Source organism: Acetobacter sp. AC2005, assembly GCF_037901235.1.
Classification (GTDB): Bacteria; Pseudomonadota; Alphaproteobacteria; order Acetobacterales; family Acetobacteraceae; genus Acetobacter; species Acetobacter oryzoeni.
Genome location: NZ_CP149625.1, coordinates 1311198 through 1368868 on the forward strand (window position 1 = coordinate 1311198; position 57671 = coordinate 1368868).

Annotated in this window: 49 protein-coding genes, 2 tRNA genes and 3 pseudogenes (2 of these 54 cut by a window edge); 35 read left to right on the plus strand and 19 right to left on the minus strand. The window is 52.1% G+C overall.

Features of this window, described 5'->3' with window-relative positions; all coding sequences use genetic code 11:
• From tolB to glmM, 9 genes and pseudogenes are all read left to right on the plus strand, one after another.
• Nucleotides 1-892 (plus strand): annotated as a pseudogene (gene tolB, locus QQM41_RS06420) (Tol-Pal system beta propeller repeat protein TolB) (it extends 469 nt beyond the left edge of the window).
• Nucleotides 893-1242: 350 nt separating this feature from the next.
• The gene (gene pal / locus QQM41_RS06425; protein ID WP_339078027.1) at nt 1243-1695 is read left to right on the plus strand and encodes a peptidoglycan-associated lipoprotein Pal; all 453 of its coding nucleotides are present in this window, start codon (nt 1243-1245) and stop codon (nt 1693-1695) included.
• Nucleotides 1696-1836: 141 nt separating this feature from the next.
• Entirely contained in the window at nt 1837-2574 is a 738-nt protein-coding gene (locus QQM41_RS06430) for a hypothetical protein (RefSeq protein WP_339078028.1), read from the plus strand.
• 24 nt (nt 2575-2598) lie between these two features.
• On the plus strand, nt 2599-3282 hold the full coding sequence (locus tag QQM41_RS06435) for a tRNA lysidine(34) synthetase (protein ID WP_339078029.1): 684 nt from the start codon (nt 2599-2601) through the stop codon (nt 3280-3282).
• A 124-nt stretch (nt 3283-3406) separates the two neighbouring features.
• Nucleotides 3407-3829, plus strand: a complete 423-nt coding sequence (locus tag QQM41_RS06440; RefSeq protein ID WP_339078030.1) for a hypothetical protein — start codon at nt 3407-3409, stop codon at nt 3827-3829.
• Between the two features lie 273 nt (nt 3830-4102).
• Nucleotides 4103-4492, plus strand: a complete 390-nt coding sequence (locus QQM41_RS15705; RefSeq protein WP_408874578.1) for a hypothetical protein — start codon at nt 4103-4105, stop codon at nt 4490-4492.
• A gap of 47 nt (nt 4493-4539) precedes the next feature.
• Nucleotides 4540-5685: pseudogene (ftsH, locus tag QQM41_RS15710) on the plus strand (ATP-dependent zinc metalloprotease FtsH); the annotation flags it as partial.
• Nucleotides 5686-5919: 234 nt separating this feature from the next.
• Nucleotides 5920-7006: pseudogene (gene folP, locus QQM41_RS06450) on the plus strand (dihydropteroate synthase).
• A gap of 132 nt (nt 7007-7138) precedes the next feature.
• Nucleotides 7139-8497, plus strand: coding sequence for a phosphoglucosamine mutase (gene glmM, locus QQM41_RS06455; protein ID WP_339078031.1), 1359 nt, complete (start codon nt 7139-7141; stop codon nt 8495-8497).
• 57 nt (nt 8498-8554) lie between these two features.
• On the opposite strand, the gene QQM41_RS06460 is transcribed toward glmM, so the two are convergent.
• Nucleotides 8555-9337: a response regulator transcription factor gene (locus QQM41_RS06460; protein WP_339078032.1), complete on the minus strand. Its 783-nt coding sequence runs from the start codon at nt 9335-9337 to the stop codon at nt 8555-8557.
• A 389-nt stretch (nt 9338-9726) separates the two neighbouring features.
• Here QQM41_RS06460 and tsaE point away from each other — a divergent pair, with 389 nt between their 5' ends.
• From tsaE to QQM41_RS06490, 6 genes are all read left to right on the plus strand, one after another.
• Nucleotides 9727-10185 (plus strand): tRNA (adenosine(37)-N6)-threonylcarbamoyltransferase complex ATPase subunit type 1 TsaE, encoded by a 459-nt coding sequence (gene tsaE / locus QQM41_RS06465; protein WP_339078033.1) that lies wholly within the window; start codon nt 9727-9729, stop codon nt 10183-10185.
• Nucleotides 10182-13265, plus strand: a complete 3084-nt coding sequence (gene addB, locus QQM41_RS06470) for a double-strand break repair protein AddB (RefSeq protein WP_339078034.1) — start codon at nt 10182-10184, stop codon at nt 13263-13265. Before tsaE ends, addB begins: the two co-directional genes overlap by 4 nt.
• On the plus strand, nt 13262-16834 hold the full coding sequence (gene addA / locus QQM41_RS06475) for a double-strand break repair helicase AddA (protein WP_339078035.1): 3573 nt from the start codon (nt 13262-13264) through the stop codon (nt 16832-16834). The genes addB and addA overlap by 4 nt, the downstream gene beginning before the upstream one ends.
• 127 nt (nt 16835-16961) lie before the next feature.
• The gene (trxA, locus tag QQM41_RS06480) at nt 16962-17288 is read left to right on the plus strand and encodes a thioredoxin TrxA (RefSeq protein ID WP_003623364.1); all 327 of its coding nucleotides are present in this window, start codon (nt 16962-16964) and stop codon (nt 17286-17288) included.
• A 184-nt stretch (nt 17289-17472) separates the two neighbouring features.
• Nucleotides 17473-18378 carry an acetyl-CoA carboxylase, carboxyltransferase subunit beta gene (gene accD, locus QQM41_RS06485; RefSeq protein ID WP_003623367.1) on the plus strand — a complete coding sequence of 302 codons (906 nt, stop codon included), beginning with the start codon at nt 17473-17475 and terminating at the stop codon, nt 18376-18378.
• Between the two features lie 7 nt (nt 18379-18385).
• Nucleotides 18386-19723, plus strand: coding sequence for a folylpolyglutamate synthase/dihydrofolate synthase family protein (locus QQM41_RS06490; RefSeq protein WP_339078036.1), 1338 nt, complete (start codon nt 18386-18388; stop codon nt 19721-19723).
• 46 nt (nt 19724-19769) lie between these two features.
• On the opposite strand, the gene QQM41_RS06495 is transcribed toward QQM41_RS06490, so the two are convergent.
• A tRNA-Thr gene (locus QQM41_RS06495) sits at nt 19770-19844 on the minus strand.
• A gap of 72 nt (nt 19845-19916) precedes the next feature.
• On the opposite strand from QQM41_RS06495, the gene cysS reads away from it, so the two are divergent.
• Nucleotides 19917-21350 carry a cysteine--tRNA ligase gene (cysS, locus tag QQM41_RS06500; RefSeq protein ID WP_339078077.1) on the plus strand — a complete coding sequence of 478 codons (1434 nt, stop codon included), beginning with the start codon at nt 19917-19919 and terminating at the stop codon, nt 21348-21350.
• On the plus strand, nt 21347-22117 hold the full coding sequence (locus QQM41_RS06505; protein ID WP_128106141.1) for an RNA methyltransferase: 771 nt from the start codon (nt 21347-21349) through the stop codon (nt 22115-22117). Before cysS ends, QQM41_RS06505 begins: the two co-directional genes overlap by 4 nt.
• A gap of 68 nt (nt 22118-22185) precedes the next feature.
• On the opposite strand, the gene QQM41_RS06510 is transcribed toward QQM41_RS06505, so the two are convergent.
• Nucleotides 22186-22851, minus strand: a complete 666-nt coding sequence (locus QQM41_RS06510) for an alpha/beta hydrolase (protein WP_003623374.1) — start codon at nt 22849-22851, stop codon at nt 22186-22188.
• A 447-nt stretch (nt 22852-23298) separates the two neighbouring features.
• Here QQM41_RS06510 and QQM41_RS06515 point away from each other — a divergent pair, with 447 nt between their 5' ends.
• The 6 genes from QQM41_RS06515 to QQM41_RS06540 all read left to right on the plus strand — a co-directional run bounded on the left by QQM41_RS06515 (nt 23299) and on the right by QQM41_RS06540 (nt 29022).
• Entirely contained in the window at nt 23299-24483 is a 1185-nt protein-coding gene (locus QQM41_RS06515; RefSeq protein WP_339078037.1) for an aminotransferase class V-fold PLP-dependent enzyme, read from the plus strand.
• Nucleotides 24484-24491: 8 nt separating this feature from the next.
• Nucleotides 24492-25655 (plus strand): cysteine desulfurase family protein, encoded by a 1164-nt coding sequence (locus QQM41_RS06520; protein WP_339078038.1) that lies wholly within the window; start codon nt 24492-24494, stop codon nt 25653-25655.
• Nucleotides 25656-25732: 77 nt separating this feature from the next.
• Entirely contained in the window at nt 25733-26047 is a 315-nt protein-coding gene (locus QQM41_RS06525; protein WP_050818828.1) for a ferredoxin family 2Fe-2S iron-sulfur cluster binding protein, read from the plus strand.
• Nucleotides 26048-26074: 27 nt separating this feature from the next.
• The gene (gene mnmA, locus QQM41_RS06530; RefSeq protein ID WP_003623382.1) at nt 26075-27157 is read left to right on the plus strand and encodes a tRNA 2-thiouridine(34) synthase MnmA; all 1083 of its coding nucleotides are present in this window, start codon (nt 26075-26077) and stop codon (nt 27155-27157) included.
• Between the two features lie 24 nt (nt 27158-27181).
• Nucleotides 27182-27853 (plus strand): glutathione S-transferase, encoded by a 672-nt coding sequence (locus QQM41_RS06535; protein WP_339078078.1) that lies wholly within the window; start codon nt 27182-27184, stop codon nt 27851-27853.
• Between the two features lie 56 nt (nt 27854-27909).
• The gene (locus QQM41_RS06540; protein WP_339078039.1) at nt 27910-29022 is read left to right on the plus strand and encodes a glycosyltransferase family 4 protein; all 1113 of its coding nucleotides are present in this window, start codon (nt 27910-27912) and stop codon (nt 29020-29022) included.
• Here QQM41_RS06540 and QQM41_RS06545 read toward each other — a convergent pair.
• The 7 genes from QQM41_RS06545 to rfbB form a co-directional block, all read right to left on the minus strand.
• On the minus strand, nt 29019-29639 hold the full coding sequence (locus QQM41_RS06545; protein ID WP_408874583.1) for an RluA family pseudouridine synthase: 621 nt from the start codon (nt 29637-29639) through the stop codon (nt 29019-29021). The two genes, QQM41_RS06540 and QQM41_RS06545, sit on opposite strands and share 4 nt — an antisense overlap.
• A 53-nt stretch (nt 29640-29692) precedes the next feature.
• Nucleotides 29693-32344 (minus strand): DNA translocase FtsK, encoded by a 2652-nt coding sequence (locus QQM41_RS06550; RefSeq protein ID WP_339078040.1) that lies wholly within the window; start codon nt 32342-32344, stop codon nt 29693-29695.
• A 236-nt stretch (nt 32345-32580) separates the two neighbouring features.
• Nucleotides 32581-33555 carry a glycosyltransferase gene (locus QQM41_RS06555; RefSeq protein WP_408874579.1) on the minus strand — a complete coding sequence of 325 codons (975 nt, stop codon included), beginning with the start codon at nt 33553-33555 and terminating at the stop codon, nt 32581-32583.
• 82 nt (nt 33556-33637) lie between these two features.
• Nucleotides 33638-34546 (minus strand): dTDP-4-dehydrorhamnose reductase, encoded by a 909-nt coding sequence (gene rfbD / locus QQM41_RS06560; protein ID WP_339078042.1) that lies wholly within the window; start codon nt 34544-34546, stop codon nt 33638-33640.
• A gap of 2 nt (nt 34547-34548) precedes the next feature.
• Complete coding sequence (rfbC, locus tag QQM41_RS06565) at nt 34549-35121, minus strand: dTDP-4-dehydrorhamnose 3,5-epimerase (RefSeq protein WP_339078043.1); 573 nt, start codon at nt 35119-35121, stop codon at nt 34549-34551.
• A 47-nt stretch (nt 35122-35168) separates the two neighbouring features.
• Entirely contained in the window at nt 35169-36080 is a 912-nt protein-coding gene (gene rfbA, locus QQM41_RS06570; RefSeq protein WP_050818807.1) for a glucose-1-phosphate thymidylyltransferase RfbA, read from the minus strand.
• The gene (gene rfbB, locus QQM41_RS06575; RefSeq protein WP_128106130.1) at nt 36077-37135 is read right to left on the minus strand and encodes a dTDP-glucose 4,6-dehydratase; all 1059 of its coding nucleotides are present in this window, start codon (nt 37133-37135) and stop codon (nt 36077-36079) included. Before rfbB ends, rfbA begins: the two co-directional genes overlap by 4 nt.
• A gap of 201 nt (nt 37136-37336) precedes the next feature.
• On the opposite strand from rfbB, the gene QQM41_RS06580 reads away from it, so the two are divergent.
• The 6 genes from QQM41_RS06580 to QQM41_RS06605 all read left to right on the plus strand — a co-directional run bounded on the left by QQM41_RS06580 (nt 37337) and on the right by QQM41_RS06605 (nt 44821).
• Entirely contained in the window at nt 37337-39484 is a 2148-nt protein-coding gene (locus QQM41_RS06580) for a GMP reductase (protein ID WP_339078044.1), read from the plus strand.
• A gap of 54 nt (nt 39485-39538) precedes the next feature.
• Entirely contained in the window at nt 39539-40234 is a 696-nt protein-coding gene (locus QQM41_RS06585) for a histidine phosphatase family protein (RefSeq protein ID WP_050818801.1), read from the plus strand.
• A 125-nt stretch (nt 40235-40359) separates the two neighbouring features.
• A complete protein-coding gene (gene tldD / locus QQM41_RS06590) occupies nt 40360-41817 on the plus strand; it encodes a metalloprotease TldD (protein WP_050818800.1) in 1458 nt (485 codons plus the stop codon).
• A gap of 119 nt (nt 41818-41936) precedes the next feature.
• A complete protein-coding gene (tyrS, locus tag QQM41_RS06595) occupies nt 41937-43205 on the plus strand; it encodes a tyrosine--tRNA ligase (RefSeq protein WP_050818798.1) in 1269 nt (422 codons plus the stop codon).
• A gap of 21 nt (nt 43206-43226) precedes the next feature.
• Nucleotides 43227-43604, plus strand: a complete 378-nt coding sequence (locus QQM41_RS06600) for a hypothetical protein (RefSeq protein ID WP_339078045.1) — start codon at nt 43227-43229, stop codon at nt 43602-43604.
• Nucleotides 43605-43729: 125 nt separating this feature from the next.
• Entirely contained in the window at nt 43730-44821 is a 1092-nt protein-coding gene (locus QQM41_RS06605) for a glycosyltransferase family 4 protein (RefSeq protein ID WP_339078046.1), read from the plus strand.
• Between the two features lie 111 nt (nt 44822-44932).
• On the opposite strand, the gene QQM41_RS06610 is transcribed toward QQM41_RS06605, so the two are convergent.
• The 8 genes from QQM41_RS06610 to QQM41_RS06645 all read right to left on the minus strand — a co-directional run bounded on the left by QQM41_RS06610 (nt 44933) and on the right by QQM41_RS06645 (nt 50045).
• Nucleotides 44933-45007 (minus strand) — tRNA-Thr (locus QQM41_RS06610).
• Nucleotides 45008-45078: 71 nt separating this feature from the next.
• Nucleotides 45079-45492, minus strand: a complete 414-nt coding sequence (dksA, locus tag QQM41_RS06615; RefSeq protein ID WP_003626519.1) for an RNA polymerase-binding protein DksA — start codon at nt 45490-45492, stop codon at nt 45079-45081.
• Nucleotides 45493-45707: 215 nt separating this feature from the next.
• Nucleotides 45708-46982, minus strand: a complete 1275-nt coding sequence (locus tag QQM41_RS06620; RefSeq protein WP_339078047.1) for an O-antigen ligase family protein — start codon at nt 46980-46982, stop codon at nt 45708-45710.
• 61 nt (nt 46983-47043) lie between these two features.
• The gene (gene ssb / locus QQM41_RS06625; protein ID WP_339078048.1) at nt 47044-47601 is read right to left on the minus strand and encodes a single-stranded DNA-binding protein; all 558 of its coding nucleotides are present in this window, start codon (nt 47599-47601) and stop codon (nt 47044-47046) included.
• Nucleotides 47602-47678: 77 nt separating this feature from the next.
• Nucleotides 47679-48263 (minus strand): 16S rRNA (guanine(966)-N(2))-methyltransferase RsmD, encoded by a 585-nt coding sequence (gene rsmD, locus QQM41_RS06630; protein ID WP_339078049.1) that lies wholly within the window; start codon nt 48261-48263, stop codon nt 47679-47681.
• Nucleotides 48263-49039, minus strand: coding sequence for a pseudouridine synthase (locus QQM41_RS06635; RefSeq protein WP_003626510.1), 777 nt, complete (start codon nt 49037-49039; stop codon nt 48263-48265). The genes rsmD and QQM41_RS06635 overlap by 1 nt, the downstream gene beginning before the upstream one ends.
• Entirely contained in the window at nt 49036-49767 is a 732-nt protein-coding gene (locus QQM41_RS06640; protein ID WP_339078050.1) for a gamma-glutamyl-gamma-aminobutyrate hydrolase family protein, read from the minus strand. Before QQM41_RS06640 ends, QQM41_RS06635 begins: the two co-directional genes overlap by 4 nt.
• Nucleotides 49768-49892: 125 nt before the next feature.
• Nucleotides 49893-50045 (minus strand): hypothetical protein, encoded by a 153-nt coding sequence (locus QQM41_RS06645; RefSeq protein WP_003626506.1) that lies wholly within the window; start codon nt 50043-50045, stop codon nt 49893-49895.
• Nucleotides 50046-50265: 220 nt separating this feature from the next.
• Here QQM41_RS06645 and QQM41_RS06650 point away from each other — a divergent pair, with 220 nt between their 5' ends.
• Entirely contained in the window at nt 50266-50721 is a 456-nt protein-coding gene (locus QQM41_RS06650; RefSeq protein WP_339078051.1) for a nucleoside deaminase, read from the plus strand.
• 175 nt (nt 50722-50896) lie between these two features.
• The gene (locus QQM41_RS06655; protein WP_339078052.1) at nt 50897-52465 is read left to right on the plus strand and encodes a Do family serine endopeptidase; all 1569 of its coding nucleotides are present in this window, start codon (nt 50897-50899) and stop codon (nt 52463-52465) included.
• Nucleotides 52466-52533: 68 nt separating this feature from the next.
• Here QQM41_RS06655 and QQM41_RS06660 read toward each other — a convergent pair whose 3' ends face one another.
• On the minus strand, nt 52534-53346 hold the full coding sequence (locus tag QQM41_RS06660) for a helix-turn-helix domain-containing protein (protein ID WP_339078053.1): 813 nt from the start codon (nt 53344-53346) through the stop codon (nt 52534-52536).
• A 278-nt stretch (nt 53347-53624) separates the two neighbouring features.
• Here QQM41_RS06660 and QQM41_RS06665 point away from each other — a divergent pair, with 278 nt between their 5' ends.
• The 4 genes from QQM41_RS06665 to QQM41_RS06680 all read left to right on the plus strand — a co-directional run.
• Nucleotides 53625-54455 (plus strand): OmpW family outer membrane protein, encoded by an 831-nt coding sequence (locus QQM41_RS06665; protein WP_339076646.1) that lies wholly within the window; start codon nt 53625-53627, stop codon nt 54453-54455.
• An 8-nt stretch (nt 54456-54463) separates the two neighbouring features.
• Nucleotides 54464-55849, plus strand: a complete 1386-nt coding sequence (hemN, locus tag QQM41_RS06670; protein WP_339076647.1) for an oxygen-independent coproporphyrinogen III oxidase — start codon at nt 54464-54466, stop codon at nt 55847-55849.
• Nucleotides 55850-55985: 136 nt separating this feature from the next.
• The gene (locus QQM41_RS06675; RefSeq protein ID WP_339076648.1) at nt 55986-56663 is read left to right on the plus strand and encodes a 2OG-Fe(II) oxygenase; all 678 of its coding nucleotides are present in this window, start codon (nt 55986-55988) and stop codon (nt 56661-56663) included.
• Nucleotides 56664-56775: 112 nt separating this feature from the next.
• Nucleotides 56776-57671, plus strand: partial view of an electron transfer flavoprotein-ubiquinone oxidoreductase gene (locus tag QQM41_RS06680; protein WP_339076649.1) — the 5' portion only. Its footprint extends 742 nt past the window's final position; 896 of the gene's 1638 nt are visible here — the first part of the coding sequence; it begins with the start codon at nt 56776-56778; the stop codon falls past the right edge of the window.

Consider the following 57671-nt stretch of genomic DNA (forward strand, 5'->3'; position numbering starts at 1 on the left):
GGCGTATTGCCCATATTGTGGGCGATGTGATTTACGAGCGGATGCTGGGTGAAAAGGGGTATTTTGATACCCGTATTGCCTTTATCTCTCGTTCTGGCCCGCGTGGCCATCAGCGCACACGTCTGGCTGTGATGGATCAGGACGGTGCAAATGCCCGTATGCTGACAACAGGTAAGTGGCTGACCCTGACACCGCGCTTTAGCCCGGTGAAGGATCAGATTGCCTTCATGTCTTACGCCAACAATCGCCCGCGGGTTTATCTGTTTGATCTGACTAGCGGCCGCCAGCAGATTCTGGGTGAGTTTGAAGGGATTTCCTTCGCACCACGCTTCTCACCAGATGGCCGTTCTGTTGTGCTGTCAGTTACTCGCAATGGTGGGTCGGATCTGTATATTGTGGATCTGGCATCTGGTTCTCGCCGTCAGATCACGTCTTCTGGTGCCATTGATACCAGCCCGTGCTTTAGCCCGGATGGCTCACAGATTGTCTTCAACTCGGATCGTGGTGGCAGCCCGCAGATTTACATCATGCCGGCTTCTGGCGGTGGTGCGCGCCGTATTTCTTACGGTCAGGTACGTATGGGTCTCCAGTGTGGTCTCCTCGTGGGGATCTGATTGCTTTTACCCGTATTGCTGGCGGTATGTTCTCGCTTGGCGTTATGGCGCCGGACGGCACGGGTGAGCGAATCATGACGCAGGGCTTTACGGTAGAAAGCCCAAGTTTCTGCCCCAATGGCCGCGTATTGGCATATTGCCGCCAGAGCCGTGCCGGGGCCGGTGGTGCAGGCTTTAACTCTACTATCGGAATGGTGGATATTACGGGCTTTAATGACCGCGTGCTGCCAACGCCAGAAGCAGCGTCAGACCCAGCATGGTCTCCTCTAAACGGCTAAAATCGGCTGTTCGGAAAGAAAACCCCGCATCACAAAAATGTGATGCGGGGTTTTTTGTCCATAATTTGGCCGCAATAAAGGCGGATACAGGCAATAAGCAGAACTGTGTCTTTTTCGTCTCACTCAGTGTATGGCAGGTATGAGATACAGAGATGCAACTTGACCCGCAGAATAAGCTATGGCTTAGGGCAAGTTGGTCTCCAAAATTCGTCGGCTCTTCGAAGGGTTCGGAGAGGAGCAGAAGAAGACGCGGGGATACAAGGTTAGAACTCTTTTCTCCGAATAGTTTCGCAAGGAACTAATTCTCAGGATCCGACACATGAGACTAAAAGTAGTTTGCCGCGCTTGGTATGGTTGCCCTGCTGTCAGCCTGCGCCCACGATAACGCAAACACTGGTGCCTCCAATGGTGCTGCTTCCACGCAGCCCACTATCAGCGGCCCCGTTCCCGGCAGTGAAGCTGATCTGGTTGCAAACGTGGGTGACCGCGTTTTTTATGACCTGAACAAAAGCGGCCTGCGCGATGATGCCAAGGAAACCCTGCAGAAGCAGGCTGACTGGCTGGCAAAATACCCGCAGGTTAACGTTGAAGTTGCAGGTAACTGCGATGACCGCGGCACCGAAGAATACAACATTGCTCTGGGTCAGCGTCGTGCCAATGCCGCACGTGATTACCTGGTTGCTAAGGGCGTAGCTTCTTCCCGCATTTCCACCATCTCCTACGGTAAGGATCGTCCGACCGCTCTGGGTGATGATGAAGATGCATGGGCTCAGAACCGTAACGCCATTACCTCTGTTAAATAAGATTTCAGATTTTTCTGAAAGTTGACAGAGCAGAAACAGGCCGGGTGTTAAAGCCCGGCCTGTTTTGTATTGTAAGCACTTGTCTTTCAGTAAAAGTGGTATGATGTTGCTGCCTATATGTTGTGGAAGGGTTAGAACCTGATGAAAGTCTGCTTCAAAGCATCGCGGCATGTCCGCACAGGGCTTGTGGCGTTGGCAATGGCAACCGCAATAAGCAGTGTGTGCGTGCCAGTTGCATGGGCGCGGGATAATGCAAATTCAGGCACAAATGATCTGATTGCCCAGTTGCTGGACCGTGTGAGCACATTGGAGCAGCAGCAGCGTGATATGCGCGGTGAGATTGATCAACTCACCAATGAACTGCAGCAAAAAACGGCAGCTCTTTCCAAGCAGATAGCAGATAACCAGTTTGCGGCGCAGGCAAATGCTGGTGCGGCAGGTGCTTCTACAGCTGCGGCCTCAACAGACACAACGCCCAAAGAAGACGCAAAACCCACAACACCAGATGGGTTACTTGCCAGTGGCAAGGTGGCTTTGCAGAAGAAAGATTATGCAGAGGCACAGTCTGATGCCGAATCAGCACTTAAAAACGCCAAAGGCGCTTTTAAGGTAGATGCACAGTTTTTGCTGGCGCAGTCCTTGGCAGGGCAAAAGCAGTATCGTCAGTCAGCCGTTGCTTATTACGATGCCTACCGTCAGGCTCCTAAAAGCGGACGTGCGCCAGATGCACTTTTGGGTGTTTCTGCTTCCCTGCTGGCATTGGGGGACAAAAAGGCATCGTGTGAAGCACTTTCCAAGCTGAAAGCAGAATTCCCCACGCCTTCCGCCCGTGTTGCGCACGCTGCAGAAGTGTATGCCAAACGGGGCAGCTGCGAATAACGATTGGTGTTGGTATCGGGAAGAGTGTCTGCTCCTGTATTTTTTGGGCGTGATGTTTTTTCCGATCAGCCCGTTTTTCCGGCCTGTTTTGCACAATGCATGGCGCAGTTAGGGCCGTTTTTCCCAGATCAATCTGACTATCCTCCTGTTGCTATGGCTGTTTCTGGTGGAGGAGACAGCCTGTGCCTTGCGTGGCTGGCATCTTTCTGGCGGAAAAATCTGTTGGCTTTGGTCGTGGATCATGGGCTGCGCCCGGAATCTGGGCAGGAAGCCCATCAAACAGTTGCACGCTTGCTTATTTCGGCACGTATTCTTTACTTTTTCCAGACCGCCAGCTCCGATAGCCAGCATGCCCGATATTGCCAGATAGCATGGAGCACAGATCTTTTGCTGGCCATCAGGCAGATGATTTGGCGGACGGTCTGGATGCGCCAGAATGCCGGAAGTGGGCCGGAAGGGCTGGCAGGCATGGGCTGGATAACCGTGCGGCCAGATATACGGCTTATTCGCCCATTACTTGGATTTTCTAGGCAAGCACTACGGAACACGCTGCGTGAAGCCCGTATTGAATGGGTGGATGACCCTTCCAATCAGGATCAGCGTGCGGAGCGGGTGCGTTACGCTATATGCTGCAAAAAAACGATCACGCGCGCATTTCTGGCAACTTGGCATGCAACTGGGTCAGGTGAGAATGCAAAAGGAACATGAGCGCGCAGCTTTGCCCAACACTTGTAATGTATCCTGAGGGATGGGCAAATCTTGGGGCTGAATTGCCTGAGGTTGATGTGCTTTCAGCTCTTGTGCGCAGTATTGGCGGAGCTGATATCCACTCATGGCGCGCGCGCTTGAGAAGATGGGCGCAGAAGTCACATTGGCTGGAGTCCGGCTGCTTTGGCATGAACAGCAATGGGTGCTTTTGCGGGAGGAAGCCGCAATGGCGCCTGCTGTGCAGGCAGAAAATGGCACGGTATGGGATAACCGGTTTGTGTTGCGTCTGCCTGCATCAGTTCAAAAAGAAGGATTGATGGTTGCCGGGGCAGGGTATGGGTTGGAGCGCAAAATCCGCAATGGGCTACAGGCCCGTTTTTGTGCTGTGCTGCCTGCACTGTGGCGTAAAGGTAAGCGGGTATCTGTGCCGCATCTGAATTGGGTAGCGGATGATGAACCAGATTTATATGCCGCAGCATTCATTTTCCGGCCAGCAGTTTCGGTAACCAGCAGCAGTGTGTATGGTGTAGTTGCACAAGATTCTTAAAATATGTGCGCCTCGCAGACTAGGAATACGCAGGCGGCCTCCCATTTAATAAAGGGAGAGGTTGCTTTTTTCTGCGGCAGCCGGTCAGATAAAGATTATTCCGGCATTCTCGCACTAGGTATGGATATACGGGCAAGATGAACAATTTAGGCCGCAATCTGGCGCTGTGGGTCAGCATTATCCTGCTGCTGCTGTTGCTTGTGAACATGTTCCAGCCGGGGAGCACGCAGCACGCGGCACACACAGCTGGCATATTCGGACTTCATTGCTGATGTGGATACAGGGCATGTTCGGTCTGTTGTGATGCAAAATCACAATATTTCCGGCACGCTGACTGATGGCACGGCATTTGAAACCTATGCCCCGCTTGATCCTTCCCTTGTTACCCGCATGGTGGGTAAAGGGGTGGAAGTTGTGGCCAAGCCATTGGAGCAGGAAGGCAGCCCGCTGCTGCGTTACTTCCTGAATTCCTTGCCCATTATTCTGCTGGTGGCCGCATGGCTGTTTATGATGCGGCAGATGCAGGGCGCTGGTGGTCGGGCCATGGGCTTTGGTAAATCCCGCGCCAAGATGCTGACTGAAAAGCACGGTCGCGTCACATTTGATGATGTGGCTGGGATTGATGAAGCCAAAGGTGAACTGCAAGAAATCGTGGATTTCTGAAGGACCCGCAGAAGTTCACGCGTTTGGGCGGTAAAATCCCCAAAGGTGTGTTGCTTGTTGGTCCTCCGGGCACCGGTAAAACTTTGCTGGCTCGCGCCATTGCGGGTGAAGCCAATGTGCCGTTCTTCACCATCTCTGGTTCCGACTTTGTTGAAATGTTCGTAGGTGTTGGTGCATCCCGTGTGCGCGACATGTTCGAACAGGGCAAAAAAGCCGCACCATGCATTATCTTCATTGACGAAATTGACGCTGTTGGTCGCCACCGTGGCGCTGGCATGGGCGGCGGCAATGACGAGCGCGAGCAGACATTGAACCAGATGCTGGTTGAGATGGACGGCTTTGAAAGCAATGAAGGCGTGATCCTGATTGCTGCCACCAACCGCCCAGATGTGCTGGATCCGGCTTTGCTGCGTCCCGGCCGTTTTGATCGCCAGGTTGTGGTGCCAAATCCTGATGTGTCTGGTCGTGAAAAAATTCTGCGCGTGCATATGCGTAAGGTGCCGCTGGCATCTGATGTAGACCCACGCATTATTGCCCGCGGCACGCCGGGTTTCTCCGGGGCTGATCTTGCTAATCTGGTCAACGAAGCTGCGCTGTCTGCCGCACGTCTGGGGCGCCGCACTGTTTCTATGCGTGAGTTTGAAGACGCAAAAGACAAGGTGCTGATGGGTGTTGAGCGTCGCTCTCTTATTATGAGCGATGATGAAAAGCGGCGCACAGCTTATCATGAAGCAGGGCACGCCATTACAGCTGTTCTGGTTCCCGAAAGTGAACCTATTCATAAGGCAACCATCGTTCCGCGTGGCCGTGCATTGGGCATGGTGATGCGCCTGCCAGAAGATGATCGCCTGTCCATGAGCAAGAAAAACGCATTTGCGCATCTTGTGGTGGCTATGGGTGGCCGTGTTGCGGAAGAGGTTATCTACGGTAAGGACAACGTCTGCAATGGCGCAATGGGTGACATTAAAATGGCAACCCGTGTGGGCCCGCAGCATGGTGACCGAATGGGGCATGAGCGACTGGGCATGATTGCCTATGCAGATGATGATCAGAACGGTGGTTTTTTTGCCGGGGCTTCTCGCAATTTCTCGGAAGAAACCGCCCGTGAGATTGATGAAGAAGTACGCCGGCTTGTAGATGAAGCCTATGTGCAGGCTCGGAACTATCTGCATGATCACATTGATGAACTGCGCCGTCTGGCAGAAGCTCTGTTGGAATATGAAACTCTGAGTGGTGAAGAAATCCGCCAGATCATGCGTGGTCAGCCGATCGAACGTAAGGAAGAAGAAGAAAGTGGCCCGGTTAACCGGTTTCTTCTGTGCCTCAGGTTGGCGGGCCGGATGTTCAGGGTTCGGATAAACCGGAAAATGAAAACGGCGGACCAGCCCAGTGCCCCAGCCAAGCTAACTTTTAGATCAAGATGTAGAGTGAAAAGAGGCGGCAGAAATGCCGCCTCTTTTCGTTTGAGAAGGGCTGATGAAATGACGTGTGCGCGGCTGATTGAACCCTTGGGCCTTGTGTATGGCAACATAGCGCAAGAAGCGATTAAACAGGGTGACGCTTTACCTTTATGTGGCGGTCCGGTGGCATTTACGTTTGTGCGTTTGATAGAAGGTTATCAAACCGTGGGTTTAATGCCTGTGCAGAAACTGCCGCAGGACTGGGCTCCAGAGCTTGAGCGGATAACGCGTTCTGTACCGCCAGTGGGTTTGCCTACAGATGCCCAGATCATGGGTATCCTGAATATCACGCCCGATAGTTTTAGTGATGGCGGCGAACTGGCGAGTATTGATCAGGCTGTTTTAAAGGCACACGAAATGGTGCGCAGACGCAACCGTTCTGGATATAGGCGGGGAAAGCACGCGCCCCGGTTCAGCTACAGTAACGCCGGAAGAAGAATGGAAGCGCATTGGTCCGGTTCTTGCTGCCCTAAAGGCAGAACTGCCCAATGTGGCTATTTCTGTAGATACGCGAAATAGCTATGTCATGCAGCAAGCTTTGGCGGCTGGAGCACATATTATCAATGACGTGACAGCTCTGGCGCATGACGAGGCAGCTTTGCCGCTTCTGGCCGCACAAGATTGTGGCGTTGTGTTAATGCATATGCGCGGGACACCACAAACTATGGCGCAGCATGCTGTGTATGAAGATGTGAGTATAGACGTGGTGCGTGAACTTGCCCAACGGATTGAGATTGCCGTAAAAGGAGGCATTGCACGACATCGGATTATGATAGATCCGGGATTTGGTTTTGCAAAAAACTTCGAGCAGAATAAGGAGCTGTTGCGGCATATTCTGCTGTTGGCCAACTTGGGATGCCGGGTTGTATTTGGTGTTTCCCGCAAACGGATGATTGGGAATCTTACGGGGGAAACCACACCGCATTTGCGTGATGCTGGAACGCAGGCAGCTTCTTTCCCTGCTATGGCTTTGGGGGGAGTAATTTTGCGGGTTCATGATGTTAAAGGCATGATGCAGGCTGTAAACGTATGGCGGGCAATCTTTCAGAATTAAAAAAGTAAGTTTCCGGCTGAACAAGGTTTCTTCCAGCCTGAAACCGTTTTAGAAAATAGAAGAAAACCGCAAGAAGGCAGTTCCGTTCTTTGTGCAGGATGGGCTTTTTCTGTCTGAAGCGGACAGAATGGAATGAGCAGAATGAAGCGTTTTTTCGGAACAGACGGTATTCGTGGCACCGCTAATGTTGCACCGATGACAGTGGAAGTGGCCCAAAAATTGGGGCAGGCCGCCGGGTTGCATTTCAAGCGGGGAGATCATCGGCATAGCGTTCTGTTAGGAAAGGATACGCGGCTTTCTGGGTATATGATCGAAAGCGCCATGGTTGCGGGCTTTCTTTCAGCAGGTATGGATGTCACGCTGGTAGGTCCGTTGCCAACGCCTGCAATTGCCATGCTGACGCGTTCTCTCAGAGCAGATCTGGGCGTCATGATTTCCGCTTCTCACAATCCTTTTGGGGATAATGGCATCAAGCTGTTTGGCCCAGACGGCTTTAAACTTTCTGATCAGGATGAAACGGAAATTGAAGCCCTGATGGAAAAAGACCTTACCGCATATCTGGCAACGCCAGAACATATTGGCCGTGCATCTCGGCTAAATGATGCTGCTGGTCGGTATATAGAAAGTGCCAAAGCATCATTCCCGCGCAAATTGCGGCTGGATGGCATGAAGATTGTGATTGATTGTGCCAATGGTTCTGCCTATCGGGTTGCGCCAACCGCATTGTGGGAGTTGGGGGCAGAAGTCATCCGCATAGGGTGTGAACCTAATGGCGTAAACATTAATGAAAAATGCGGATCAACTCACCCTGAAGCTCTCTGTGCCGCAGTTGTAAAACATCAGGCCGATTTGGGTATTGCTCTGGATGGTGACGCTGACCGCGTTCTGATTGCAGATGAAACCGGGCGTCTGATTGATGGTGATCAGATTCTTGCTCTTATCGCCCAGTCTTGGGCGCGAGAAGGTCGCATGGTTGGCAATGCCGTTGTCGCAACCGTTATGTCCAATATGGGGCTGGAACGGTTTCTGGAAAATCAGGGGCTGAGTCTGGAACGCACGGCAGTGGGTGATCGCTACGTTGTCGAGCGCATGTTGGAACGGCAGGCCAATATTGGTGGTGAACAATCTGGGCACATGGTGCTGACAGATTTTGCAACGACAGGTGATGGGCTGATTGCTGCTTTGCAGATACTGGCCGTACTTGTTCAGGATGGTCGTCCAGCGAGTGAAGTTTGCCGGCTATTTCAGCCATTTCCCCAAAAGTTAAAAAACGTTCGATACAAGGGGGCCTGTCCACTTGATATGGACGAAGTAAAAACCCGTCAGGCTGATGTAGAGCGTAAGCTTGCTGGCCGAGGGCGTTTGGTGTTGCGTAAAAGTGGTACGGAACCTTTGGTGCGCGTTATGGCAGAAGCGGAAGATGCGCAGCTGGTTGATGAGGTTGTTGACCAGATGTGTGATGTGCTTGAGCAGGCGCGTGTTCCTGCCTAAAATACAATCTAGAGAAAGGGGTTTTTAAATTCTTTTCTCTAGATTTGATTTCATAATTTAGGCACTGCTTCCAGCAACATGCTGATGGGATTCATGTAGGCTAGATATTGATTGTGATTGTTTGTGGGGTTTGCTCATAACAGGCAAGGATGCGCAGGCTTTGGAAATTTGAGGATCATTCAGAATATAGCCTCTTCCCCATACAGTGGAAATCAGATTTCCTACCCCTGCTGCCTGAAGTTTTTTGCGAAGTTTACAGATAAAAACATCTATAATTTTTATATCTGGTTCATCTCGCCCTCCATAAAGATGGTTAAGGAAGGTTTCCTTGGTTTGGGCAATGCCTTTGCGCAAGACAAGCAGTTCAAGAATGGCGAATTCTTTTCCGGTAAGATGAATGGGCTGATTGTTAACCGTTACAGTATGGCTGTTAAGGTTAACTGTAAGATCGCCAATTTGTGCAATAGGATGAGCATAGCCATGAGCACGCCGTAAAATGGCTTGTATGCGGGCTATAAGTTCAGTCGAATCAAAAGGGTCTATTAAATAATCGTCAGCGCCTGCAGCAAAAGCTTTGGTTTTCACTTCAGAAGTGTTGACTGGTGAGATGATAATAACAGGTGTTGTGAGTTTTAAAGATCGTAATGTGGTAAGGATGTCATAACCATAAATATCGGGGTGTTGTAGATGAAGAATGGCAAGGCCATAATCATAATTTCTGAGTAGCTCTACAACTTCCTGATCACACTGAACCATGTCCACTGAAAAAGAGGTTTTTGTTAATGCCGAAAATATTGCCTGACTAGAGGTAAAATTATTTTCTAAAAGTAAAATACGCATGGTGGAACCTCATTATGGTTCAGAGAATCAGAAATGCAGCCTGTGGTTGCATTTTGTTGTTATTACTAAACCTATACGTGTTTCAAAAAGAAACAAACATTATTTCGTTGAGAGCTTCTTTTTTGCGCAAACCAATTATGCAGTAAGTGCATACCTATAGATATATAATAATTAAGTGAAGATTAAGAAATTGATAAAAAACGTTAGGTTTTATTGTTAATTTTTTGGAAAAATTCTTCATTAACAATGAAATCTAGAGAAAGTTTGTTTGGTTTGTGATGAATACACTTCTTTGTGAACTCGGAATAGATACAACACAAACCTCTTCTTTTGTGATTGAGGGCAAAGCGCTGGGTTGAAGGATGGAGAAAGCTAAAATGGCCAGAGAGATGATTCTGCGAGACGAAGACGCAACAATAAGGTTGGCCATAAAACTGGCAGAATATGCGCAAGTAGGAGATGCCATTTTGCTTTCTGGTCCGCTTGGGGCTGGAAAGAGCCTTTTTGCGCGAGCTTTTTTGCGTGCGTTTTGTCGTGCCCCTCATTTGGAGGTCCCGAGTCCAACTTACACTTTAGTGCAATCGTACGAAGCTCCTTCCTGCGTTGTATCGCATTTTGATTTATGGCGCCTAGGTGGTCCTGACGAACTGGAAGAACTCGGATGGGATGAAGCACGAGAAGGCGTGGTGCTTGTTGAATGGCCGCAAAAATTGGAAGATCTATTGCCCGAAGATGCTTTGAAGCTTGAAATACGTGTTCTTGCTGATGGACAGCGCCAAGCCAGATTGGCCGGATGGGAAGATCGATTGAAAGAGGCAGATCTTGCTGGCGTTGGAACAGACGTATGAAACTCGCAACAATTCCCGCCCATCTTCCTTTTCTTGATCAACTGGCTTTCCGTTGGATCAAAGCTGCAAACCATGACGTAGAAGCAATAGGTGAGGGCATTATTGTATTGCCCGGCAGGCGTGCCGCGCGCGCGTTAACAGAAGCCTTTTTACGCTATATGGATGGTCAGAGTGTATTGTTGCCGCGGATAGTACCGATTGGTGCGTTGGATGAAGCAGAATTAGGGTTGTCTGCTGGTATGGGTGGCGAACTGGCTTTGGATTTGCCCCCTGCAGTTGCTGGTATGACCAGGTTGGCTGTACTGGCTCGGTTGGTTTTGCAGGCAGATAAAGCATTTGGCACACGGCCAACGTTGGATCAGGCATGGCCTCTGGCAAAAGCTTTAGCAGAGCTGATGGATGAAGCGGAGTGGTCGGGCGTCAATTTGGCGGCACGCTTGCCCGAAGCTGTGCAAGAGAATTTTGCGGAACATTGGCAAATCATTTTAAGATTTCTAGAAATTGTAACACAAGCATGGCCAGAATGGCTGAAGGAAAACGGGGTTATGAACCCTGTGGCCAGACAAGTTGCATTGCTTGAGGCACAGGCAGATTTATGGCGCAAACTCGCGCAACAAGGTGATAGTACACCTATATGGGCGGCTGGGTTTACGCATGTTATGCAGCCTACAGTAAAAGTGTTGCAAGCTGTTCTTGAATGTCCTGCGGGTAAGGTTGTATTGCCTGGTTTGGATATGATGATGGCAGAAGAAACCTTTGTTTCATTGCCAGACAGTCATCCTCAGGCAGGTTTGAGTTCTTTACTGAAAAATTTGGAAATCACACGAAATAAAGTGGAAGTTTGGGAAGGTGTAGGAAGTGGATCTGAACGATCATCTATTCTTGCCCGCGTTCTTCTTCCGGCCGAAGCATTGGGTGATTGGTCATGCCCTGGTGATGCTAAGTTAGAAAATGTTTACAGATTAGATGCTGCTGATCAGCAGGAAGAAGCTGTTGCAATCAGTATGATCATGCGTGAGGCTATTGAAAAACCGGCGCATCGGGTGGCTCTTGTAACGCCAGACCGTGTGTTGGCAGCGCGTGTGGCAACAGAACTGGCACGTTGGGGTGTGCTGGCAGATGATAGTGCGGGTTCATCTTTGGTTGATACACCTGCGGCTGTTCTATTACGCCTTGTTGCGCAAATGGTGGATAGTAAGTTCTCACCAGTTTCTCTTTTAAGCGTTTTAAAACATCCTTTAGTTGCATGTGGTTTTTCATCTGGTGTCTGTCGTGCAACAGCCCGGCTTTTAGAGCGGTCTGTTTTGCGCGGTCCAGCACCGCCACCTGGTTTTGCAGCTTTATGCCAAGTGGTGGAGAATGCTTTAAACAACCCTAATGAAAGAGCAAAAGCTAAACTAGAAAGAGGCATTACGGCGGATCGGCCATTTGGTCCGGTTGCATTGTCTGTTTTTATGGAGCGTTTGGCATTTTGTTTGGAACCAGTTCTTGGGTGGGAGCATGATGCTGTAGAAGCACGCGCTCACGCGGATTTAGAGCAGCATTGCGCGCCAGTGCCAGATTTGCTGGCAGCATTAATTGCAACAGTAGAGCGTTTGGTTGCTACTGATGAAGAAAGTGCATCAGAGCGTTTGTGGCGTGGTGAAGAAGGCAATATGCTTGCCAGCCAGTTGACAGAATTAATGCTGGCAGCAGAGGTTTTGCCGCCGCAGCCTCCTGTTGTTTTAGATGGTTTGTTAACGGCGGTTCTGGCTCCAGAACGCGTTGCCATGCGCCGGAGTGGAGATCCTAAATCTTTACATCCTCGTGTTTTGATCTGGGGCTTGTTCGAGGCGCGCTTGCAAACGGCAGAAACCGTTATTTTGGGCGGTCTTTCTGAGGGTGTCTGGCCGCCCGTAGTAGATGCTGGCCCGTGGATGAGCCGACCCATGCGGAAAAAAATGGGGCTTCCATCGCCAGAACAGGCTGTAGGTCAGGCAGCGCATGATTTTTTTGCAAGTGCAGCAGCAGCTGGCACGGTTGTTCTTTCCAGCGCACGAAGGCGGGAAGGAGCGCCTGTTGTACCTGCTAGATGGCTTACGCGGCTGAATGCTTTTTTGGCGGGACGAAATGGCCATATTCCCAATCATCCTGCTTTGTTTTGGTTGAATAAGCTGGATCAGCCATTAGGCCCGGCAACGCCTGTAGCACCACCGCAACCTGTACCGCCAGTTTCGTTGCGGCCACGTCGTTTGAGCGTGACAGAAATAGAAACGTGGGTAAGAGATCCATACGCCATTTACGCAAAACATATTTTGCGACTTGAAGTTTTGCCGGAGTTGGAAGAGGCCGCAGATGCATCTGATTACGGTATGATTGTGCATAAGGCGTTGGAGCGTTGGGTCAAGACATATGGCGTGACATGGCCAGAAAATGCGGAAAAGAAATTATGTGATTTGTTCCATATAAGTTTGCAAGAACACGTTTTGCGTCCGGCATTGCGTGCATGGTGGGCACCCAGATTAACGCGTATTGCTCAATGGGTGGTGCAGGCAGAAGAGAAGCGGCGTAGCGAGTATGGAACGCCGCGCGCCATTCTTACAGAAATTCGCGGGCAAGTGAGTATTATGGATGCACCTGCCGGCAGGTTTGACATTGTTGGTCGCGCAGATCGCATAGAATTAAATACTGAAGGGGATGTTATTGTGCAGGATTACAAAACTGGCACATTACCATCAACTAAAGATGTTTTGGCCGGTTGGAGCCCACAGCTTCCGCTTGAATCTGCCATGATTCTTCGTGGTGGTTTTAAGGAAGTTCCTGAACATTCAAGAAAAATATCAAATCTTATATACTGGCGCCTGACCGGTGGAGCAGTGCCAGGAGAAGAAGTGGTTGTGCAGGCACGTGATGCACTTAGTCTTACAGATCTGGCTGAACAGACTTGGGAAAATCTATTATTGCGAATAGCAGCATATGATCAGCCAGATCAGCCTTATCTTTCTCATCCTCATCCTGGCAGGGAACCACGTTTTGCAGATTATGCACGTCTGGCACGTGTGCCCGAGTGGAATGCCGCACGTAAGGAGGATGAAGAATGAGCATATCTGCACAGAAAGCTTTACAAAAAGCTATCGCTCAGGCCAATGCACAACAGGCTTTGGCATCAGATCCCTCAGCTTCTGTTTTTGTGTCAGCTTCTGCGGGAAGCGGTAAAACCAAATTGTTGATTGATCGTCTTTTGCGCTTGATGCTGCCGCGTTTGGCAGAAGATGGTTCCATTCAACCCGGAAGTTCACCAGCTCGTATTTTATGTCTTACTTTTACCAAAGCAGCAGCAGCGGAAATGTCTATTCGGTTGCAAACACGCCTTGGACGTTGGGTAACATTTTCGGATGAAGCGTTAGATAAAGAGCTGGCAGGTTTGTATGTGCCCTGTACAGATGAAACAAGGCGACGTGCGCGGGCGTTATTTGCAGAAGTTCTTGATCTTCCAGGAGGTATGCGTATTGGAACAATCCATGCGTTTTGCCAATCTTTGTTGCGACGTTTCCCTTTAGAAGCTTCCATGAACCCGCATTTTACAGTTATGGAAGAAACAGATGCATCCCTAGCCTTACAAACATGTGTGGAATCTATTTTAGGTCAGCAAAAAGAAGGGGTGATTTCCCCATTAGCAGGTCAGATATCTTTAGGTGATTTTATTTTTATTTCTGGGGTTTTAAGAAAGGATGAAAGATCACACTCTTTATTAAATCTCATTGTACAAGACCCTCATAAGGCTGAATCTGTGTTATGTCAGATTTTAGGTTTATCGTCTGATATATTGCACGGGAGTGCCTCTGAACTTCTTGAGAAATTATGTTCTGATTTTCCAGAAGAAGCTAATTTAAAAGAAGGATTTCAGATTCTTTCCAATGAAGGGTCTGAAGCGATAAAAAGAAATGCTTTCTCGCTTTTGGATTGGCTTTCCTGGCCTGCATCTGAGCGCGCAGCGCAATGGCTTGTGTGGCGAAATGGCTTTCTCACAAAAGATGGAAAGTTGCGTGCTGTTGGTTTGATTTCTAAAAAACTTTCTGAAAAATACCCTGATATTGCGCTCTATATTCAAAAAGAGGGTGAACGCATTAATAAGGTAGACGAGCAACTGCGGGCCAGAAACCTTGTTAAGATGGGGAGCGCATTGCTTAAAATGGCTGCTGCTGTTTCTAGTCTGTACACATTACAAAAAGCGAGGCATGGCCAAATTGAGTATGATGATCTTATTGAGCGTGCATTAGGGCTTTTGCGCGAGCCCGGTGCGGCTTGGGTCATGTATAAGCTGGATGGAGGCATAGATCATTTGTTGCTGGATGAAGTGCAGGACACTTCTCCCGAACAATGGCGTATTGCTGGAGATCTTACAGAAGAATTTTTTTCCGGTCTTGGAAGACGGGATGAAGATGAACCGCCGCGGACCATTTTTGCCGTGGGGGATTATAAGCAATCTATTTACGGATTTCAGGGAGCAGATCCAGATTCCTTTCGTGAATGGAGACAAAGATTCAAAAAACGTGTGCAAGATGCCCATTTGCTATGGCGTGAACCTGAATTAACGGTTTCGTTTAGATCAACAGAACCTGTTCTTAAACTTGTTGATGCTGTTTTTGCAGATCCAGAGGCAGCCAAAGGCGTTGTGGAAGAGCCGGGCCAAGTTATGGAACATATTACAGCCCGCCCTGGAAAGGGAGGGCGTGTAGAATTATGGCCATTGGTTGAGGCTGAAGAGAATGAAGATGCTATTAGCCCATGGGAGCCAGCTCAAGGTAATGCAACACGCCAGAGCCCACGCCAGAAGTTAGCCGATGCCCTGGCAAGATATATTGCTAGGCAGTTAAATCAAAAACCTGTGTTAGGACAAAAACCTTTAACAGCAGGTGATGTTCTGGTTCTTGTGCCGCGTCGCTCCCCATTCGTGGGTATGCTTGTGCGTGCTTTAAAAGGTCAAAATATTCCTGTGGTTACGCTTGTGCGTACGGGGTTGGCCGAGCATTTGGCTGTGCAGGATATGTTGTCTTTATGTGCGGCCCTTCTGTTACCACAAGATGATTTAACATTAGCTTGCGTACTCACATCTCCATTGGGGAATATCTCAGATAATAGCTTGATGGCTTTGGCGACGGGGCGTGAAAAAGGAGAGCCATTGTGGTCAGCACTGCGCGAACGTCATGCAGAACAATCAGATTGGAAACAGGCTTGGAATTTTCTTAATGGTTTGTTCCGACAGGTAGATTATTTAACACCATATGAGTTCCTTTCTGCTGCATTAGGGCCTGGTGGGGCACGCGCACGTTTTCTTGCGCGTTTAGGGGCCGAAGCAGCGGAGCCAATTGATGAACTTCTTTCTGCAGCAATAAGATATCAGGATCAACATCCTCCTTCTTTGCAGGGTTTTCTGCATTGGATGCGTCATTCAGAAGAAACCGTAAAGCGCGAAGCAGAATCTGGTGGAGATTCTGTAAGAATCATGACAGCGCATGGTTCTAAAGGATTGCAGGCACGTCTGGTGATTTTGCCAGATACAGTTGGTCTTCCTCGGTTTGAGGACAGATTGTTTTGGGCGCATGATAAAATACACAATATAGATGTGCCGTTGTATGTGCCACGTAATGCTTTATCCGTGGGTTTAACGCGTAATCTCAAAGAGGTTATGCGTGGCCGTGTGGTAGAGGAATATAATCGCCTGCTTTATGTAGCGCTTACGCGTGCGGCAGATCGGTTGGTTGTTTGTGGCTGGAAGCCAGGACGCAATGTGCCTGCAGAAAGTTGGTATGAAAGGTGCCGAATTGGTTTTGAAAAAGCCGGTGCAACAGAAGTAGATTTTCAGGAAGGTGAATGGTCTGGATCCATGCTTTTATTAGAAGAAGCGCCGCAGGAACAAACCGTTACCAAACAGTCTGCGTCGGATTCTATTGAGAGCCCTCAGGAAGTAACCACATTGCCGCAATGGATGGGATCAGCCCCGTTGTGGAAACCAATTTTGCCAGAAGCGGAAAGCCCGCTAGCGCGCCCGTTGGCACCAAGTAAACCAGATGATGCCATGTTGGGGCCGCTTCCCCCTGTTCGTTCACCGCTGGATATTGCTGCCGTAACGCCAGCCAAGGCGCGTGAAGCTGCTTTTCGACGTGGTAATCTGGTGCATTCTTTGCTGCAGTTTTTGCCTGCCTGTCCGGCAGAGCAGCAACCCGCCATGGCGCATCAATGGTTGGCACGACCAGCAAGTGGTTTGTCATCACATGAAGCTGCCGAACTTGCACAACAGGTTATTGCAGTTTTGCACCTGCCGGAACTGACAGAGCTGTTTGATCCGTCTGCACGGGCAGAGCAGCGTTTGGCCGGTGTGGCCGGCGGGCAGGTTATTGTGGGGCAGGTTGACCGTTTGCGTGTGCTGCCCAACAAAGTGCTGGTGTGTGATTTTAAAACCGGCCGCCATGCACCGCGTAGAGTGCAGGATACACCCGTTTTATACCTCCGGCAGATGGCGGCTTATCGTGCCCTTCTGCAAGGTATATGGCCCGATCGGCCAGTTGTCTGTGTTTTGGTCTGGACAGAAATGCCACGTGCAGATGTTCTGCCAGATGCGTTGCTGGATAAGTACGCCCCCGGCATTTTGCCTGAGGCTGTATCTTGACCGCAGCAAGCGCAACCTTAAGTGTTAGGAAGAGTTGGGTAGAAAGCCGTTTCAGCTTGTTACCCTGTATTGGTAAAGGCAGTTCACGGCATGCAGGCGCGTGCCGGAGAGTTTAAGGAACCAGAAAATGAGTGAACACACGCTTGCTGTCAGCGATTCCAGCTTTGATAAAGATGTTCTCAAGGCGTCTGGCCTTGTGCTGGTAGATTTCTGGGCAGAATGGTGCGGCCCTTGCAAGATGATTGGCCCAGCGCTGGAAGAAATTGGCAAGGAATTTGCCGGTAAGGTAACCGTTGCCAAAGTGAATATTGATGATAACCCAGAAACACCCAATGCGTATCAGGTGCGCAGCATTCCTACGCTTATGCTGGTGCGCGATGGTAAGGTTGTAGATAAAAAAGTGGGTGCCCTGCCCAAAAGCCAGTTGAAGGCATGGGTTGAAGGCGCTCTGTAATCAGAGCTTCAATGTAGCCTGAAGTTTAAGGGTAAACTGCAAGCTTCAGGCTTGTTTTCCGCAGGGGCATTTGGCCTGTAGGTTCTCATAAAACTTGGCAGATAGGTTCAGCCAGCGTAATGCAACGCGTGCTGGGCCATATATTTGTCCCTGCAATTTGTATTGTGCAGTCACAGGGTTCAAAATGAGCTGGATCACCGAATATGTTCGTCCCAAAATTCGCGGCCTGCTGCGTCGGGATGTGCCGGATAATCTGTGGACGACCTGTGACTCATGCAGCCAGATGATTCTGACCAAAGAGCTGCACAAGGCATTGAATGTGTGCCCCCATTGTGGGCACCACATGCGTGCACCGGTTATGGACCGTCTGAAATGGACGTTTGATAACGGGGATTTCACCCGTATTGAGCTGCCTTCTGCTCCGGTTGATCCGCTAGGGTTCCGCGATCAGAAAAAATATACAGATCGTCTTAAGGATGCGCGCGCAAAAAGCCATCTAGACGAATCGCTGATTGTGGCCCACGGCACCATTGGCGGCCATCAGGCTGTTGTTGGCGTCATGGCGTTTGAATTCATGGCAGGCACCATGGGGGCTGCGTTTGGTGAGCGCTTTGTGGCCGCAGCACGTTTGGCCATTCTTCAAAAGGCTCCTCTGGTTATCTTCACCGCTTCTGGCGGCGCACGTATGCAGGAAGGCGTTATCAGCCTGATGCAGATGCCTCGTACCACTGTAGCGGTTGAAATGCTTAAAGAAGCCGGGCTGCCTTATATTGTGGTGCTTACCAACCCAACCACAGGTGGCGTTACGGCCTCCTTTGCCATGTTGGGTGATGTGCAGATGGCCGAGCCCAATGCGCTGATCGGTTTTGCAGGCCCGCGTGTTATTCAGGATACGGTGCGCGAAAAGCTGCCAGAAGGCTTCCAGCGGTCCGAATATCTGCTGGATCACGGTATGCTGGATATGGTGGTGCAGCGTAAGGATGTGCCCGCAACATTGGCCCGTGTGATCGGGCTGCTGATGCATGCACCTGCAGATGTAAAAGCACCGCCGCCGCGCCCGCAGGCACCGGCTCCCGCCGCCGCAGAGTAATCCTTTCATGACAAAAGCAGCAGCTTCCAGCCCCACAGCAGAATTCACGGGCCGGACAGGCGCGGTGTTGGAACGGCTGAATAACCTGTATCCGGCACTTATTGATCTTTCCTTGGGACGGTTGGAAGCACTGCTGGCAAAGTTGGGGCACCCGGAAGAAAAGCTACCCCCAGTTATCCATGTTGCTGGCACAAACGGGAAGGGCAGCACGTGTGCCACTCTGCGTGCTATTGGTGAGGCCGCAGGCTGGCGTGTGCATGTGATGACATCCCCACATCTGGTGGATGTGACGGAGCGGTTCCGTATCGCCGGTAAATTGGTGAGCGAATCGGAACTGGTTGCCACGCTGGAAGAAATTGAGCGGGTGAATGACGGCGCGCCCATTACCGTATTTGAAGTTCTGACAGCCGCTGGCTTTCTGCTTTTTTCCCGTCACCCGGCTGATTTGGTGATTATTGAAGTAGGGCTGGGCGGCCGGTGCGATGCCACCAATGTGCTGCGTAAACCTGCTGCGTGTATTGTCACCTCAGTCTCGCGTGATCACGAGGCGTTTCTGGGTGACACGCTGGAAGCTATTGCCGCAGAAAAAGCCGGTATTTTCAAGCCGGGCGTGCCTGCCATAACAGGCAATCAGCCAGAAGCGGTTATGAAGGTTTTGCAAGCGCAGGCAGATAAGGTGGGTGCACCGCTTTATCGGCGTGGGGCTGAATGGTCGATTTCTCCGCAGAATGGTGCGGAGTCGGGTGCGGCTGAATTGACGTTTACAGATAAGGCCGGAGAACTCACATTGCCGCAGCCCGCATTGGTGGGGCCGTGGCAGGTTGAAAATGTAGGCCTTGCTGTAGAAGCATTGCGTGTTTCCGGCCTGTATGTGCCAGAACAGGCATGGCAGGGCATTAGCCGCGTGAACTGGCCTGCACGTATGCAACAACTTCACGGCAAGTTAGCCTCTCATTTGCCTGAGGGGTGGGAACTCTGGCTGGATGGTGGCCATAACCCCGGTGCTGGCAATGCGCTGGCGCAGGAACTGGCGCATTGGAAAGATCAGCCCCTGCACGTGCTGGTGGGAATGAAGCAGACCAAGGATGCCACGGGTTTTTTAAACCCGGTGCTGCCGTTTGCGTCTAGCGTTTGGGCTATTTGTGAGCCTCAGCAGCATTTGGCATTGCCGGTAGAAGCGATTGTGGAGGCTTCTGGTGGAAAGGCTCAGGTAGGGCCAACGCTGGTTGATGCGCTTGATGCATTGGTAGCCCAAAATCCACAACCGCGTGCAAGAGTGCTGATTTGTGGCAGCTTGTATCTGGCTGGTGTTGCGCTCAAGCAGGATGGATGGGTGGTCGCGTAAAACCGCCTACCTGCTATTTACCGCCAAATTTTTCAGTGGGAAAAAGTGGTGCCCCCAGTAGGATTTGAACCCACGACCTACCGCTTACAAGGCGGTTGCTCTACCACTGAGCTATAAGGGCACTGATGCGTATTTCGCAGGGGCAGAATTAAGCTGAAACCACCCCCACTCGTCAAGACCTGTTTTTGTGTTGATGAAAGGTTTTTTGGGGGCGCAGGATATTGCATCCAAACCGCTGCTGGCGCATCTAGGCTGCATGCCGCACTCTCATCTTCCTCCTCACCCAGTTCTATCCCTGCACGATAGCCAAAGTCGTGCCACGGTGCCGTTTACGCCTATCGATCCGGCACATGTAAAAGTCTATTACTGTGGACCAACAGTGTACGACTTGGCCCATATTGGCAATTTACGGGCCATGCTCACGGCAGATGTGCTGGTGCGCCTGCTGCGGCATGTTTATCCGCGCGTGACATTTGTGCGGAACATCACAGATGTTGATGACAAGATTACCGCACGAGCCCGCGCGAATGGGGAGGATATTGGCTCTCTCACCCAGCGCACCACGGAAGAGTTTCATCAAGATCTGGCATCCATGAATGTGCTGCCACCGGATATCGAGCCTCGGGCCACGCATAATATTGGTGAAATGCAAGCCATGATTGCGCGGCTGATTGAAAACGGCCACGCGTATGAGGCCGAAGGCCACGTGCTGTTTTCGGTCGGTTCGTTCCCGTCCTATGGCGCGCTTTCTGGTCGCAACCCAGAAGAGCTGGAAGCTGGGGCTCGTGTAGAGGTGGCCCCCTACAAAAAAGCGCCGGGTGATTTTGTGCTGTGGAAACCATCGGACGCAGACCAGCCGGGGTGGGATAGCCCTTGGGGCCGTGGCCGACCAGGTTGGCATATTGAATGTTCTGCTATGTCTCATCGTTATTTGGGAGATAGCTTTGATATTCATGGTGGTGGATCAGACCTTCTGTTCCCGCATCATGAAAACGAACGTGCCCAGAGCTTGTGCTGCTTCCCTCATGGCAAGTTTGCCAATTACTGGGTGCATAATGCCATGCTGCTGGTTGAGGGTGAGAAAATGTCCAAGTCTTTGGGCAACTTCCTCACCATTCGGGATGTGCTGGCACAGGCACCGGCAGAAGCTCTGCGGCTTTTGCTGTTGGGGGCGCACTATCGCTCCACTCTGAATTATACGCAGGCCGGTTTGCTGGAAGCGCGTAAAACGCTGGATCGGTTCTACCGTGCTCTTGCTGCAGGGCCTGTGCCAGAAACAGATGTGCCGGAGGGCGTGATGCAAGCTCTGGCGGATGATCTGAATACACCTAAAGCCATTGCAGAACTGCACGCTCTTGCAGCGCAGGCTCTGGCCGGAGACAGGCAGGCCGCAGGTGCCCTTAAAGCGGGTGCAGGCATGCTGGGGCTTTTGCAGAGTGACCCCGAACAGTGGTTCAAAGGCGATGCCTCTGATGAAGATGCGGCAATTGAAGCCCTGATTAACGAACGTCTGGCAGCCCGCAAAGCGCGGGATTTTGCAAAGGCAGACGCACTGCGTGATCAGCTTCAGGCTCAGGGCATTGTGCTGGAAGATACTAAAGACGGCACAAGCTGGAGGCGGGCATGACCGGTCGGGATGGGGGCGCCCCTCTGGAGCCAATAGGCAATACGCCTGTTGTTATTCTGGTGCGCCCACAAATGGCGGAAAATATTGGCACTACAGCGCGCGCCATGGCTAATGGCGGCCTTTTTCATTTGCGGCTTGTCAGCCCGCGGGATGGATGGCCGCAAGAACGCGCATGGCGAGCTTCTTCCGGGGCAGACCGGATTCTGGAAGCCGCAACGGTGCATGAGAGTGTAGATGATGCTGTGGCAGACTTGCACCATGTATACGCAACATGCCCACGCCCGCGGCATATCATCAAGCCTGTGTTAACGGCCCGAGGTGGTGCGGCGGAATTGCGTGCGGCAACAGGCCGCGGGTTAAAAGTGGGCCTGATGTTTGGCCCCGAGCGCGCTGGCCTTGATAATGAGGATATGGCCCGAGCAGATGCGCTTATTCGCTATCCGCTCAACCCGGCTTTCATGTCGCTTAATCTGGCGCAGGCCGTCATGATCATGGCGTATGAATGGTGGATGGCAGAGGATCAGACTCCTCCGCGTGAACTCATGACGAATGAGACCCATGTGGCGACCAAAGGGGAGTTGGAGAACTTTCTGCAACATCTGGAGCGTGAGCTGGATGACTGCGGTTTTCTGCGGAATGAGCAGAAGCGCCCCGGTATGGTGCGTAACCTCCGCCACTTTTTTACACGTGGTGAAGTAACAGAGCAGGAACTGCGCACGCTACATGGCGTTGTACGAGAACTGGCACATCCACGCCGGAAAGACTGATAAGTTTTTAAGGGAAATATATCTGCTGCCAGCCCATAAGAAGCGGCTGGCAGCAGTAAAGCGGCTTTTTAGTCTGCCGCCAGAGGCATGTTGTGGTGCGCCATGGCCTTGGTTACGTGGTCTTCCACCGCGTTGGTAATCTTATCTACCTGTTTGGCAAAGATATGATCTGCTTCGGGGAAAACCCGGTAATCAACCGTCACACCTTTTTGGGTGTTCAGCTTATCCACCAGTTTATGAATGGCAGGCTCTGGGGCCATATCATCCTTGCCGCCGGCAATCATCAGGCCGCCGCAGGGGCAAGGTGCCAGAAAGCCGAAATCATAATGCGCGGCAGGTGGTGCAATGCTAATCCAGCCGGTAATTTCCGGGCGGCGCATCAGCAACTGCATGCCAACAAAAGCACCAAAAGAATAACCGGCAATCCACAGCCCGCTGGCATTGGGGTTAACCATCTGCATCCAGTCTAGCGCTGCGGCAGCATCTGAAATTTCGCCAATACCGCCATCAAACCGTCCCTGAGAACGGCCAACCCCGCGCGAATTGTAACGCATGACGGAAAAGCCCATCTTTTCGAACGTGCGATACAGCGCATAGGTAATGCGGTTGTTCATGGTGCCGCCGTGCAGCGGGTGAGGGTGCAGCACGAGGGCAAGCGGGGCGTTGGGCTCGTTTGAATGGTGATAGCGCCCTTCAAGACGACCATCAGGGCCGGCAAACATAACCTCTGGCATTCGGGTTCCGCTTGATCATGGAAAACGTCCGTGGGCATGACGTTTCCGGGTTCTGTAAACAGGTCTGATTAAAAACGATGCCACGCTTCTAATCAGGCCATGCGGGTCAGAGGCCGCGCAGTTAAATGTTCAACACACCTTTCTTTTCCGTTTGTGGGGAGAAAACGGAAAAGAAAGGTCTTTCAGGTATATGGTGTCTCTGATGTGTAGAGAAAATAGCAGAAGATGTTTTCTGCCGTTGACCTGAGAGAAGACACAGGCATAATCATGCACCGAGATTCCGTGGAGATCGTAATGCGTGGGGGAAGTCTTTTCTCCCAGCGTGATGGGGCATGCTGCACCTCGTGGTGTTGACCATGCGGCTTTCTATAGCGGCTGTGGTGCCAAGATTTCCACATAAATCGTTATAATGGCTGTTTTTAGCCCTTTTGGGTATGGCATGTCTGTGTGGCAGGCGATCTGATTCGGGGCATCATGACAAGCAGAACAGAAAGAAACAGCAGTGGTTCAGATGTGGTCTATCTGGACGCCAATGCAACAGAGCCCTTGCGCCCCCAAGCGCGGGACGCGTTGCTGGAAGCCGTTGATTTAACAGGAAATCCATCTTCCGTGCATCGCGCAGGCCGTAAAGCTCGCGCTTTATTGGAGCAAGCCCGTAATACGGTTGCGCGTTATCTGGATGTAGCGCCGCTAAACTGTATTTTTACATCAGGCGGTACAGAAGCTAACGTGCTGGCCATGAGGGGACTCGGCCAAGGACGCCGATTCCTGATCGGCCGCACAGAGCACGATGCTGTACGCAAAGGTGCGCCAGAAGATGCACCAGTGGCATGGTTGGATGTAGATACCAACGGTCAGGTGCAGTTGGATAAGCTGGAACAGGCGCTGGCGCAGGACAAAACACCCGCCTTTGTGTGTTTGATGCTGGCTAATAATGAAACAGGCGTGCTGCACCCGATTGATGATGTGGTTTTGCTGTGCCGGAAGTATGGCGCGCATTTGCATGTTGATGCCGTGCAGGCTGCCGGACGTTTGCCACTTTCTGTTGAAAACAGCGGAATCGATAGCCTTGCATGTTCAGGCCACAAAATGGGTGGGCCAAAAGGGGCAGGGGCTTTGTTACTGCGTGGTCCGGCACCTGCGCGTGTGTTGCCACTATTTGAGGGCGGAGGGCAGGAGCAGGGCCGCCGTGGCGGAACACCGCCGCTGCCTGCTATTGCAGGACTGGCGGCAGCCTTGGATGCTGCATTGGAACAGCCACGAGATCTGGCCCCATTGCGGAATAGTATTGAACAGGCAGCAGTGGCTGCAGGTGCAAAAGTGTTTGGGGCAGACGTGCCGCGGTTGAATAATACCACCTCTCTGGCATTGCCGGGCAAGCGCGCGCAGGCACAGCTCATGCGGCTGGATCTGGACGGTATTTGTGTTTCGGCCGGTTCTGCCTGCTCTTCCGGTAAAGTGGCGTTTTCACACGTGTTGGAAGCGATGGGCGCAGGAGATCTGGCCGGGCAAGCTTTACGTGTTTCCTTGCCGTGGAATGTGACAGAGCAGGATGTTGCCCGCTTTATCGAGTCTTACACTCGTATGGCACAAAGCTCGGCATCTATTGGGCTTGTGGATTCTGTGGTGTAATTTTGGGCATGGCTTCATCCATTTATTTTGATCATGCAGCCACCACACCGTGTGATCCCCGTGTACGTGCAGTATTACTGGATGTTCTGGACCATGAAAATGGTAACCCCCATAGCACAACGCATGAAGCAGGGATGCGCGCGGCAGACAGGGTGGCCCATGCACGTTATCAGGTTGCCAACCTGATAGCGGCAGATGCCAAGGAAATCATTTTTACATCGGGCGCTACAGAAGCCAATAATCTGGCCATTAAAGGGGCTGCGCGCCACTTGGCCGCACAGGGTAGCCCGCGTAAACGCATTATAACTGTAGCAACAGAGCACAAATGTGTTCTGGAAAGCGTGCGGGATCTGGCGCAGGAAGGGTTTGAACCTGTTGTGCTGCCAGTGGATACTAACGGCCTGCTTGATCCATCTGTGTTGCAAGAGGCGTTAAAAGTGCCCACAGCCCTTGTTTCCATTATGGCCGCGAATAATGAAACGGGCGTGCTGCAAGATATGTCTGTTCTGGGCCATTTGGTGAATGAGGCAGGCGCTCTAATGCATTCTGATCTGGCGCAGGCCGCAGGAAAAATCTCTGTAGATGTGCACGCTTGGGGCTTGGCTCTGGCTTCTGTTTCCAGCCACAAGCTGTATGGCCCCAAAGGTGCTGGGGCATTGTTTGTGCGGCGTCGGCCACGGGTGCGTTTGGCAGCGCTGTTTTCTGGCGGAGGGCAGGAACGTGGTGTGCGTTCTGGCACTGTCCCCGGTTTTCTGGTGGCTGCTTTTGGCGAAGCCTGCCAGATTGCAAAGCAGGAGCTGGATACCGGTTTTGAGCATTTATCCATGTTACAGCGCGTTTTTCTAAATAAGCTGGATGCCGTATTGCCGGGGTGTGAGGTTAACGCAGCATCGGCCCCACGTTTGCCGGGTATTTTTAATCTGCGTTTGCCCGCAGGGGTTCCTGCGCTGGATGTTGTGGCGGTTATGCCTGATCTTGCTGTTTCTTTGGGTTCGGCCTGTTCTTCGGCAGAACTGGCCCCATCTTATGTGCTGGAAGCAATGGGATTGAATAGAGAAGAAGCGGGAAGAAGCTTGCGTCTGTCTCCCGGACGTTTTACCTCAGCCGCCGAAGCAGAACGCGCGGCAGACAATTTGGCGCAGGCTGTCTTGCGGGTGCGCAGTGTAACGTAAGTTACCAGGTTGCAGCCCAACAGAACGCCATACCCCCACATGCCGCAATGAAACAGCCTTTGGCAGGATGGAAACCAATGCCCCAGATGACATTTGTTGAACAGGACGGAACAGAACACAAAGTGGATGCGCCGGTTGGCCTTTCTGTGCTGGAAATTGCCCATAAGCACGGCATTGACCTTGAAGGCGCATGTGAAGGTTCTTTGGCCTGTGCAACATGCCATGTGATTGTAGACCCAACTTGGGCACCCAAGCTGGCAGCCCCTACGGATGATGAAGAAGATATGCTGGATCTGGCTTTCGGGCTGGAAAAGACATCTCGCTTGGGTTGTCAGATTGTCATGACAGAAGCGCTGGATGGTTTGGTTGTACGCCTGCCCAGCAAGGCCTGAAGTCGTTTTTAAAAGGATATAGCGCTCATGCGTATACTTGTTGCCATGTCTGGTGGGGTGGATAGCTCTGTTGTAGCTGCCCGCCTTCTGGAGGAAGGGCATGAAGTTGTGGGTGCTACCTTGCAGCTTTACGATTCGCGCGGGGCTGCAAAAAAAGGTGCGTGCTGTGCGGGGCAGGATATTCGTGATGCCCGCGCAGTGGCGGATCTTCTGGGCTTTCCGCATTACGTTATTGATGCGGAACGCCGCTTTAAGGATAGCGTTATAGAGCGTTTTGCGGATGCTTATGCATCAGGTGAAACGCCAGTGCCCTGTGTGGCGTGTAATCAGGGCGTAAAGTTTACAGATTTGCTGGGCCTTGCGCGTGAAATTGGCGCAGATGCCATGGCAACAGGCCATTATGTCCGCCGCGTAGAAGGGCCAGATGGTGCAGAACTGCACCGCCCGTGTGATGAAGACCGGGATCAGAGCTGGTTTTTGTTTGCCACCACGCGGGATCAGCTTGAGTTTTTGCGTTTTCCACTGGGCGATATGCCAGACAAGGCAGCAGTTAGAAAAGAAGCCGAGCGCTTTGGTCTGGTGGTTGCAGGCAAGCCTGATAGTCAGGACCTGTGCTTTGTAAGCGATGGCTCCTACGTGGATCTGGTGGAAAAAATGCACCCCGAAATGGCAGGTCCCGGTGAAATTGTGGACCAGCAGGGGCAGATTGTAGGCCAGCACGAAGGCGTTATGCGTTTTACCGTGGGGCAAAGCAAAAGGCTGGGGAATGCCGCGCGCCTGAATGGCGAACGCCAGATGGTGGTTGGTGTAGAACCAGGCCGCAGGCGCGTGATTATTGGCCCGCGGGAAAAATCCTTTGTTACGGCGCTTTCTGTGCGGGATGTGAACTGGCTGGTAGATGCACCACCAGAAGGCTTAGTGTGCCGTGTGCAAATGCGCGCACGTGAGGAGCCTCGGGCTGCCCGCGTGGTGCCTACACCAGATGGCGCCATGGTGTATCTGGAAGAACCAGCCATGCCCGCACCCGGGCAGGCCTGTGTATTCTATCAGGGCACACGTATTCTGGGTGGTGGGTTTATCCGCCGTATGGAAGAAACTGTTCCAGCGTAAACTCTTAGGTAAAGGGCACGAATGATGGCTGATGGTCGGCTTGTTATTGGTACACAGCGGTATTCTTCGTGGTCTTTGCGGGGCTGGCTTATGGTCAAGCTGGCGCAACTGAATGTTGATATAGACGTTGTACCACTGGCAGGTGGTGGCAAAACCACAGTGCTGAAAACACTGTCCCCCAACGGGTGCGTGCCGTATCTGGAGCATGAAGGTGCGGTGGTGTGGGATTCGCTTTCAATTGCGGAATACTGCGCAGAATATCAACCTGCTCTTTGGCCATCCGAACGATGTGAACGTGCGATAGCGCGCTCCATATCAGCCGAAATGCATTCCGGCTTTCGTGGTGTGCGTTCTGCTCTGCCTATGAATCTGGGCCGAGATGCCCGCCCCTTGGCTGAGCCTCTGACGGAAGATGTGCTGAAGGATATCTCCCGGATTGATGCAATTTGGACAGATGCCAGAACCCGTTACGGGGCTGATGGTCCATATCTGTTTGGTGCATCTTTTGGGAATGCAGATGCCATGTTTGCCCCGATTGTCTGCCGCTTTCTGTCCTACGGTGTTACGGGACTATCTGATGTTGCCCGCGCGTATATGGATGTCGTGCGTCAGCACCCCCTAATGCAGGAATGGTATCAAGAGGCAGCGGATGAACCAGCAGAGTGGCAGCTGGATATCTATGAATCCATCCCCTGATACGGTGTGACGTTCTGCAGTATGCACCACAGAGCGTATGATGCCGGAGGGGTAAAATGGCGCACGCCTTACGGGTTCTAACAGTTTTACCTCCCCGAGAAAGATTTGCACCGCAACAAGCTGGGGCCATTGCGTTATTGGTGCACCGCACAGTGTTAGAAGGTGAAACTGTTATCGGGTCATCTCTGTCTGTTCCCAGTTTTCAGGGCGTTGCTTTTCAGCCTGTGCCTTCCGTTTTGTATCCATTGGGGCGGATAGGCCGATATATTGCTGGGGTGGCCAAAAAAATTCGGCAGCTTCAGCCGGAACTTGTTGAAGTTCATAATCGGCCGGATATTGCATTGGGGTTACGCAAGCGTTTCCCAAATCTTCCTGTTTCTGTGGTGCTGCATAATGATCCATGCGGCATGAAAAAGGCACGTACAGCAGCAGAACGAGAAATACTGGCCCGCAAGGTGGCGGTGGTTGCAGTCTCTGAATGGGTGCGAAAGCGCTTTAACAGTTCAGAAACAGCAGCAGATGTAGATGTGTTGCCCAATTGTCTGGACTTTTCAGTTCTGCCTAAGGCCCCTCCAACGCGCGAGAATCTGTTGCTGTTTGCCGGCCGTGTTGTAGCGGATAAAGGCGTGGATTCCTTTGTGGCTGCGTGTGCTAAGGTCTTGCCTTCTCATCCCGCATGGCGTGCTGAAATTATTGGTGCAGACAGATTTGGCCCGGATTCTCCGCAAATGCCTTTTTTAAAGCAGTTGCGTGTGCAAGCGCAGGCAGCCCATGTGGCAATGGCTGGATATCAGCCTCACCATAAAGTGCTGGAAGCCATGGGGCAGGCGGCCATTGTGGTGATACCCAGCCGTTGGCCAGAACCTTTTGGTATGGTGGCATTGGAGGCCATGGGTATGGGGGCTGCAGTGGTTGCTTCCCCTCATGGTGGTTTGCCAGAAGTGGTTGGAACTGCCGGGGTATATGCTAACCCGGATGATGTGCCTGCTTTGGCAGATATCTTGCGGGATCTCATGAATGATCCGCAAAAACGTAGCCAAATGTCTGTTGCAGGGTACCAGCAAGTCCGCAAATTTGATGCGGAAATCATCCGTAAAAAACGGCAGCTTTTACATGAGGAAATTGTAAAAGCATGGCCGCAAAAAGAAAATAAACGCCTCTTCTTCTAAAGTTTGGTTTCCTTGTCAGGTGCCCACCCACACGCTTGCAAAGCTGCTTTCATGCCAGATCTTGGGGGCGCAATTGCTGTAATGGGTGGAGAAAATGGCAGGATCAAACTTCTGGCCAGAAGGTGCAATCCATCTGGGTGCGTAGTGCCGTAAAGAGGATCACCCACAATAGGCCAGTTCATGGCGGCGCAATGTACACGGGCCTGATGTGTGCGCCCTGTTTCAAGGGTGAGTTCCAGCCAGCATAAATCCTTACTGCGGCCAAGAACCTTCCAGCGCGTAGCGGCCGCTGCGCCAGAAGGAGATGCCACCATGCGCCAGCCTTTTTTAGAGGACTGTTTTTCAAGTGGTAGGTCTATGCGGCCAGTCTCTGCCTGTGGGCCGGTTTGTACAACTGCCCAGTAGGTTTTTTGTGCTGTTTTAGTGGCAAAGGCTTGCTGCAAAGCCAAAAGAGGCTGTTTGCGTAAGGCGATGGCCAAGCAGCCTGATGTATCGGTATCCAGCCGATGAGCCAGCCAAGGCCCATCCTTGCGGCGAGAAAGTAGGGGAAACCAGTCTTCAACGCTTGGGCCACCGGCAGGGCCTGCATGTACAGGCAGGCCCGCTGGCTTGTTCAGGATAACCAGATGATGATCCTGATAAAGGATAGGGGGCAGGTGGGCGGAAATGTTTAGTCCTCCCTATTGGCGCCAACCAGTACCTTGCGGCGACCAACATGGTCTGCTCGGCTGATAATGCCTTCTTTTTCCATCTGCTCAATCAGCTTTGCTGCACGGTTATAGCCGATGGAAAGCTTGCGCTGAATGAAGGAGGTGGAAGCTTTGCCTTCAGTGGTCACAATAGAAACGGCTTCATCATACATTTCTGATTCGCCGTTATCACCGCCTCCAGAACGGCCAGAACCACTGTTGGAGGATGCTGTTTCATCCACAGGTTCTGCCAGCACGTCATCATCGTAAACAGGTTCTCCCTGTTCCTTCAGGAAGTTAACAACCTGTTCCACTTCGCTATCAGCCACAAACGGGCCGTGCACACGGGTGATGCGGCCGCCACCTTGCATGAACAGCATATCACCCTGGCCCAAAAGCTGTTCAGCACCCTGTTCGCCCAAAATGGTGCGGCTATCAAACTTGCTGATAACTTGGAAGGAGATACGGGTGGGGAAGTTGGCTTTAATGGTGCCGGTAATCACATCCACAGAAGGGCGCTGTGTGGCCATAATAACGTGAATACCAGCAGCACGGGCTTTTTGGGCCAGACGCTGCACGCAGGCATCAATTTCTTTCCCGGCCGTCATCATCAGGTCAGCCATTTCGTCAATAATCACGACGATATAGGGCATGGGGTCTAGCGTAACAGATTGTTCCTCAAAAACCGGATTACCGGTTTCGGGGTCAAACCCTGTTTGCACGCGGCGTACAACCACTTCACCATCGGCACGGGCCTCTGCTGCACGGGCATTATACCCAGCAATGTTACGCACCTGCATGTGCGCCATGGTGCGGTAACGGCGGTCCATTTCGCGCACTACCCATTTAAGGGCGTTTACGGCTTTTGGCGGTTCTGTCACCACCGGTGTGAGCAGATGCGGAATGCCATCATAGATGGAAAGTTCCAGCACCTTGGGGTCAATCATGATCAGGCGGCATTCATCGGGGGAAAGCCGATAAAGCAGCGAAAGAATCATGGCGTTAACACCAACGGATTTACCCGAACCCGTGGTGCCGGCTACCAGCAAGTGCGGCATACGCGCCAGATCACTAAATACCGGTTCACCAGAAATATCTTTACCCAGAGCCAAAGGAAGCTGGCCTGGCTCATCCCGCCATGTGGGCTGATTGAGGAGCTCGGAAAGATAAACTGTCTCACGCGTTTGGTTGGGCACTTCAATGCCCATCACGTTGCGGCCCGGCACAGTGGCAATACGCACACTCAGCACAGAAAGAGAACGTGCCACATCGTCTGAAAGACCAATAATGCGGGCAGAGCGAATGCCCGGTGCAGGCTCCAGTTCATAGAGCGTCACAACAGGGCCTGCGCTCATGCCCACAATTTTGCCCTGCACACCGTAATCGGCCAGTACCTGTTCCAAAAGGCGTGCCGTGGCATGTAGTGCTTCTGGGGAAGGGCCCGTGCGTGTATTGGCTGGAGCGGGCTTGAGAAGGCCGAGAGACGGCAGTTCCCAACCACCTTTACGTACAGTGGCACCAGCACGCACCGTAGCGCTTGCACTGCTTTCCTGATTTGCGCTTCCAGAAAACAGGCGGCCCAGAAGGCCAGATTTGGCTGGTTTTTCTGCTGCTGGCGGCGGAGGGGGCGCTTGTGTGACAACTGGAGCCGGCGTGGCTGCAGGCGCTGGATCAGGCGTATGATGTGCCAATTCCATGGAAGAAGATGCCATAGGTTTTTTGCTGTCTTCTTCATGATGCAGCACCAAAGCTGTGCCTGAAGATGCTGGTGTAGATATTGGTGCCGCGCGGGGGATATCCTCTACTTCTGGCTCATCATGAGAAAAGAGAGACTGTGAGGATGCCTGAGGCCGGTTTTTATAAAAATCAGCCGTTTCCGTAGGGGTATAGGTATCTGTCTGGGGTTTGCGGCTGGCATAGTAACGCACGAAGCGCACCCCAAGTTTTCCCGGCAAGCGAAGCAACATAAGTGTTACGCGCCAGATGGCAAACCATTCCTCCCGCCGTAGGCCCGTGGCTAAAGCCATCAGCAGAAAAGCCAGTAGCAGCCCAAGCAGCCACAGCACCATGCCACCGGCCGGGCCAATGGCCGCCATACCAGCAGCAATAGATGTTTGAGCGATGGAATGGCCAATGCCTCCGCCAATGCCAGCTTGGGTTGGCCAGTTAATGGCAGGTAAAGCTGTAAAGAGCAGGGGAATAGCGGCCAGCAGCGCGCCAGAAACTGGCAGCAGGCATAAAATGGCTACAACACGCATGGCAAATACAGGCCAAGATTCGTGTCCCAACAGCCGGTGGCTCATAAACCGCCAGCCCCACGCAATCAAAATCAATGCAGGCAGAATCGCCGCCAGCCCTACGCCCTGTAACAGCGTATCGGCAAAAAAGGCTCCGCTTATACCTAACAGGTTGGTGGGTGGTTGGCCTGTTGCTGTATTGAAGGATGGATCATTCGGATTATAGCTGACAAGCGCAGCCAATAAAGCGCAGGCCAGAACGCATAGCGCGAGCCCACCACCTTCCTCTAGGCGCAAACGCAACGTGCTTTTGTGTGAGGATGGGGGATACTGATCGGATTGCGTAGGGCTTATGCGCGCCAAGGGTGTTGATCCTGACTCCAGAAGCCGAAACACATTTCCTGCATGTCGGAAATGTGTTTGCGGGTGATTGATGAGAATGATTCGGTTTTAACTGTAGCGGTAATCTATCGTGAACAGCTTTATAGCAGAAGCACCGGAAGATGGTTTTGTTAAGGAATATGCAGAGAAAATGCAGATATTGCGCACATAATTTTGCTCATAATGCGTTATTTATGTGCAGTTTGGTGAGGGGAGGCCGCAGAGCCTCCTTAAAAATATCAGATATTTATTCAGCCCAGAAGAAACCACAGCCTGAAAATAATCTGTTCTGGCCAAGTATATCTACGCAGTTTAGGCGAGTGTTTTAGCATACACCATCTGCGCCATCTTCCTATTAAACCTAATTGTGACAGCACTTTCTGTAACGCATCTACAACATGGCTATTGGGTGCTGAAAGATAAGTTTGTTTGCCAAGATACGCCAGATTATCCCGAAAAATGGACATAAATTGCCAAGGCCCGCGCCGCAGAGCAGCTAATGCGCGTTGCATAAATAAAGCAGGTGCCCCTACAGCATTATTTTCATGCTGGCGATAAAACAGTGTTGGCTGATTGTCTGTAATCACTATGCCATCTGCACCAGTAACAGCCAGATAAGCCCACCAATCATGCAAAATATGGTTTGGCGGGGAAAGACTGCCTTGTAAGAGATGGACCGCGGGCGGGGAAAGCATAATGGTGCAGCCCGTAGCAATATTTTGCGTTAATGCCATTTGAAAGCACGGGTTTGGCGGTAACGGCGGTGAAATGCTGATTGGGCGCAATTTGGTGTCTGTCAGGCGCTGCCGGGAACAATAAAGTGCAGGTTTTTGCGTGACTGCCAGGGCTTTAAGCCCACGTTCCAGTTTATCGGGAAACCAGACATCATCCTGATCACAAAAGGCAACAAAGTAGCCTTCTGGGGTATCTTGCAGAAGTGTGGCGTAAGAACGCACGACCCCCATATGTGTATGGGACGAAGTAATTTGCCTGCAACGTTGAATACCAACATCCAGCGCAAACTGATGCATGTAATCTATGCTTGCATCTGTAGACCCATCATCTCGCCACAGCAGAACCCAGTTTGTATGCGTTTGCTGTTTGAGGGATGTTAACAGGTCATTTAAAAAAGCAGCGCCATTGTAAACGGAAAGTAAAACGGCAACAGGAATGGGGTCCTGATGTTGGGGAGGGGCCATTCCGTGTTGCACGTTTGGTGTTTGCACCTAACTGTTCACTTCTGCGTTCTGCTAGGCGGATATTGATAAAGATAACCTCTTTGGGGCCGCCTATTCCCCATAAGAAGTGTCAGAAAGATGGGGCAGAGAAGATGTGGTGCACCACTTTATTCACGCTTTCCTGCCATTGCGGCATTTGAATGCCAAAAACGCGCGCAAGTTTACTGTTATCCATGCGAGAGTCTGCCGGACGTTTGGCTGGTGTTGGCCAATCTTCTGTGCGGATGGCTGTAATGGTGGGTTTGGCTTGGCCATATTCAGACGCCTTTTGCAGCGCCGCTTCGGCCAGACCATGCCATGTTGTTTCACCAGTGCCACAAGCATGGTAGATGCCTGCGTATTCATCTTTCCAGCCGGTTTTTTCAATAGTGGCCAAGATGGAAAGAATGGCCTGTGCCAGATCATCGGAACAGGTAGGGTTGCCGCGCTGATCACCCACAACTTTCAAGGCTGGGTTTTTGGCACCAGCATTCAGCATTGTGCGCACAAAGTTTTTTCCGTGCGCTGAATAAACCCAAGAAGTGCGCAGAATAATGCTGCGTGGGTCTGCTGCCAAAATGCGTTGTTCCCCTTCAGCTTTGGTGCTGCCGTAAACAGTCTGGGGGGAAACAGGGTCTGTTTCCACATACGGCCTGCCCTTGTCTCCAGCAAACACATAATCTGTGGAAACATGGATAAAGGGAATGCCACGTTCTGCACACAGGTGTGCCAGCAGTTCTGGCCCCGTTGTGTTGGCTCGGGCAGCGGCTTCGGGCTCGCTTTCTGCCAGATCAACAGCTGTCCATGCTGCGGCATTTACCACAGCAACAGGTTTAATGGCGTCTAGCGTTGTCTTCAGTGATTCAGGGCGGTCAAAGTCAAAATCCGGGCGGCCAACACAACGGATACGCGGCCCCCCAAGATTTACCAGAGATGTTGCAAGCTGGCCTTTTCCGCCAGTTACCAGAACAGGGCCACCAGTTTCAGACAGAATGCTCATGTTCAGCTTTCTTTCTCCGTATACTGGAACCACCCTTTGGCAGCTGAAAACTCTGGGGCCAGCAAGTCTTTTTCAGACAATACGGCGTCCTCGGTCTTAACAGGCCAATCTATGCCAAGTTCTGCACTGTTCCAGATAACGGCACGTTCAGATGCTTTGCTGTAAAGAGCGGTGCATTTGTATTGCACTTCTGCATTTTCAGTCAGAGTGCAGAAGCCGTGCAGGAAGCCCGGCGGAATCCAGAGCTGGGACCAATTTTCTTCGGACAGTTCGGCTGCAACCCATTTGCCATAAGTGGGGGAGCCTGTACGGGCATCTACGGCAACATCCCAGATGGCACCACGCGTGCAGCGCACCAATTTGCCCTGTGCAAACGGATCAAGCTGGCAATGCAGGCCACGAATAACACCTTTCTGGCGGGAAAGGCTTTGGTTATCCTGCACAAAAGGTTCCGTAATGCCTGCTTCGCGCATGCGTTCGATATTGTAGGTTTCTGAAAAGAACCCACGATTGTCACCAAAGCGTGGCGGCGTTATCAGAATAACATCGGGAATGGCAAGGCGTTCGGATTTCATGCGCGGGAAACTCCTGCGTTGCTACGGGGAAAAGAACACAGCAGGCCTTAACGGCCTGCTCCTTCAGATGAGGCGAGGTTAAACAGCACCCGGCCCAGTTCTGTTTTGCCCATGCGCTTGGCATGCTCTTTAAGATGATCTGCAGAAATATACCCCATACGGAAGGCCACTTCTGCCGGAGAACCTACAAGCATGCCCTGCCGGGCCTGAATGGTGTGCACAAACTGGCTGGCTTCTAGCAGGCTGTCGGGAATACCGGCATCCAACCATGCACAACCACGCCCCAGACGCTCAACTTGTAGGTTGCCATCTTCCAGGTAAAGACGGTTCAGATCTGTAATTTCCAATTCACCACGTGCAGAAGGTTTTACCTTTTTGGCAAAATCCAGCACGCGGCTATCATAGAAATACAGGCCAGTTACGGCCCAGTTTGAAGGCGGATTAGTGGGCTTTTCTACAATATCAAGCGCACGGTCTGTTTCATCAAAGGAAACAACGCCATACCGTTCGGGGTCACGTACCTGATACGCAAAAACAGTTGCACCTTGAGGGCGTGCTGCTGCTTTCTGAAGGGAAGCACTGAGGTGATCAGCAAAAATAAGGTTATCACCTAGCGCCAATGCGCAAGGTGCACCTTGCAACCAGTCTTCAGCAATCAGGAAAGCCTGTGGAATACCATCGGGTGAAGGTTGGACGCGATATTCAAAGTTTACACCAAACTGAGAACCATCACCCAGCAGGCGCTTAAACTGTGGCAGATCCAGCGGGGTGCTGATGATCATGATATCCTTGATGCCTGCCAGCATGAGCGTGGAAAGCGGATAATAGACCATTGGCTTATCGTAAACGGGCAGCAACTGTTTGCTGGCTGCCAGTGTCATGGGGTAAAGGCGCGTGCCGGATCCGCCCGCCAGCAGGATGCCCTTCATGGGGGTAGGAGTAGCAGGTTTGTGAATCATGGAGCGGTGGTTCCCAGTCTCTGGCCTGTATAGCGGCGGGCACGAATGTTTTCCCACCATGTGCGGTTGTCCAGATACCACTGGACAGTGCGGCGGATGCCGGCTTCAAAATTATGCTTGGCTTTCCAGTCCAGCGCCTGTTCGGCGTGGGAAGGATCAATTTCGTAACGGAAATCATGCCCGGGGCGATCTGTTACGTAACGGATCAGCCGTTCACGCGGGCCTGCTGCATCGGGGCAAAGTTCATCCAGAATGCGGCAGATTGTCTGCACAACTTCCAGATTGGTGCGTGGTTGGCGTGCGCCAATAGCGTAGGTTTCGCCCGGTTTGCCTTTTTCAACAGCTTTCACCAAGGCTTCGGCGTGGTCTTCTACAAACAACCAGTCACGCACGTTGTCACCCTTGCCATATACGGGCAGTTCCTTGCCCTCAATGGCGTTGATGGTGATCAGCGGGATCAGTTTTTCAGGGAAATGCCAGATACCGTAGTTATTTGTCGTGTTGGTGACAAAAGTGGGTAGCCCAAAAGTGTGATACCATGCCCGAACCAAGTGATCGGAAGAGGCTTTGCTGGCAGAATACGGGCTGCGCGGGTCATAAGGCGTTGTTTCGGTGAATGGCGGATCATTGGGGCCAAGTGCACCAAAAACCTCATCCGTAGAAATGTGGTGGAAACGGAAGGCTTGTTGCGCTTCCTTATCCAGTGTCATCCAGTATTTGCGGGCGGCCTCCAGCATGGAGTATGTGCCCACTACATTTGTCTGGATAAAGACCCCAGGCCCATCAATGGAGCGATCAACATGACTTTCCGCCGCCAAATGCATAACTGCATCTGGTTTAAAGCTGTTGAACAACTGTTCCAACGCAGGTGTATCTGTGATGTTGGTCTGTGAGAACGTATAGCGTTCGCTCTCTGGAGCATCCTCAACCGTTTCAGGTGAGGCTGCATAGGTCATGCAGTCAACATTCAGGACAGAATGTGAGGTATTGTGTATGATGTGGCGAATAACGGCAGACCCGATAAACCCACAACCACCAGTTAATAAGATGCGCATGCTATGTCGTTCTTCAAGACCAGAATGATATAATTGCCTGATAATAGCTTATCAGTCATATGGGATAAGAAAGCAATTCTCCAGCATTCTTATGTTTTTTCTATACAAAGATGGATAGAGAAGGATATCTCATCTGTTAGACAAAAATATACACAGTCTGAGTATGGTAGAACTTCTATAAATGAGGGTATTTTTAATTCAATGACAGGAACCCGCCAAACAGATCCGATGCAGTGGGTGCATATGGTTCCGGAGCTGGCATTTCTGGCTGATTCCTCTTTTGTTATTGGAAAACCAGAGCAGTCAGATCCGTTTGTTTGTGAGAAGCGTAACGGAGTATGGGGGCCTGTTTTTGGGGAAGCGTTTCTGGATAATAAAGAGACAGCTTGTTTTTATGCACGCATGGCGCTGGAGATGGTTTTTCTGCTGAACAGCCTCTCTGCACATAATGTGAAAGAATATTTAAATCGTATCTGGGTGGCTTGTGCACGCAGTGCTGCACGTAAGTGGAAGGCTTCAGGCGGGGCTGTAAAGAGCAATCCTGAAACATGGATTGAAGTGCTGGCAGCAGAGACATTGCCAGACATGGAATGGTTGCAGAAGGTATGCCGGCAACAGGTATCTTCTGTGTTTCCAGCCATAAATGGCCCACATGTTGTTTCTGCCCAAACAGAAAATGATGATGATTTTTGCCTGTGGGTGCAGCGCGTGTGGCCCTATCTCGGGTCATCCGATGTGCTGATGGCCGAAGGCGGGGATGAAAGACTCGGGCTTGATCCGCAAACTCATCAAAACCGTTATGGCTGCACCTATCGTCCTTCAGCAACAGGTGGGCAGTATTCTTCTTCCACGGCATCATCTCCCTCACTACATGCGTTTAATGCAGTGGAACGATGTCGGTTAGAACTGGTGCGGGATATGTTGACGCAGCCCCCAGAAAAGCCGTTGCTTGCGTTGGCAGAGGGTATCAAGGCTTTTTTGGCGCAATACTATGGTGTTGAAAAACCCGACAACTGTATTTTAGCGTCATCAGGCACAGATTCTGTACTGGCTGCGTTGGCTCTTTCTTTAGTTGTTAACCCAGCTGTAGGTGTGGTGTTGGCCGGGGTGGAGGAAACCGGCAGCGGTGTGCCATTGGCAACGCAGGGGCGGCATTTTGCCAACACAACTGCATTGGGGTTCCGTGTTCGTAAAAGCGAGAAAATAGCAGGTTTTCCCGCAGGGACGCAGTTGGTGACAGCCCCGTTGCGCACCGAAAACGGCAAACTGAATTCTCGGCAAAATATTTTCCATATTTGCCAGCAGCAGATTCATAACGCCGTACAAGCCGGACAACGCGTGCTGCTCTATTTGCTGGATACCTCAAAAACCGGTCAGCTTGTTCCCGATATGCAGGTGGTGCAGGCATTATGCCATACATATCCGGGCCAGATTGATGTTGTGGTTGATGCGTGTCAGGCGCGCCTGATGCCGGAGCGTATAAAGGCCTATTTGCAGCAAGACTGGGCTGTTATGGTTACGGGGTCCAAATTTTATACAGGCCCGGCGTTTTGTGGGGCGCTTTTATTGCCAGAAACATGGCGGCAACGGTTGGATGATGCTGTGTTGCCATCGGGGTTGGTGGCCTATTTCAATCAGGCAGAATGGCCAGCCTGTAACGCAACGGCTTCTTTAAACAATGGGTTTAATTTGGGGCTATTGCTACGCTGGGTGGGTGCTTGTGCTGAAATCAGACATTTCGCCAATGTGCCTGCTTCAGAAAAAATGAGTCGTTTGGAGCAGTTTCTGAGTGGCATACGCCATATTCTGGAACAGGATCAGACAATAGAACTGTTGCCAGATGCCTTGGTAAAGCGGGATGCCTTGCCCAACGCGTGGGATCAGCAGCAGACCATTTTTTCTTTTCTGATACATGCTGGGGGCAACAGTGGCATGACCCCCGTTCTAAATCTTGCGGAATGTCGTCAACTACATGTGTGGTTAAAGCAGGATATTTCTGGCTATCTGCCATTTGGCTGCCCAGATACTGCGCATCAGATTATGGCCAGAAGTTATCAGCTCGGGCAGCCTGTTGCTGTGCCCTATGCACGGGTGTGCGGACAAATGGCCGGTGCTTTAAGAATTTCTGTGAGTGCACGCCATATTTCTGGCTCAGATATGCCTGCAGGCATGGCGTATCAAACGTATGTGGAGCAGGAGATACAAAATGTTCAGAATGCGCTGGAAAAAATTTCCCTGATCCTGCGCTATTGGCCGTTTTTACAGAAGGCGGAGGAAAAGCCTGCTTCTGGTCAGCTAGAAAACATGGTGGGTGTTGAGGCCGAAGCATTGCTCCCTGTTGCATTGTAGGGGTAGCCATTTCGGCTCTTGCGTCGTCGGTTGGCTGGCCGCACAACACACTCTATGAATGAAATAAGAGACCTTCCCAAAGTTTTACCCTCATCTCAGGATCATTTTCTGGATGGCCCCAAATTGGCACCGGGTATTACGCGCTTCTGGCTGATCCGCCACGCATTGGTGGAAGAAAACGCCCGTATGTGCATGTACGGCGCAATGGATGTGCCTTTGTGCCCAGATAGCCTTATTGCACAACGGCCGATGTATCGGGCACTGGCAGAACGTTTGCCCAAGCCTGCGCATTGGCTTGTAAGCCCGTTATCTCGCACACAACGCACAGCGCAGGCCGTGCAGGAAGCAGGATATGGCCCAGCCAAGCTGACAGTGGAGCCAGATCTGATCGAGCAGAACCTAGGCTCATGGCAGGGTCTGCCTTATGAGGAGTTGCCGCAATATCTTAATCTTGCGCCGCATCCATTCTGGGCTGTTGGGGCAACGGAATGCCCGCCCGAAGGCGAAAGCATGATTGATGTTTGCGCACGTGTTGGCCGCTTGCTGGACAGGCTGGCAGACAAATATGCACATCAAGATATTATAGCGGTAACGCATGGTGGAGTGGTGCGTGCGGCTTTGGCCCATGCCTTGCGGATTCATGCCGAAACGGCACTTCATTTTTCCGTGCAGAATCTGGCGCTGACCATCTTGGAACGTTTGGAAGTGGGCTGGCGCGTTGTCACTGTGAATGAATTGCCCGGCGTATAAGCCGGGCCCAGCCAAGATTGCTGCGGAAAAGCCCACCATGCCGGGTTTACGTGGCGGTTTAACTTCCTATGTTTTGTGTATGAGCCATTACGGTATGGCCATTTCTTCCTGAAGGGTTGTCGTGCATGTCTTCTTCCTCTCAGCATCCGGGTGCTCTCGCCGTTACGGACCAGCTGTTTTTTCATCGTCCCGATGCGCAACTGCATAAAGATGATGCGGAAAAGCTGACAAAAACGGCATTGGCTGGAATGGAGGATGGTGAGCTTTTTCTGGAATACAGAGAAAGCGAAGGCATTGCTCTGGATGATGGTGTTATCCGTTCGGCATCCTTTAATACAAGCAGCGGGTTTGGCTTGCGCGCTGTATTGGGGGAAGAAACAGGTTTTGCCCATTCGGATGAACTCAGCCGTTCTTCCTTGCAGCGTGCCGTAGATGCCGTAAGTGCCGTGCGTGCAGGGCGCTCTGGCCAGATGGCGGCACCGCCACGGGCTACCAACCAGCGGCTTTATACAGATGCCAACCCACTGGGTGATAGTGATTTTGCTACCCGCTCTGGCCTGCTTTCAAAAATAGATGCCTATGCACGTGGCAAAGATAGCCGCGTGGTGCAGGTTATGGCCTCCCTTTCGGGGGAATGGCAGGCGGTGCAGATCATGCGGGCCGATGGCACACGGGCGGCAGATTTGCGCCCATTGGTGCGGCTGAATGTATCTGTTGTGGTGGAACATGATGGCAAGCGTGAAAGTGGCAGTTACGGGCTGGGTGGCCGGTATGAAATTAACCGCTTGCTGAATGAAGAAACATGGCAGGGCGCTGTGGATGAAGCCTTGCGGCAGGCATTGGTTGCTTTGGAAGCCCAGCCTGCGCCAGCTGGTGCCATGGAAGTTGTGCTGGGTGCCGGTTGGCCCGGCATTTTGCTGCATGAAGCCGTTGGTCACGGGCTGGAAGGTGATTTTAACCGCAAAGGCACGTCCGTATTTGCTGGGCGTATTGGCAAGCGTGTGGCATCCCCCGGCGTTACGGTGGTGGATGATGGCTCTCTACCCGATCGGCGCGGAAGCCTGACCATAGATGACGAAGGCACGCCCACAGGCCGCACAGTGTTGATTGAAGATGGTATTTTGCAGGGATATCTGCAGGACAGGCTGAATGCTCGCCTTATGGGTATGGCCCCTACGGGGAATGGCCGCCGCCAGTCTTACGCACATATGCCACTGCCGCGTATGACCAACACCATTATGCAGCCCGGATCTGCAACCACGGAGGAAATGATTTCTTCTGTAAAGCGCGGTTTGTATGCGGTGCACTTTGGCGGTGGGCAGGTGGATATTACCTCGGGTAAGTTCGTGTTTGCAGCATCCGAAGCCTATCTGATCGAAAATGGCCGCGTAACGGCCCCCGTAAAAGGTGCAACCCTGATTGGAAGCGGGGCGGAGGCCATGACACAGGTTTCCATGATTGGTGGTAATTTGGAATTGGACCCCGGCATTGGCACCTGCGGTAAAGCCGGGCAGGGCGTGCCAGTTGGGGTTGGCCAGCCCGCTCTTAAAATGACCGGCCTGACAGTGGGCGGCACGGCTTAAGGATTTTTTCAGCCAAATGCTGTTGGGCTGAGTGTTTCTGTTCTCTGCTCTCTCATGCTAGAGCGTCTGTCTGCTGGTTCTGCCCTGCAGACAGGGGCCGGAGAGAAGGGACAGGATAAATGGTCGAGAACGGGTTTAAGAGTTCTTTCATGCGGGAAGCCGCTGCGCGCGGCTTTATTTTTCAGTGCACGGATGCCGATGCGCTGGATGCGCTGATGGCAGAAAAATCCGTGGCGGCCTATATCGGGTTTGATCCTACGGCAGATAGCCTGCACGTAGGCAGCCTTATCCAGATTATGATGTTGCGGCTGTTGCAAAAACACGGCCACCGGCCAATAGCGCTGGTGGGTGGTGGCACAGCCCGTATTGGTGATCCATCCTTCCGGGAAGAAGCCCGGCGGTTGATGACGGAAGATATCATCCAGACCAATCTGGCTGGTATTGAAGGCTGCTTGCGCCAGTTCCTTACCTTTGGTTCTGGTGCATCTGAAGCAGCGCTTGTGAACAACGCAGATTGGCTGGACAAGCTGGCCTATATTGACCTTCTGCGTGATGTGGGCGTGCATTTTTCCATCAATCGTATGCTGGCGTTTGATTCCGTCAAAAACCGCCTTGAGCGCGAGCAGGGGCTGACGTTTCTGGAATTCAACTATTCCATTCTTCAGTCCTACGATTTCCGCGAACTGAATCGCCGCATGGATGTGGTGTTGCAACTTGGTGGGTCAGACCAATGGGGCAACATTATTTCCGGTGTAGAACTGGTGCGCCGTACGGATCAGAAAAGCGTTATGGGGCTGACAACGCCGCTGCTTACAACGTCATCTGGCGCCAAAATGGGTAAGACAGCCAACGGTGCTGTATGGCTGTCTGAAAAACGCTTACCGGTGTTTGATTACTGGCAGTTCTGGCGCAACACGGAAGATGCAGATGTAGGCCGTTTTCTGCGCCTGTTTACCGAATTGCCGCTTGAAGAGTGCGCGCGTCTGGAAGCTCTGCAAGGTGCGGAAATTAACGAAGCCAAGAAAGTTCTGGCAACAGAAGCCACAGCCTTGTGTCATGGGCGAAATGCCGCTTTGGCTGCAGCAGAAGCGGCCCGTCAGACGTTTGAAGAAGGCCGCGTAGCTGCGGCAGACCTGCCGGTGCATGAAGTGGCAGAAGCCGATATGGCCGCAGGTATTCCGGTTTTTCGTCTGTTTGCAGAAGCAGGACTGGTTAAAACAAACGGAGAAGCCCGGCGTTTGGTACGTGGTGGCGGGGCGCGTCTCAATAATGACGTGATACAGGATGAAAATAAGCTGATTACACAGCAGGATATGGTTGATGGTGCCATCAAACTTTCTGCTGGCAAAAAACATCATGTTTTGGTGAAGGTTGGGGCTTCAGCCTGATAGACCGATAAGGAGGCTACCGTGAAAAAACTGGCGTTAAAACTGTCTGCTCTGGGGCTGCTGTGCAGTCTGAGCGCATGCGGTGGCCCCTATTATGGAGATGGTGGCCTGTATTATCCTTACGGATATTCAGGCTATGGCCCCGTATATGATGATTATTATGGTTACGGCGTTTGGGGCGGCGGTGGCCGCGGCCCGCGGCCGCCGCGCCCAGGTTTTGGCCCGCCGGGGGGGCGTCCCGGTGGCCATGGTGGGGGTATTGGCCCTGGGCCACGCCCAGGTGGTGGCGGAGGTGGTCGTCCACCTGGTGGAGGAGGCCCCGGTGGCGGGCCAGGCGGCGGCGGTCATCCCGGTGGCCATGGTGGACCCGGCGGCCCCGGTGGTGGCGGTCACAGATAATCTTGCTACGGCAGCATTTTTCAAAGTTTGAAGAGTGCTGCCTTTTTACCGGGAACGGTTTTTTGCTTACCTAATCAGTTCTGAACAGATGGGTTTTATCGTTTCTCTGCGCAGGGGCTGATGACGTGCTGTACCCTAAAAAAATAGCTTATGTAATTAACTCGCTAGAAGGTGGCGGCACAGGGGCTATGGTGCCCTCCATTACCGGTTTCTTTCGGGCGCGTGGGTGCGAGGTTGGCGTATTTGTGCTGACCCCGCGTGATAGGCGGGCAGAGCCGGCACTCCAAGCGGCAGGGCTGGACATACATATTAGAGAAGGTGGAGAAAGTGATCACCTTCAGGCCTATTTATGGCTGCGCCGTAAACTGGCAGCATGGCACCCAACCCAGATTTGGACATCCTTAACCCGCTCTACTCTGATTGGGCAGCAGGTTGGGCGCGGTTTGGGGGTGCCGGTTATCAGCTGGCAGCACAACGCATTTTTGAAACCGGGCAATATCCGCCTTTTGCGGGCCGCCAAATCTCTTTCAAAACTGTGGGTGTGTGATTCGGAATGCGTGGCAGATATCACGCGCGAACGGCTTAAACTTCCTGCAAATAAAGTTATGTCTTGGCCGGTTTTTCAGGCCTCGTCGGATATTAAGCCAGCAGAGCCTTGGAGGCCGGGAGAAGTAATTCGCGCAGGTTCACTCGGGCGGCTGCATATCGCCAAGGGATACGATATTCTATGCACAGCTCTTCAGCGTTTGCAGGCTTATACATCCTTGCCAGCGTTTGAAGTGACGATAGCAGGAGAGGGGCAAGAACGTGCCCACCTTGAGCAGATGGCAAGAGCATTAAAGCTGACGAATATTCGTTTTTCAGGCTTTGCGTCTTCGTCTCAGAACTTTTTGCAGACCCAGCATCTTTATCTTCAGCCTTCCCGGCGGGAAGGATTTTGCATTGCTATGCATGAGGCCATGCAGGCAGGTTTACCTGTAATTGGCAGTGATGTGGGGGAAATGGATCGGTCTATTGTAGAAAACGTAACTGGGTGGAAGGTGCAACCTGAAGACCCAATTATGCTGGCCGATACATTGGCGGCAGTGCTTGCACAGCCAGAGAAGCTTTCTGAAGTTGGTCAGAATGCCAGACAATTTGTGTTGGAAAAGTTCAGCAAAGAAAAGTTTTTTGAAAATGGCGATGCCATTTTTCGGCAACTGGCACGGCAGATTTAAAATACCTCAAACGCAGTAGGCCAAAGTGGCCACGTTTAAAGTGGCAAACACATTTCTACTTTGCGCAACGCAGAGCAAAAAAGCGATTCTTGCAAAATGTAGAGGAGAGACTGGTGCTGCTGGACAGGATTGAACTGTCGACCTCTCCCTTACCAAGGGAGTGCTCTACCACTGAGCTACAGCAGCATAGTCTGCGGGCGTTCTAGCTGTTCACGCGGAACGCCGCAAGACCAGATACGGTAAAAAAGACGAAAAAATTAATCGTCCCGGTGGGTTTTTTCCATGCGCTCGTGCTGTTCCTGCGCTTCAATGGAAAGTGTGGCAATCGGGCGTGCTTCCAGCCGTTTCAGGCCAATGGGCTCACCCGTTTCTTCACAGTAACCATATGTGCCGTTTTCAACCCGCTGCAACGCAAGGTTGATCTTGCCAATCAGCTTACGTGCGCGGTCTCGCGTGCGCAGTTCCAGTGCACGATCTGTTTCTACGCTGGCACGGTCAGTAATGTCAGCTTCATGGATGCCGCCTTCAGAAAGGCTGGCAAGTGTATCTCCTGCTTCTTTAAGAAGGTCGGCGCGCCATTTAAGCAATTTCTGCCGGAAGTACTCCGTCTGAAGAGGGTTCATGAACTCTTCATCTTCAGAGGGGCGATAATCTGGCGGTAAGGTAATCATGTCTGTCGTCAGCCTTTGCAATGACAGGCAGCCTGCCTTGAAAGAATGACGCGGCTTATAGCGGCATCCCGCTCACCCGCCAACAATTTTATGGGGCAAAAACGCAGAAAAGAGACACAGGATAAAGTAAGAGTAAGAAAAGACTACATTTAAAATGAGTAATGAAAAAATATTTTAAGAAAGTTCCCTGCTGTATAAACACTTTCTTAACACAATTATGCACGTTTTTGTGAGCTTGATGCTGCGATAAGCCACCCAACGAACATAAAAATCCACCCCGCTGTGGGGAAAGAAAAAACAGCGCTGGTGGAAGTAATCGGCCACAACAGAATGCAACAGGTCACAAACAGCATGGCTTGCTGCGGATAATGCTCTACATCTAGCGCGCGCCACCCCGTGCGCAACCATTGAAAAGCCAGTCCTATAAACACCATAAGCCCCGGTAAACCGGCTGTTGTGGCAATTTGTAGGTAATAGTTGTGAGGATGAATATTACATCCCCGATCCGTATCATTTGTAAGTGTTTCTATGCCCAGAAAAGAGAAGGCGTGGGTTTGAATAGGGACATGGCAGAAATTTCTAAAGCCATCCATACCCAGTCCCATCCAAGGATGTTGGGCAACCATGGTGATGGCAGAACGGAAAAGCTTGCCATAATCGCTTTGGGCGAAATGATGCAATTGGTCTGAAAATTTCAGAACCAGCTTGGCGTAAACGGGAGGAGAGATCACCGGGAGGCTGGCAATTAACCCACCCGCACAAGCAAGAATGAGGCCAAAGGGCAGGCGAAAACGGGGGAAGATAAACGCTGTAAGAGACAGGCCAAAAAAGAGCAGCACACAGCTCATACGTTGGCCGATCAGCACCATGGTTGTAACGCCAAACAACAGGAGCGCACAGCCAAGCCCCCAAGATTGCAGCTTATTGTGGCGTAACAGGCGTAAAACGCTCGGCATAATACCGGGAAAAAACAGCATCAGCAGCGTAAAACCCGCGCGGGGCTTTGTGAATGGGCCTGTCAGGCTGCCATCACCCCAGCGCGGCATCCCCATCATATTTGTGCCGGTTAGATACTGTTGCCAGCATTGGCTTATCAACCACAAGGCTGCCAGTAAGCAGATTCGTTCCAGCCAGATGCGCCGTGCTTCGGTGGCAAGAAGCCAGCATTGTAGCGCCACACAAAACAGGAAAAGTCGAGGCAGGCAGAGTGCCTGCACCCATGCTCCTGTAATGCCAATATGTACGGAGGAAAGCAGGCATAGCCCACAAAATAATGCGGCCAGTTTAAGCCAGGGTTGTTTAACCCATTGCCAATTTTGCAGCAGGCAACAGTGCAGCAGAAATAGCCCACCAATAACAGAAGCAAATGTGTCTGAAAGAGCGCGGCTATAGAATAGAAAAAACGGGAAGATGCTCAGACACACCAAGCCTGCTGCTGTTAGATATCCAGCCAGCTTGACACGGAGTGGGGAGGAAACAGCAAGGGGCATGTCTGGAATGGATAAGGCTGGCTACCCGATAGTGTAGCCAGCCCCCAATCAGTTTGAATGATTAGAAAGGGATTTCGTCATCAAGATCGCCGTTGCCGCCAGATGCATCCCAGCCGCCGGAGCTATTGCCACCGCTGCGTTGTGCTGGTTGCTGGCGTGGAGCGGATGATGGGGCGCCATAACCACTGCCGCCACTGTTATAACCACCGTAGCTGCTGCCGCTTCCGCCACCAAAGCCGCCGCCTTCACTTTCGCCTTCGCCACTATTGCGGCTATCCAGCAGCACCAGCTCACCACGGAAACGGTCAATAATCACTTCCGTTGTATAGCGTTCCTGCCCACCCTGATCTGTCCATTTACGGGTTTGCAGGGAGCCTTCCAGATAAACTTTGCGGCCTTTGCGCAGGAAACGTTCGGCTATATCTGCCAGACGTTCATTGAAAATGACCACGCGATGCCATTCTGTGCGTTCACGTCGTTCACCAGATGCGCGGTCATTCCATGTGTCACTGGTGGCCAGAGAGAAGGAAACAATTTTTGCACCGCTCTGGCTGGAACGCACTTCGGGGTCCTTGCCCAGATTGCCGACCAGAATAACCTTGTTAACGCTGCCAGCCATAAATGCCGTTACCTTCTATTTGCGTAAAATTCGTTTTCGTTCTGCCTATGTAGCGCACTGGCCGAACAGGTGAAAGCTTAAAGCCGCCAGATAGAAAATCGGGCAGCACCATGCTGGCGTTCTGCCAGAAAAGCAGGTGTGCTTGCTGTTTGCGGCGCTTCTTCTTCGTTGGAAAAAGGCAAAGGTTCCTCACGCCCGGTTTCAATAACCGCAATGGCATTGGGGGCAATCCAGCCTTTGCTTTGCAAGGCATTGAGGGCGCGCTCAGGCAGATTTTGATGATAGGGTGGGTCCAGAAACACTAACCCAGCCGGGAAAGTGCTGAGAGGTGGTGATGTCACATCCCGCGCAATTACGGTGCAGTTCTCTTCCCACTTGCAGGCTTGAATGTTGGCCCGTAGCGCGGCGAGGGCAGGGCGGCTCGTTTCGAAGAAAGTTGCATGCTTTGCCCCGCGAGAAAGGGCTTCCAGCCCCAGCGCGCCGGTGCCAGCAAAAGCATCCAGCACATGCGCTTCAGAGATAAGCGTAGGCCCACCCCAAGGTGCATGCAGCAGCATATCAAACAAGGCCTGTCGCACCCGGTCTGCCGTGGGGCGTGTGGTCTGTCCCGCTGGGGCTGTTAGCAACCGCCCCTTACGGCTGCCAGCAATAATCCGAACCATTAGTCTGCCTGTTTTGCGGGTGCACGCCGGGCTGGGGGAGCCTTTTCTGTTGCTTTGGGCAACTGATCACGCAACACGCGGGGAGAAACTTCTTCCAGTTCACGGCGCTGCAGGGTGCCGAGTTGGAAAGGCCCATAGCTAGTGCGTATCAGGCGGCTGACATGCAGGTTCATGCCCGCCATCACCTTACGGATTTCGCGGTTTTTGCCTTCCTTGAGGGAAACGGTCAGCCACGCATTGTCTCCCTTGCGCGAATCCAGAACAGCATGAATGGGGCCATAACGCACACCATCAAACACGCTGCCCTGAGCCAGACTTGCCAAACGTTCTTCATCCACTACGCCAAATACACGCACGCGGTAGCGGCGTAGCCAGCCGTTGGAGGGAAGCTCCAGCCTGCGGGCCAGTTCACCATCATTGGTGAGCAGCAGCAGCCCTTCACTGTTCAGATCAAGCCGCCCAACGCTAATAACGCGTGGCATGCCTTCTGGCAGGGAGGCAAAAACCGTTGGCCGGCCTTCTGGGTCTTTATGTGTTGTTACCAAGCCATCCGGCTTATGGTAGCGCCACAAACGTGTGCGTTCTGGGGCAGAAACGGGTTCCCCATCAACCTGCACAATATCGCCATTTGTTACAAAGGTGGCAGGGTGTGTGACCGGTTGGCCATTCAGGCGGATACGGTTTTCCTCTATCATGCGCTCCGCATCACGGCGGCTGGCAACGCCACTACGGGCCAGCCATTTTGCTATGCGTTCCCCTCGGGTTTCCTGCGTCACGCTGAATCTCCTGCTGCCTGTATGAAGGCTTTGAAAAGTGCTTTGTCTGCTGGGTCTATGCCAAATTCCGGGTGCCATTGCACCCCAAGGCAGAAAGAATGTGTGGGATCTTCAATCCCTTCAATAATACCATCTTCTGCCACGGCGTTAATAATGCCACGCCCCGGTGTTTTGACAGCCTGATGATGTGAGGAATTAACACCCATATGAGTGCGGTTGGCCGTGCATCGGGCCAACAAGGTATCGGGTGTTATTGTCACACTATGGCTTGCTTCATCCCGTGGGTTTGGTTGCTCATGCGGAAGGGCCGATGGGCATTCTTCCGGGATGTGCTGGATCAGGTTGCCACCAAGGGCCACGGCTATAAGTTGCATGCCACCGCATATTCCCAAAATTGGCATATCACGCTGTAGGGCTGCGGTTAGATAAGCAGCTTCAGCCTGCGTGCGGCGGGGGCGCAAGTTTATGGTGGGGTGAACTTGTGTTTCCCCATACAAGGTGGGGTCAATATCAAACGCGCCACCTGTTATAATCAACCCATCCAATAGGTGCATGTAATCGGCACAAAGCTGCGGGAATAAAGGGAGCGCAATAGGTAAGCCGCCCGCAGTGGAAACGGCAGACATATAATTTTCCCGCATGGCATACCATTTGAAGCGGGAATAACGGCCTTCGCCACCCTCTTCCAAATCAAGCGTAATACCAATAACGGGGCGTTTTTTCATCATATGCCACTAATCCTGAAAGAACGGGGGAGGGAGAGGGGTAAAGACCGTTCTTTCAGGGGGTATGTAGCAAAGAATGAGCGCGGGAAACAAAAACCCGTGCAGTCAATTCGTTTCTGGCCTGTCTGTTAGCGGGACAGAAAGGAAGGAATACTGATAGGGAGCGTTTTGGTGGCGGTAGGAGGTGGAGCCAAGGTTGCTGGCTCATAATTGACGCCATCTGCGATGGCGAGACCAAATCCTATGGCCGCAGCAGCCAGAATGAAAGACAGGCTATGCATGTTTCTGACCCTCCTCGCTCGGGTTTGGTATGATTGCAAAAGAGCAATCCCACAAGGCATCCTCACGCTCTGTTACAGAACGGATTAAGGCTCCTTTAAGGCAGGATGACAAAAAAGCATGCACGATTGCAAGAAAAATCTGGATTTTTTCTGCCATATAAAAGCGAAAAAAACCTGAACGTTTCGGATTGAAAAGAGTAACATTTCGTGAGCACACGGCATGACTAAACAAAACGGCATGGCACTTGCGTTAGAGCAGGCTCAGCTTGCTGCTGAAAATGGAGAAGTGCCCGTAGGCGCCGTGCTGCTGGATGGCAATGGAAATGTGCTGGCACAGGCAGGCAACCGGGTAGAAGAACTGCACGATCCATCAGCTCATGCTGAAATGTTGGTCATGCGTGAGGCCGTGCAGCAGCGGCAGGGGCAAAAGCTGGCAGATTGCACTTTATTTGTCTCGCTCGAACCATGTCCGATGTGTGCGGCGGCTATGGCGCATTTTCGGCTGGGGAGGGTGGTGTTTGGTGCGTATGACCCCAAAGGGGGTGGCGTAGAGCACGGAGCACGCTTGCCCCATCGGCCTGAAACCTTACATCATATGGAGGTTATAGGCGGGGTAAGGGAGCAGGAAGCGGCTGAAATGTTGAAAGCTTTTTTCCAGAAATTACGCAGCCGATAACATCTTGTGAAATTATGAAGATACGGCTTTTTTTTCTTGGTTAAGAAACCATGTTAGCGTTGTAGGCGTAAGGCACTGTAAACTCTGGGCAATCTGTGGTGGCTGCCGGAGCTGGGTGTTTGGACCGTCCGGGAATTGTCCTGTCGGGATAAAACAAGGAACAGTCGAAGTCGTGATGTCGGGAAAATCTGTGACAAAAGTTTGGGCGCGGAACAGACGCCGTAATTGGATGTCAGCCCTGCTGGCAAGCTGTGTATTGGTAACAGCTGCCGCTCCATGGTGCAGCACGCCAGCACGCGCAGAAGCTGATAGTGTTATTAAGCCCAACACCCCTACTTCTCAGCGGATTCCAGATTTTGTCAGTCTGGTTAAGCAGGTTAAGCCGGCTGTGGTGTCTATTACATCCATGATCCGGGCAGATGCCGTGGAGAATGACGGCGGTGGTATGGGTGGAATGCCCTTTCCATTCCCGTTTCCTTTCCAGATGATGCCGCAGCCATCGCACCAGACGATTGAGGCCAGAGGCTCCGGCTTCCTGATTTCAGCCGATGGGTATGTGGTTACCAACAACCATGTGGTGAAAGGCGCCACCAAGGTTACGGTGACACTGGATGATGGCACAACGCTGCCCGCTAAAGTGGTGGGGCGTGATGGCAAAACCGATCTGGCACTGCTGAAAGTTACAACCTCCGAAAAATTGCCCTTTATTGAATTGGGCGAATCGGATGATGTGCAGCCCGGTGAATGGGTTATTGCCGTTGGCAACCCGTATGGTCTGGGCGGCACTGTGACGGCTGGTATTGTTTCTGCCCGTGGCCGAGATATTAACGAAGGCCCTTACGACAACTTCATTCAGGTGGATGCGCCCATCAACCGCGGGAACTCTGGTGGTCCGCTGTTTACGCAAGATGGTAAGGTTGTGGGGGTAAATACCGCCATTCTTTCACCTTCTGGCGGTGGTTCCATTGGTATCGGGTTTGCAATTCCATCGGATACCGTGCGCAATGTGGTCGAGCAGCTTCGTAAAACTGGCCATGTGGTGCGGGGCTACTTGGGTGTAAACGCACAGGTTATCTCCCCCGTTATGGCGCGTGCGCTTGGCTTGCCTGCCCCCGCTACGCCCGGAGCGCCGCCAATTGGGGCGTTGGTGGCAAGCGTAAGCCCCGGGAGCCCGGCTGAAAAAGTTGGTTTGAAATCGGAAGATGTGATTACCGATTTTAATGGGCAGAAGGTCAGCAACCCGCATGATCTGGCCGTGCGCGTGGCGTCTATGGCCCCGGGTAAACAGGCGACAATTGGCTACTTGCGAGGCGGTAAAGCCCAGACAGCTACTGTCACCATCGGAGATCTGAAAACCGCTTCCAGTGATGGTAATAGCGGCAGCAATACAGATGTCGCACGTGGGCAGCGGCTTGGTATTGCCTTGGCTCCTCTTTCTCGCGATGTGCGCCAGCAGTTGGGGCTTTCAACAGATGTGCGCGGCGTTGTTGTAAGCGACGTTGATCCTGGTTCCCCAGCAGATCAGGCTGGGATTCGGCCGGGGGATGTTATTCAGGCGGTTGGTAGTCAGGCCGTGGATTCCCCACGTGCAGCAGTTGCCAGCGTAAAGTCGGCATTGGCTGCCAAAAAACCGGTGCTATTGCGGGTTCTGCGCGATAATCAGTCCCTGTTTATCGCGATCTCTCCAGATGGCGGAAATAATGCTCCATCATCTGATGACAGTGGTGATGACGACGATAACTAAAAGGCTCTCGTAGTCTGAAATGTTGAAAAGGCTGGTCCAGAAATGGGCCAGCCTTTTGCTTTTAAAAGCTAAACAGATTTCAGGCCGTAAGCGATGTCTTGCAGATTAGGTAGAGATAGAATGCGAATGCAGTGATTTTCTGTGCCAGAAATAATTTTATCACGGCGGAGGGCGCTGATGGTGCGGCTTACCGTTTCAATCGTCAGGCCAAGATAGTCTGCAATATCCACCCGAGTCATGGGTACAGAAGCTGTGGTTTCTGCATCAGGGTCGTGCGGGTGTGTGCGATGATATTGCTTGATGCGATCTAATAGAAAACTAGCCACTTTTTCCTTGGCTGTTTTGCGCCCCAAAAGCAGCATCTGCTCCTGTGCATCAGTCAATTCATTTGTAACGGCTGAGAGCAGATGACGGGCGAATCGTGGGTATTCTGCCAATAAATTTTCTATCTGCGTATGTGTGCAGCGGCACAACAATACGCTGCTTACGGTTTCCGCCCCAAAGGAATAAGTGCGCGAGTTGCTAAGGCCAACAAACTGTCCTGCATCTGCAAAGCCAGTAATCTGGCGGCGGCCATCAGGAAGAGATTTAAACAGCTTAACTGTGCCATTGATAACGTTGAAAAAGGCAGATGCAGGCGTGCCCTCTTCAATCACGGCTGTGCCTGGTGGCAGAGTAATCTGGCGTGTTGCCTGCGCCAAAACCGCCACATCCTGATTTTCTATGCTGCTGCAAAGATTATAATCGCGCACCTTGCACATCAAACACCGGGCGGACTCGGTATCTGTGCGCCCAGTGCGTTTGCCAGTGGAGTGGAGTGCCTGAGCAGAAGGAGAGGGTGGCATGGGAGCAGAATCCGGAAAGCCCGGTACCTTCAGCATTATGGCGAACGTGCTGGACCGGAAAGAAAAAAGAATGTGTTGCGTAAATATTATGTCATTGTTGATATAAATCAATAATGCGCCGATGTCTGGGGCAGATTGGTTACAATTTACCTTGGATATAGCCCTTAAAATGCGCTGTGATTAAAATGACACAGTATTGTCGCATATGAGGCGGAGATGCCTGATATTTGATCTAAATCAAGGCCGGAAGAATGGGCGCATGATTTTTCCCGCTTCAGATATCGTTCTCTAGCGCAGTGGAAAGACACACAGGCATGGTCAAGTTCCGTTCCCTATTTACGGCAGTGGTGGCTGGTGTTGCCGCTCTGGCCGGCACCGCCAAGGCTCAGACGGCAGCTCCTAACGCAGCATATGTGAATGCACCGGTCATGCAGCGCATTCCCGATGCACCAAAGCCGGGCGCAGGGCATTGCGGTCTGTTTGAAACCTGCGCCAGCACCAAAATTGGTCTGGGCCGTGGTGACTTCATGATCCGTCTGTCTGGCGTGGGTGTTCTGCCGCAGGACCGTGATAGTAACGTGAGCCTCAGCACGAATAGCGGTGGTAGTTACACGCATCTGAACCACACGCATCTTTCCACCACTAATCAGGCCATGCCGGAACTGACGGTGGAATACTTCATCACAGATAACCTGTCTGTGGATCTGATTGCCACCAGCACCCGTCATGAAGTGGCTGCTCTGGGTAGCGATGTGCCTTCACTGGGCGGGCCCCGTAAGCTGGATGTTGGTAGCGCATGGGTTCTGCCCCCTACGCTGACATTTGCTTGGCATTTCCGTCCGCATAAGCGCTTCAACCCGTATGTGGGTGTGGGTGCAACGGCTATGTGGTTCCACAACATGAACGGTAATCACGGTGCAGCTTTGGGTCTGACCAAGCTGAACGCTGGCTTCACCGGTGGTCCTTCTGTGAACGTTGGTTTCGATTATCAGATCGTCGGCAACTGGTTCTTCAACGCAGACGTCAAGCAGATGTTCGTGCGTATGCATGCTTGGGTTGAAAACCCTGCTGAAACTCTGAAAGTAAAAGCACACGAATCTCTGGATCCGACAGTGGTTTCCGCTGGTATTGCTTACCGGTTCTAAGAGATATTATGGGCGCGGCATCTGTATCTGATCTGATTTCCCGCTACGGTGGGAATCTGCCACGCTATACAAGTTACCCGACCGCAGCCAGCTTTACGGAGGCGGTCGGCCCCCAACAGGTTGCAGGCTGGCTTAAAGCTTTACCTGAGAATGAACCTGTCTCCCTCTATTTTCATGTTCCTTTTTGCGATGAACTCTGCCGGTTTTGCGGGTGCAATACATCCGTTATGCGGCATGAGGATGGGCGCCTAGCTTACGGTGACCTCCTGCGTGAGGAAATGCGTCGTATTGTGGCCCTTGTGGGGGAACAGCGCACAGTAAGGCATGTGCAGTTTGGTGGCGGCACGCCTACCACTTTGCCGCCGCATGCCTTACGGCAGATCATGCGTTCTATCCGAACATTCTTTCAGGTTGATCCGCAGGCTGAATTGGCCATGGAGCTTGATCCACGGCATGTGCCGCAGGATTATCCGGCTTTGTTGGGCGATCTGGGTTTTACACGCATCAGCCTTGGCGTGCAGGATCTGGAACCTCGGGTGCAGGAAGCATGTGGACGCCATCAGTCCTTTGAGCAGACAGAAGCCAGTATTCAGGCGGCGCGTGCTGCGGGCGTATCTGGCGTTAATATTGATCTGATTTACGGCTTACCGTACCAGACGGTTGAAAGCGTGGGTGAAACCGCGCTGAAAATTGCATCATTACGGCCAGACCGGTTGGCAGTATTTGGATATGCCCATGTGCCGTGGAAGCAAAAACGGCAGCGTTTGATACCGGAAGCATCCTTGCCAAAATCTGATGAAAGATTGGCGCAACGGGCGGAAATAGACAGAGTTTTGCAGGCGCAGGGGTATCAACCTATAGGGTTGGATCATTACGCTTTGCCAGAAGATGGTTTGGCTCAAGCTGCGCAAGCAGGCACGCTGCATCGTAATTTCCAAGGTTATACAACAGATTCCTGTCCTGTTTTGTTAGGTATGGGGGCTTCTGCCATTTCCATGCTGCCAACTGGGTTTGTTCAGAACATTACAAGTGTGGCGGCTTATGCGCGGGCAATGGCTGAAAGTGCAGATTCCCTCCCCGTAGCGCGGGGTGTTGCTTTTACCGAAGATGACAAACTGCGCGGAGCCATTATCGAACGCATTATGTGTGATATGGCCGTTGATCTTGCGGATGTAGGGCAAGGGCAGGATTTTTCTGAAGAACTTGCGCAACTCCATCCGTTTGAGCAGGATGGATTGGTAAAGATTGAAGGCCAGAAAATCAGCGTTACAATGTTTGGGCGGCCTTTTGTAAGGCACGTAGCTGCAGTGTTTGATACGCGGCGGCGTGCTTTGCAGCAGCAGGCCCAAGGTGCTGGGCAAGGTGCTTCACCACAGTTTTCTGCTGCCCTTTAAGTAGAACCAAACCTTGATTGTGCCAGTATTTTGGCGCAAGTAAGGAAAGCTTCCCATGAAAGGGAGCTATGCAAGACAGCCATAGCGGTGTCTTTTACCCAGCCGATATTCTGTGACAGCTGAAGGATCGGACGCCATGAGTCCTGATGCCACTGCTCCCGATCAGAGCGTGACGTTTTCTCTGCCAAATCTGCTGGCGCAAACGCCAGTGGCTTCTGACCCTTTTCCACATTGGATGCTGGAACACGTGCTGGAACCAGATGCCTGTGCGGCATTACTGGAATGGGATCCGGGCGAGTCGGCTATTGCAGGAGATGTGGGCGGTCGGCGTGAAACGCGGAACAAGTCTCGCGTGTTTGTTGATCCAGCCGTTCGGCAACAGGATGAACGCCTAAACCGTATGGCGCATTTGCTGGATAGCGCTGCCATGCGGCAGGCTTTTGAACGTATCTGCAACGTGCAGTTGGATACGGCAGCACTGCGGCTGGAATTGTGTCTGGATTCGGATGGTTTTTGGCTGGAACCACATACAGATATCGGCGCTAAAAAACTTACCCTGCTTATCTCTCTTTCCACCGGAGAAGGGGCCGATGAACTGGGGACAGACCTGATGACTCCAGATGGCCAATCAGTTGTGCGGGCTTCAGGTGCGTTTAATTCGGCGGTGCTTTTTATTCCGTCGGATAAAACCTGGCACGGCTTTGTAAAGCGGCCCATTAAAGGTACGCGCCGTACCTTGATTGTTAATTTTGTTGATCAGGACTGGCGTGCCGTGCACGAACTGGCGTTCGGGCCGCGTTCTGTTCAGCACTGATTTTTCTGACATGGCTGTTTCTGGCAGAACGGGCCTGCGTGCCCGTTTTTGCAATTCTGCGCCAAATCGGGTTTAGGGAAGCAGCATATCTTTAAACGGGGATAAAACGGGAATGAGCGAGCCTGTGCGGGAATCGATGGAATTTGATGTCGTTATTGTTGGGGGTGGCCCTGCTGGGCTGGCCGCGGCAATTCGGCTACGCCAGCTTTCTCCAGATCTGAGCGTTTGCCTGATTGAAAAAGGCAGCGAGATCGGAGCGCATATTGTTTCTGGGGCCGTGATTGAACCCCGCGCACTGGCAGAGCTTATTCCTGATTGGAAAGAACGTGGTGCACCGCTGAACACACCGGTGACATCAGAAGATATGCTGTATCTTACCGAAACTGGCAGCCTGCGTGTTCCGCTGCTGGATAAGGTTATGCCGCATATGGCAAACCACGGGAACTATATTGTTAGCCTTGGGGAAGTCTGCCGTTGGCTGGCGACGCAGGCAGAAGAACTCGGGGTGGAAATCTATCCGGGTTTTGCGGGTGCGGATGTCATTATCGAGCGCAACCGTGTGGTTGGTGTTGTGACTGGTGATATGGGTGTGACCAAGGAAGGCACACCCGGCCCTAATTATCAGCCCGGTATGGAACTGCGCGCCCGTTATACCCTGTTTGCAGAAGGGTGCCGTGGCTCCCTGACCAAGCAGGTGATGGCGCATTATGATTTACGCAAAGATGTAGACCCGCAGACATACGGACTTGGCATCAAGGAAGTATGGGAAATTCCGGCAGAAAAACATCGCCCCGGTTTGGTGCAGCACAGCTTTGGCTGGCCGCTGGATGACAGCACCTATGGCGGCGCATGGTTGTACCACTTTGGTGAAAATCTGGTGTCCTACGGCTTTGTGGTGGGGCTGGATTACGCAAATACGTGGCTTTCTCCGTTTGAAGAAATGCAGCGCATCAAGTTGCATCCGGCATTCCGCCAGCATCTGGAAGGTGGCCGTCGCATCTCTTACGG

What these genes read in the sequence shown, in the direction of transcription:
- pal (WP_339078027.1), top strand. Translation starts at nt 1,243, where the DNA reads ATGGTTGCCCTGCTGTCAGCCTGCGCCCACGATAACGCAAACACTGGT.
- QQM41_RS06430 (WP_339078028.1), top strand. Translation starts at nt 1,837, where the DNA reads ATGAAAGTCTGCTTCAAAGCATCGCGGCATGTCCGCACAGGGCTTGTG.
- QQM41_RS06440 (WP_339078030.1), top strand. Translation starts at nt 3,407, where the DNA reads ATGGCGCGCGCGCTTGAGAAGATGGGCGCAGAAGTCACATTGGCTGGA.
- glmM (WP_339078031.1), top strand. Translation starts at nt 7,139, where the DNA reads ATGAGCAGAATGAAGCGTTTTTTCGGAACAGACGGTATTCGTGGCACC.
- QQM41_RS06460 (WP_339078032.1), bottom strand. Translation starts at nt 9,337, where the DNA reads ATGCGTATTTTACTTTTAGAAAATAATTTTACCTCTAGTCAGGCAATA.
- tsaE (WP_339078033.1), top strand. Translation starts at nt 9,727, where the DNA reads ATGATTCTGCGAGACGAAGACGCAACAATAAGGTTGGCCATAAAACTG.
- addB (WP_339078034.1), top strand. Translation starts at nt 10,182, where the DNA reads ATGAAACTCGCAACAATTCCCGCCCATCTTCCTTTTCTTGATCAACTG.
- addA (WP_339078035.1), top strand. Translation starts at nt 13,262, where the DNA reads ATGAGCATATCTGCACAGAAAGCTTTACAAAAAGCTATCGCTCAGGCC.
- trxA (WP_003623364.1), top strand. Translation starts at nt 16,962, where the DNA reads ATGAGTGAACACACGCTTGCTGTCAGCGATTCCAGCTTTGATAAAGAT.
- accD (WP_003623367.1), top strand. Translation starts at nt 17,473, where the DNA reads ATGAGCTGGATCACCGAATATGTTCGTCCCAAAATTCGCGGCCTGCTG.
- QQM41_RS06490 (WP_339078036.1), top strand. Translation starts at nt 18,386, where the DNA reads ATGACAAAAGCAGCAGCTTCCAGCCCCACAGCAGAATTCACGGGCCGG.
- cysS (WP_339078077.1), top strand. Translation starts at nt 19,917, where the DNA reads ATGAAAGGTTTTTTGGGGGCGCAGGATATTGCATCCAAACCGCTGCTG.
- QQM41_RS06505 (WP_128106141.1), top strand. Translation starts at nt 21,347, where the DNA reads ATGACCGGTCGGGATGGGGGCGCCCCTCTGGAGCCAATAGGCAATACG.
- QQM41_RS06510 (WP_003623374.1), bottom strand. Translation starts at nt 22,851, where the DNA reads ATGCCAGAGGTTATGTTTGCCGGCCCTGATGGTCGTCTTGAAGGGCGC.
- QQM41_RS06520 (WP_339078038.1), top strand. Translation starts at nt 24,492, where the DNA reads ATGGCTTCATCCATTTATTTTGATCATGCAGCCACCACACCGTGTGAT.
- QQM41_RS06525 (WP_050818828.1), top strand. Translation starts at nt 25,733, where the DNA reads ATGCCCCAGATGACATTTGTTGAACAGGACGGAACAGAACACAAAGTG.
- mnmA (WP_003623382.1), top strand. Translation starts at nt 26,075, where the DNA reads ATGCGTATACTTGTTGCCATGTCTGGTGGGGTGGATAGCTCTGTTGTA.
- QQM41_RS06535 (WP_339078078.1), top strand. Translation starts at nt 27,182, where the DNA reads ATGGCTGATGGTCGGCTTGTTATTGGTACACAGCGGTATTCTTCGTGG.
- QQM41_RS06540 (WP_339078039.1), top strand. Translation starts at nt 27,910, where the DNA reads ATGGCGCACGCCTTACGGGTTCTAACAGTTTTACCTCCCCGAGAAAGA.
- rfbD (WP_339078042.1), bottom strand. Translation starts at nt 34,546, where the DNA reads ATGAGCATTCTGTCTGAAACTGGTGGCCCTGTTCTGGTAACTGGCGGA.
- rfbC (WP_339078043.1), bottom strand. Translation starts at nt 35,121, where the DNA reads ATGAAATCCGAACGCCTTGCCATTCCCGATGTTATTCTGATAACGCCG.
- rfbA (WP_050818807.1), bottom strand. Translation starts at nt 36,080, where the DNA reads ATGATTCACAAACCTGCTACTCCTACCCCCATGAAGGGCATCCTGCTG.
- rfbB (WP_128106130.1), bottom strand. Translation starts at nt 37,135, where the DNA reads ATGCGCATCTTATTAACTGGTGGTTGTGGGTTTATCGGGTCTGCCGTT.
- QQM41_RS06580 (WP_339078044.1), top strand. Translation starts at nt 37,337, where the DNA reads ATGACAGGAACCCGCCAAACAGATCCGATGCAGTGGGTGCATATGGTT.
- QQM41_RS06585 (WP_050818801.1), top strand. Translation starts at nt 39,539, where the DNA reads ATGAATGAAATAAGAGACCTTCCCAAAGTTTTACCCTCATCTCAGGAT.
- tldD (WP_050818800.1), top strand. Translation starts at nt 40,360, where the DNA reads ATGTCTTCTTCCTCTCAGCATCCGGGTGCTCTCGCCGTTACGGACCAG.
- tyrS (WP_050818798.1), top strand. Translation starts at nt 41,937, where the DNA reads ATGGTCGAGAACGGGTTTAAGAGTTCTTTCATGCGGGAAGCCGCTGCG.
- dksA (WP_003626519.1), bottom strand. Translation starts at nt 45,492, where the DNA reads ATGATTACCTTACCGCCAGATTATCGCCCCTCTGAAGATGAAGAGTTC.
- QQM41_RS06620 (WP_339078047.1), bottom strand. Translation starts at nt 46,982, where the DNA reads ATGCCCCTTGCTGTTTCCTCCCCACTCCGTGTCAAGCTGGCTGGATAT.
- ssb (WP_339078048.1), bottom strand. Translation starts at nt 47,601, where the DNA reads ATGGCTGGCAGCGTTAACAAGGTTATTCTGGTCGGCAATCTGGGCAAG.
- rsmD (WP_339078049.1), bottom strand. Translation starts at nt 48,263, where the DNA reads ATGGTTCGGATTATTGCTGGCAGCCGTAAGGGGCGGTTGCTAACAGCC.
- QQM41_RS06640 (WP_339078050.1), bottom strand. Translation starts at nt 49,767, where the DNA reads ATGATGAAAAAACGCCCCGTTATTGGTATTACGCTTGATTTGGAAGAG.
- QQM41_RS06645 (WP_003626506.1), bottom strand. Translation starts at nt 50,045, where the DNA reads ATGCATAGCCTGTCTTTCATTCTGGCTGCTGCGGCCATAGGATTTGGT.
- QQM41_RS06650 (WP_339078051.1), top strand. Translation starts at nt 50,266, where the DNA reads ATGACTAAACAAAACGGCATGGCACTTGCGTTAGAGCAGGCTCAGCTT.
- QQM41_RS06655 (WP_339078052.1), top strand. Translation starts at nt 50,897, where the DNA reads ATGTCGGGAAAATCTGTGACAAAAGTTTGGGCGCGGAACAGACGCCGT.
- QQM41_RS06660 (WP_339078053.1), bottom strand. Translation starts at nt 53,346, where the DNA reads ATGCTGAAGGTACCGGGCTTTCCGGATTCTGCTCCCATGCCACCCTCT.
- QQM41_RS06665 (WP_339076646.1), top strand. Translation starts at nt 53,625, where the DNA reads ATGGTCAAGTTCCGTTCCCTATTTACGGCAGTGGTGGCTGGTGTTGCC.
- hemN (WP_339076647.1), top strand. Translation starts at nt 54,464, where the DNA reads ATGGGCGCGGCATCTGTATCTGATCTGATTTCCCGCTACGGTGGGAAT.
- QQM41_RS06675 (WP_339076648.1), top strand. Translation starts at nt 55,986, where the DNA reads ATGAGTCCTGATGCCACTGCTCCCGATCAGAGCGTGACGTTTTCTCTG.